This is a genomic window from Acinetobacter kookii, assembly GCF_900096895.1.
Taxonomy (GTDB): Bacteria; Pseudomonadota; Gammaproteobacteria; order Pseudomonadales; family Moraxellaceae; genus Acinetobacter; species Acinetobacter kookii.
Genome location: NZ_FMYO01000006.1, coordinates 1 through 57,671, shown reverse-complemented (window position 1 = coordinate 57,671; position 57,671 = coordinate 1). Strand labels below are relative to the sequence as shown.

General features: G+C 42.7%; 54 protein-coding genes and 6 tRNA genes. 28 read left to right on the top strand and 32 right to left on the bottom strand.

Going from position 1 to position 57,671, the window contains the following annotated elements; translation table 11 throughout:
• The first annotated feature begins 127 nt into the window (after nt 1-127).
• From lldP to BLP85_RS15000, 8 genes are all read left to right on the top strand, one after another.
• Nucleotides 128-1,804 carry an L-lactate permease gene (gene lldP / locus BLP85_RS09785; RefSeq protein ID WP_092819910.1) on the top strand — a complete coding sequence of 559 codons (1,677 nt, stop codon included), beginning with the start codon at nt 128-130 and terminating at the stop codon, nt 1,802-1,804.
• Between the two features lie 32 nt (nt 1,805-1,836).
• The gene (gene lldR / locus BLP85_RS09780) at nt 1,837-2,580 is read left to right on the top strand and encodes a transcriptional regulator LldR (RefSeq protein WP_092819994.1); all 744 of its coding nucleotides are present in this window, start codon (nt 1,837-1,839) and stop codon (nt 2,578-2,580) included.
• Between the two features lie 2 nt (nt 2,581-2,582).
• Entirely contained in the window at nt 2,583-3,734 is a 1,152-nt protein-coding gene (gene lldD, locus BLP85_RS09775; RefSeq protein ID WP_092819909.1) for an FMN-dependent L-lactate dehydrogenase LldD, read from the top strand.
• Nucleotides 3,735-4,026: 292 nt separating this feature from the next.
• The gene (gene dld, locus BLP85_RS09770) at nt 4,027-5,736 is read left to right on the top strand and encodes a D-lactate dehydrogenase (protein ID WP_092819908.1); all 1,710 of its coding nucleotides are present in this window, start codon (nt 4,027-4,029) and stop codon (nt 5,734-5,736) included.
• 181 nt (nt 5,737-5,917) lie between these two features.
• A complete protein-coding gene (locus BLP85_RS09765; protein ID WP_092819907.1) occupies nt 5,918-7,951 on the top strand; it encodes an NADPH-dependent 2,4-dienoyl-CoA reductase in 2,034 nt (677 codons plus the stop codon).
• Nucleotides 7,952-8,048: 97 nt separating this feature from the next.
• A tRNA-Ser gene (locus BLP85_RS09760) sits at nt 8,049-8,138 on the top strand.
• Nucleotides 8,139-8,362: 224 nt separating this feature from the next.
• Nucleotides 8,363-8,758, top strand: coding sequence for a transposase family protein (locus BLP85_RS09755; RefSeq protein WP_092819906.1), 396 nt, complete (start codon nt 8,363-8,365; stop codon nt 8,756-8,758).
• Between the two features lie 42 nt (nt 8,759-8,800).
• Nucleotides 8,801-9,181, top strand: coding sequence for a transposase family protein (locus BLP85_RS15000; RefSeq protein ID WP_228143288.1), 381 nt, complete (start codon nt 8,801-8,803; stop codon nt 9,179-9,181).
• Nucleotides 9,182-9,485: 304 nt separating this feature from the next.
• Here BLP85_RS15000 and BLP85_RS09745 read toward each other — a convergent pair whose 3' ends face one another.
• The 4 genes from BLP85_RS09745 to BLP85_RS09730 form a co-directional block, all read right to left on the bottom strand.
• Nucleotides 9,486-11,105 (bottom strand): oleate hydratase, encoded by a 1,620-nt coding sequence (locus tag BLP85_RS09745; protein WP_092819905.1) that lies wholly within the window; start codon nt 11,103-11,105, stop codon nt 9,486-9,488.
• Nucleotides 11,106-11,663: 558 nt separating this feature from the next.
• Nucleotides 11,664-12,596 (bottom strand): IS5 family transposase, encoded by a 933-nt coding sequence (locus tag BLP85_RS09740; protein ID WP_092819904.1) that lies wholly within the window; start codon nt 12,594-12,596, stop codon nt 11,664-11,666.
• A gap of 158 nt (nt 12,597-12,754) precedes the next feature.
• A complete protein-coding gene (locus BLP85_RS09735; RefSeq protein ID WP_092819903.1) occupies nt 12,755-13,735 on the bottom strand; it encodes a methyltransferase in 981 nt (326 codons plus the stop codon).
• 328 nt (nt 13,736-14,063) lie between these two features.
• Complete coding sequence (locus BLP85_RS09730) at nt 14,064-14,762, bottom strand: pirin family protein (RefSeq protein WP_092819902.1); 699 nt, start codon at nt 14,760-14,762, stop codon at nt 14,064-14,066.
• A 72-nt stretch (nt 14,763-14,834) separates the two neighbouring features.
• On the opposite strand from BLP85_RS09730, the gene BLP85_RS14960 reads away from it, so the two are divergent.
• Complete coding sequence (locus tag BLP85_RS14960; protein WP_171259694.1) at nt 14,835-14,972, top strand: hypothetical protein; 138 nt, start codon at nt 14,835-14,837, stop codon at nt 14,970-14,972.
• Here BLP85_RS14960 and BLP85_RS09725 read toward each other — a convergent pair.
• Entirely contained in the window at nt 14,956-16,194 is a 1,239-nt protein-coding gene (locus tag BLP85_RS09725) for a L,D-transpeptidase family protein (RefSeq protein WP_092819901.1), read from the bottom strand. The genes BLP85_RS14960 and BLP85_RS09725 overlap by 17 nt on opposite strands.
• Before the next feature lie 203 nt (nt 16,195-16,397).
• On the opposite strand from BLP85_RS09725, the gene hemE reads away from it, so the two are divergent.
• The 5 genes from hemE (at nt 16,398) to BLP85_RS09700 (ending at nt 22,423) form a co-directional block, all read left to right on the top strand.
• Nucleotides 16,398-17,468: a uroporphyrinogen decarboxylase gene (hemE, locus tag BLP85_RS09720; RefSeq protein ID WP_092819900.1), complete on the top strand. Its 1,071-nt coding sequence runs from the start codon at nt 16,398-16,400 to the stop codon at nt 17,466-17,468.
• 39 nt (nt 17,469-17,507) lie between these two features.
• Complete coding sequence (locus tag BLP85_RS09715; RefSeq protein WP_171259700.1) at nt 17,508-18,308, top strand: DUF817 family protein; 801 nt, start codon at nt 17,508-17,510, stop codon at nt 18,306-18,308.
• A gap of 145 nt (nt 18,309-18,453) precedes the next feature.
• Nucleotides 18,454-18,924: a DUF3015 family protein gene (locus BLP85_RS09710; RefSeq protein WP_092819898.1), complete on the top strand. Its 471-nt coding sequence runs from the start codon at nt 18,454-18,456 to the stop codon at nt 18,922-18,924.
• Nucleotides 18,925-19,009: 85 nt separating this feature from the next.
• Nucleotides 19,010-20,911, top strand: a complete 1,902-nt coding sequence (locus BLP85_RS09705) for an Lnb N-terminal periplasmic domain-containing protein (protein ID WP_092819897.1) — start codon at nt 19,010-19,012, stop codon at nt 20,909-20,911.
• A gap of 135 nt (nt 20,912-21,046) precedes the next feature.
• Complete coding sequence (locus BLP85_RS09700; protein WP_092819896.1) at nt 21,047-22,423, top strand: diguanylate cyclase; 1,377 nt, start codon at nt 21,047-21,049, stop codon at nt 22,421-22,423.
• Nucleotides 22,424-22,511: 88 nt separating this feature from the next.
• Here the strand turns inward: BLP85_RS09700 and BLP85_RS09695 are convergent, their stop codons facing one another.
• The 6 genes from BLP85_RS09695 to BLP85_RS09670 form a co-directional block, all read right to left on the bottom strand.
• Nucleotides 22,512-22,871: a cupin domain-containing protein gene (locus tag BLP85_RS09695; protein ID WP_092819895.1), complete on the bottom strand. Its 360-nt coding sequence runs from the start codon at nt 22,869-22,871 to the stop codon at nt 22,512-22,514.
• Between the two features lie 108 nt (nt 22,872-22,979).
• Complete coding sequence (gene folE, locus BLP85_RS09690) at nt 22,980-23,528, bottom strand: GTP cyclohydrolase I FolE (RefSeq protein WP_171259699.1); 549 nt, start codon at nt 23,526-23,528, stop codon at nt 22,980-22,982.
• Nucleotides 23,529-23,622: 94 nt separating this feature from the next.
• Nucleotides 23,623-24,312, bottom strand: coding sequence for a Smr/MutS family protein (locus BLP85_RS09685; RefSeq protein ID WP_092819893.1), 690 nt, complete (start codon nt 24,310-24,312; stop codon nt 23,623-23,625).
• Between the two features lie 12 nt (nt 24,313-24,324).
• The gene (gene trpC / locus BLP85_RS09680) at nt 24,325-25,134 is read right to left on the bottom strand and encodes an indole-3-glycerol phosphate synthase TrpC (RefSeq protein ID WP_092819892.1); all 810 of its coding nucleotides are present in this window, start codon (nt 25,132-25,134) and stop codon (nt 24,325-24,327) included.
• An 18-nt stretch (nt 25,135-25,152) separates the two neighbouring features.
• On the bottom strand, nt 25,153-26,199 hold the full coding sequence (trpD, locus tag BLP85_RS09675) for an anthranilate phosphoribosyltransferase (protein WP_092819891.1): 1,047 nt from the start codon (nt 26,197-26,199) through the stop codon (nt 25,153-25,155).
• Nucleotides 26,200-26,216: 17 nt separating this feature from the next.
• Nucleotides 26,217-26,801 (bottom strand): anthranilate synthase component II, encoded by a 585-nt coding sequence (locus BLP85_RS09670; RefSeq protein ID WP_092819890.1) that lies wholly within the window; start codon nt 26,799-26,801, stop codon nt 26,217-26,219.
• Nucleotides 26,802-27,767: 966 nt separating this feature from the next.
• On the opposite strand from BLP85_RS09670, the gene glnA reads away from it, so the two are divergent.
• The 4 genes from glnA (at nt 27,768) to ubiA (ending at nt 31,052) form a co-directional block, all read left to right on the top strand.
• Entirely contained in the window at nt 27,768-29,183 is a 1,416-nt protein-coding gene (gene glnA / locus BLP85_RS09665; RefSeq protein ID WP_171259693.1) for a type I glutamate--ammonia ligase, read from the top strand.
• A gap of 90 nt (nt 29,184-29,273) precedes the next feature.
• Nucleotides 29,274-29,552, top strand: a complete 279-nt coding sequence (locus BLP85_RS09660) for a hypothetical protein (RefSeq protein WP_092819888.1) — start codon at nt 29,274-29,276, stop codon at nt 29,550-29,552.
• A gap of 103 nt (nt 29,553-29,655) precedes the next feature.
• On the top strand, nt 29,656-30,156 hold the full coding sequence (locus BLP85_RS09655; protein ID WP_092819887.1) for a chorismate--pyruvate lyase family protein: 501 nt from the start codon (nt 29,656-29,658) through the stop codon (nt 30,154-30,156).
• Nucleotides 30,157-30,173: 17 nt separating this feature from the next.
• Nucleotides 30,174-31,052, top strand: a complete 879-nt coding sequence (ubiA, locus tag BLP85_RS09650) for a 4-hydroxybenzoate octaprenyltransferase (RefSeq protein WP_092819886.1) — start codon at nt 30,174-30,176, stop codon at nt 31,050-31,052.
• Nucleotides 31,053-31,133: 81 nt separating this feature from the next.
• Here the strand turns inward: ubiA and BLP85_RS09645 are convergent, their stop codons facing one another.
• Nucleotides 31,134-32,018 (bottom strand): LysR family transcriptional regulator, encoded by an 885-nt coding sequence (locus BLP85_RS09645; protein WP_092819885.1) that lies wholly within the window; start codon nt 32,016-32,018, stop codon nt 31,134-31,136.
• A gap of 188 nt (nt 32,019-32,206) precedes the next feature.
• Between BLP85_RS09645 and BLP85_RS09640 the strand changes: the two genes are divergently transcribed.
• Nucleotides 32,207-33,949 (top strand): FAD-dependent monooxygenase, encoded by a 1,743-nt coding sequence (locus tag BLP85_RS09640; RefSeq protein ID WP_092819993.1) that lies wholly within the window; start codon nt 32,207-32,209, stop codon nt 33,947-33,949.
• Between the two features lie 148 nt (nt 33,950-34,097).
• Entirely contained in the window at nt 34,098-34,340 is a 243-nt protein-coding gene (locus BLP85_RS09635) for a hypothetical protein (RefSeq protein WP_092819884.1), read from the top strand.
• A 64-nt stretch (nt 34,341-34,404) separates the two neighbouring features.
• Here the strand turns inward: BLP85_RS09635 and BLP85_RS09630 are convergent, their stop codons facing one another.
• From BLP85_RS09630 to BLP85_RS09600, 7 genes are all read right to left on the bottom strand, one after another.
• Nucleotides 34,405-34,851, bottom strand: a complete 447-nt coding sequence (locus BLP85_RS09630; protein WP_092819992.1) for a DUF2726 domain-containing protein — start codon at nt 34,849-34,851, stop codon at nt 34,405-34,407.
• A gap of 54 nt (nt 34,852-34,905) precedes the next feature.
• A tRNA-Asn gene (locus BLP85_RS09625) sits at nt 34,906-34,981 on the bottom strand.
• 103 nt (nt 34,982-35,084) lie between these two features.
• Complete coding sequence (locus BLP85_RS09620; RefSeq protein WP_228143284.1) at nt 35,085-35,336, bottom strand: hypothetical protein; 252 nt, start codon at nt 35,334-35,336, stop codon at nt 35,085-35,087.
• Between the two features lie 252 nt (nt 35,337-35,588).
• A tRNA-Asn gene (locus BLP85_RS09615) sits at nt 35,589-35,664 on the bottom strand.
• A 5-nt stretch (nt 35,665-35,669) separates the two neighbouring features.
• A tRNA-Asn gene (locus tag BLP85_RS09610) sits at nt 35,670-35,745 on the bottom strand.
• A gap of 158 nt (nt 35,746-35,903) precedes the next feature.
• Nucleotides 35,904-36,530, bottom strand: coding sequence for a superoxide dismutase (locus tag BLP85_RS09605; RefSeq protein WP_092819991.1), 627 nt, complete (start codon nt 36,528-36,530; stop codon nt 35,904-35,906).
• 153 nt (nt 36,531-36,683) lie between these two features.
• Nucleotides 36,684-37,442, bottom strand: a complete 759-nt coding sequence (locus BLP85_RS09600; protein WP_092819882.1) for a Nif3-like dinuclear metal center hexameric protein — start codon at nt 37,440-37,442, stop codon at nt 36,684-36,686.
• A 170-nt stretch (nt 37,443-37,612) separates the two neighbouring features.
• On the opposite strand from BLP85_RS09600, the gene BLP85_RS09595 reads away from it, so the two are divergent.
• On the top strand, nt 37,613-38,794 hold the full coding sequence (locus BLP85_RS09595; RefSeq protein ID WP_092819881.1) for a S1C family serine protease: 1,182 nt from the start codon (nt 37,613-37,615) through the stop codon (nt 38,792-38,794).
• A gap of 229 nt (nt 38,795-39,023) precedes the next feature.
• Here the strand turns inward: BLP85_RS09595 and BLP85_RS09590 are convergent.
• Nucleotides 39,024-39,099, bottom strand: a tRNA-Asn gene (locus tag BLP85_RS09590).
• Between the two features lie 238 nt (nt 39,100-39,337).
• On the opposite strand from BLP85_RS09590, the gene BLP85_RS09585 reads away from it, so the two are divergent.
• Nucleotides 39,338-39,796 (top strand): hypothetical protein, encoded by a 459-nt coding sequence (locus BLP85_RS09585; protein ID WP_092819880.1) that lies wholly within the window; start codon nt 39,338-39,340, stop codon nt 39,794-39,796.
• A gap of 62 nt (nt 39,797-39,858) precedes the next feature.
• Here the strand turns inward: BLP85_RS09585 and BLP85_RS09580 are convergent, their stop codons facing one another.
• Complete coding sequence (locus BLP85_RS09580) at nt 39,859-40,290, bottom strand: PaaI family thioesterase (RefSeq protein WP_092819879.1); 432 nt, start codon at nt 40,288-40,290, stop codon at nt 39,859-39,861.
• A gap of 553 nt (nt 40,291-40,843) precedes the next feature.
• Here BLP85_RS09580 and BLP85_RS09575 point away from each other — a divergent pair.
• A complete protein-coding gene (locus BLP85_RS09575) occupies nt 40,844-41,695 on the top strand; it encodes a DMT family transporter (RefSeq protein ID WP_092819878.1) in 852 nt (283 codons plus the stop codon).
• A 119-nt stretch (nt 41,696-41,814) separates the two neighbouring features.
• Here the strand turns inward: BLP85_RS09575 and BLP85_RS09570 are convergent, their stop codons facing one another.
• The 3 genes from BLP85_RS09570 to map form a co-directional block, all read right to left on the bottom strand.
• Nucleotides 41,815-43,041, bottom strand: a complete 1,227-nt coding sequence (locus tag BLP85_RS09570; RefSeq protein ID WP_092819877.1) for a pyridoxal phosphate-dependent aminotransferase — start codon at nt 43,039-43,041, stop codon at nt 41,815-41,817.
• A gap of 308 nt (nt 43,042-43,349) precedes the next feature.
• Nucleotides 43,350-43,769 carry a hypothetical protein gene (locus BLP85_RS09565; protein WP_092819876.1) on the bottom strand — a complete coding sequence of 140 codons (420 nt, stop codon included), beginning with the start codon at nt 43,767-43,769 and terminating at the stop codon, nt 43,350-43,352.
• A gap of 162 nt (nt 43,770-43,931) precedes the next feature.
• Nucleotides 43,932-44,759 (bottom strand): type I methionyl aminopeptidase, encoded by an 828-nt coding sequence (map, locus tag BLP85_RS09560; RefSeq protein ID WP_092819875.1) that lies wholly within the window; start codon nt 44,757-44,759, stop codon nt 43,932-43,934.
• Between the two features lie 207 nt (nt 44,760-44,966).
• Here map and rpsB point away from each other — a divergent pair, with 207 nt between their 5' ends.
• The 3 genes from rpsB (at nt 44,967) to BLP85_RS09545 (ending at nt 47,345) form a co-directional block, all read left to right on the top strand.
• A complete protein-coding gene (gene rpsB, locus BLP85_RS09555) occupies nt 44,967-45,719 on the top strand; it encodes a 30S ribosomal protein S2 (RefSeq protein ID WP_092819874.1) in 753 nt (250 codons plus the stop codon).
• 139 nt (nt 45,720-45,858) lie between these two features.
• Nucleotides 45,859-46,734: a translation elongation factor Ts gene (gene tsf / locus BLP85_RS09550; protein ID WP_092819873.1), complete on the top strand. Its 876-nt coding sequence runs from the start codon at nt 45,859-45,861 to the stop codon at nt 46,732-46,734.
• 77 nt (nt 46,735-46,811) lie between these two features.
• Entirely contained in the window at nt 46,812-47,345 is a 534-nt protein-coding gene (locus BLP85_RS09545; protein ID WP_092819872.1) for a DUF3465 domain-containing protein, read from the top strand.
• Nucleotides 47,346-47,378: 33 nt separating this feature from the next.
• On the opposite strand, the gene BLP85_RS09540 is transcribed toward BLP85_RS09545, so the two are convergent.
• The 7 genes from BLP85_RS09540 to BLP85_RS09510 all read right to left on the bottom strand — a co-directional run bounded on the left by BLP85_RS09540 (nt 47,379) and on the right by BLP85_RS09510 (nt 54,152).
• A complete protein-coding gene (locus tag BLP85_RS09540) occupies nt 47,379-47,834 on the bottom strand; it encodes an Mpo1 family 2-hydroxy fatty acid dioxygenase (RefSeq protein ID WP_092819871.1) in 456 nt (151 codons plus the stop codon).
• A gap of 265 nt (nt 47,835-48,099) precedes the next feature.
• Complete coding sequence (locus BLP85_RS09535) at nt 48,100-48,708, bottom strand: septal ring lytic transglycosylase RlpA family protein (protein WP_092819870.1); 609 nt, start codon at nt 48,706-48,708, stop codon at nt 48,100-48,102.
• Nucleotides 48,709-48,995: 287 nt separating this feature from the next.
• Nucleotides 48,996-49,997: a lytic murein transglycosylase B gene (gene mltB, locus BLP85_RS09530; protein ID WP_092819869.1), complete on the bottom strand. Its 1,002-nt coding sequence runs from the start codon at nt 49,995-49,997 to the stop codon at nt 48,996-48,998.
• A 957-nt stretch (nt 49,998-50,954) separates the two neighbouring features.
• The gene (locus BLP85_RS09525; protein WP_092819868.1) at nt 50,955-51,605 is read right to left on the bottom strand and encodes a hypothetical protein; all 651 of its coding nucleotides are present in this window, start codon (nt 51,603-51,605) and stop codon (nt 50,955-50,957) included.
• A gap of 26 nt (nt 51,606-51,631) precedes the next feature.
• A complete protein-coding gene (gene queF, locus BLP85_RS09520) occupies nt 51,632-52,447 on the bottom strand; it encodes an NADPH-dependent 7-cyano-7-deazaguanine reductase QueF (protein ID WP_092819867.1) in 816 nt (271 codons plus the stop codon).
• Nucleotides 52,447-53,220 (bottom strand): ABC transporter permease, encoded by a 774-nt coding sequence (locus BLP85_RS09515; RefSeq protein ID WP_086195004.1) that lies wholly within the window; start codon nt 53,218-53,220, stop codon nt 52,447-52,449. The genes queF and BLP85_RS09515 overlap by 1 nt, the downstream gene beginning before the upstream one ends.
• A complete protein-coding gene (locus BLP85_RS09510) occupies nt 53,217-54,152 on the bottom strand; it encodes an ABC transporter ATP-binding protein (protein ID WP_092819866.1) in 936 nt (311 codons plus the stop codon). The genes BLP85_RS09515 and BLP85_RS09510 overlap by 4 nt, the downstream gene beginning before the upstream one ends.
• A gap of 179 nt (nt 54,153-54,331) precedes the next feature.
• Here BLP85_RS09510 and BLP85_RS09505 point away from each other — a divergent pair.
• Nucleotides 54,332-54,407: transfer RNA gene (locus tag BLP85_RS09505), tRNA-Arg, on the top strand.
• A gap of 878 nt (nt 54,408-55,285) precedes the next feature.
• Nucleotides 55,286-56,734, top strand: coding sequence for an NAD-dependent succinate-semialdehyde dehydrogenase (locus tag BLP85_RS09500; RefSeq protein WP_092819865.1), 1,449 nt, complete (start codon nt 55,286-55,288; stop codon nt 56,732-56,734).
• Nucleotides 56,735-57,009: 275 nt separating this feature from the next.
• On the opposite strand, the gene BLP85_RS09495 is transcribed toward BLP85_RS09500, so the two are convergent.
• On the bottom strand, nt 57,010-57,671 hold a 662-nt coding region (locus BLP85_RS09495), incomplete at its 5' end, for an IS30 family transposase (RefSeq protein WP_143002187.1).

The following is a 57,671-nucleotide window of genomic DNA, read 5'->3' as shown; positions in this document are numbered from 1 at the left end:
GTAGCATATTTAAAGTTTAGAGATATATTTTTTAAATTAAATGATTATTGGTCATACCAATTTAAGTATTCATTGGTAGGTGATCAGACCATTTTGTATTCTGGAAAAGCATTTCAAGGAGAGGACAATGCTTCAACAATGGCAACAGATTTACGATCCTATGGGCAATATCTGGCTCTCCAGTTTGATTGCCCTGATTCCCATCATTTTCTTCTTTTTAGCACTTGCGGTATTCCGCATGAAAGGTAGCGTAGCGGGAACAATTACCGTGATCCTGGCGCTGCTGGTTTCCTTATTTTCCTATCAGATGCCGGCCGTGATGGCTTTTGCATCGATGATTTATGGTTTTTTCTATGGTTTGTGGCCAATTGCCTGGATCATCATCGGTGCCGTATTTCTATATAAAATTTCGGTTAAAACAGGGCAGTTCGATATTATTCGTTCCTCCATTCTGTCGATTACCGAAGATCAGCGCTTACAGATGCTCTTTGTGGGTTTTGCCTTTGGTACTTTCCTTGAAGGTGCAGCAGGTTTTGGTGCTCCGGTTGCCATTACCGCTGCATTGCTGGTGGGATTAGGCTTTAAACCCTTATATGCAGCGGGCTTATGCCTGATTGTCAATACTGCACCGGTTGCCTTCGGCGCAATGGGGATTCCCATTATTGTGGCCGGGCAGGTTTCCGGGGTGGATACCATGGAAATCAGCCAGATGGTAGGACGTCAGTTGCCGTTTATGGTGCCGATTGTTCTATTCTGGATTATGGCGATTATGGATGGCTGGCGCGGTGTGAAAGAAACCTGGCCAGCGGTGATTGTGGGTGGTGGATCGTTCGCGCTTGCACAATATCTCACCTCTAACTTTGTAGGTCCTGAACTGCCAGACATTACCGCTGCAATTGCTTCACTGGTTTCTTTAACAATTTTGCTTAAATTCTGGCAGCCAAAACACATTTTCCGTTTTGCAGACCAGGACGCAAATGTGGATGAATCCGCTGCTCAACAGCTCGCAGCTCAAAAACAGCAGAAATATAGCATTGCCCAAATTGCCAAGGCATGGTCGCCATTTGCCATTTTAACCGCAATGGTCACCATCTGGAGTATCAAGCCCTTTAAGGATTTATTTGCCAAAGATGGCGCGCTGCATGATCTGGTGATTTCGATCAAGGTGCCGTATTTGCATCAGCTGATCCAGAAGATGCCGCCGGTGGTCCCTGAAATTAAGGACTACGATGCGATTTATAAATTTGACTGGATTTCTGCTACAGGCACAGCCATTTTCATTGCCGCCATCATCACCATCATTTTCCTGAAAATGAAGCCTAAAGCAGCAGTCATCACTTTTGGCGAAACCATCAATGAATTGAAAGTTCCTATTTATTCCATTGGTATGGTGCTGGCTTTTGCCTTTATTGCGAACTATTCAGGTATGTCGGCTACCCTGGCTTTGGCGTTGGCACATACCGGTCAGGCATTTACCTTCTTCTCGCCATTTCTGGGTTGGTTAGGCGTGTTCCTGACCGGTTCGGACACATCTGCTAATGCGCTTTTCTCGGCACTTCAGGCGACCACGGCACAACAGATTGGCGTGCCAGAAGTACTGCTGGTTGCGGCCAATACCAGTGGCGGGGTGACCGGGAAAATGATTTCACCTCAATCGATTGCCATTGCCTGTGCGGCTGTAGGTCTGGTGGGTAAAGAATCTGATTTGTTCCGCTTTACCGTGAAACACAGTATCTCCTTTACAGTGATGATTGGTATTATCATTACCTTACAAGCCTATGTGTTCCCATGGATGATTCCATAAACTGGAATTGATGCAAGAGTAGAGAAATGCAGATGAAAGTTTCCGACCAAGCCGTACAGCAGCTCCGTATGTTGATTGAACAGAGCAATATGCAGGTTGGAGACCGTTTGCCTGCAGAACGTAAATTATGTGAACAGCTCGGGGTGTCGCGTTCATCGCTGCGTGAAGCCATTCAGCATCTGGCCAGTACGGGCATGTTACTGAGCAAGGCTGGGTCTGGCACCTTTTTGCAGCTGCTGCCGAGTGCATGGACCAATCATCAAATTGTAGAACCTTTAAGCAATCTGATCGATCAGGACCCGGCTTACCGGTTTGATGTACAGGAAGCCCGTAGCGTTTTGGAGGGCGGAACGGCCTGGTATGCCGCTCAGCGTGCAACAGCAGCAGACCTGGAAAATATTCGCCGCTGTTACGATCGGATTGCCCATTATCAATCTATTGGGGATGATGATCAGGCGTCTAAAGCGGATGCCGAGTTCCATTTAGCCATTGCCGAAGCCTCACATAATTTAGTGTTAATACAGATGATGCGCAGCCTGTTTGACCTGTTGAAATACAACGTGGTTTTGGGCCGACGCAAAGTCTATAGCGAATCGCACCGTTTTGATCAATTGCATGATCAGCACTTTCAGGTGATGGATGCAATTGAACGTCGTGATCCTGATGCTGCACGCAGTGCAGTCTGTGGACACATTGAGTTTGTAGTACAACAGGTACGCTTGATTGATGAAGAAGAAGCTCGTCGCCAGCGTGCCAGTAGATTAAACAGGATATAAGCATGATTATTTCTTCTGCGAATGATTATCGTGAAGCTGCGAAACGCCGGTTGCCCCCTTTTCTTTTTCACTATATTGATGGTGGCGCATACGCGGAATATACACTAAAGCGTAATGTGGAAGATTTATCAAAAATTGCGTTGAGACAACGTGTACTGAATGACATGTCGCAGTTAAGTTTGGAAACCAAACTGTTTGATGAAACCTTGTCGATGCCGGTGGCATTGTCGCCAGTCGGTTTAACCGGTATGTATGCACGTCGCGGGGAAGTTCAGGCGGCAGTGGCGGCAGATAAAAAAGGCATTCCTTTTACGCTATCGACCGTGTCAGTCTGTCCGATTGAAGAAGTGGCGCCAGCAATTCAGCGTCCAATGTGGTTCCAGTTGTATGTACTGCGTGACCGCGGCTTTATGAAAAATGCCCTGGAACGTGCCAAAGCGGCAGGTTGTTCTACCTTGGTATTTACAGTAGATATGCCTGTGCCGGGCGCGCGTTACCGTGATGCCCACTCGGGTATGAGCGGGCCAAATGCGGCAATGCGCCGTTATATGCAATCCTGTTTCCATCCGCATTGGGCCTGGAATGTGGGCTTGATGGGCCGTCCGCATGATCTGGGCAATATTTCCAAATACTTGGGCAAACCAACGGGTCTTGAGGATTATATTGGCTGGTTAGGCTCTAATTTTGATCCCTCTATTTCATGGAAGGATCTGGAGTGGATTCGTGAGTTCTGGGATGGTCCAATGGTGATCAAGGGTATTTTAGATCCTGAAGATGCCAAGGATGCAGTACGTTTCGGTGCAGATGGTATTGTGGTGTCGAATCACGGTGGCCGTCAGCTGGATGGAGTCTTGTCTTCCGCGCGTGCGCTTCCACCGATTGCCGATGCAGTTAAAGGCGACATCAAAATTCTAGCCGATTCTGGTATCCGTAATGGTCTGGATGTGGTGCGTATGCTGGCTTTAGGTGCCGATACCTGTATGTTGGGTCGTGCCTTTGTCTATGCACTGGGCGCTGCCGGTGGTGAGGGTGTTTCCAATCTGCTCGAATTGATTGATAAGGAAATGCGCGTGGCAATGACGCTGACCGGTGCCAAAACCATCGCCGATATTACTTCGGATTGTTTGGTGAAGTTGGAGAAAGAGTTGGCTTAAATAATAATTTTGAATATTAAATTTAGTCAAAGCTTGAATTTGATACGCGTAAACGTCATCCGCAACTGTTTGAGGCAGGACTTTATACTTAACATCATGTTTCTGCGATGAAAATAAAGATTTGACGGAATATGACGAGTTTTGCGGATGACAATGGTTTTGCCTACTTTTCCCGAAAGAAAAGTAGGTCGAACCGAAGGTTAATTCCTGAATATAAATAATATTGGAAAGACTCCGCAGTAATGAATACCGTGTTGATTAAGCGCGACAATTCATCAATAGGATATGACAAATGCCATCCAATTTAGATGCACAGCAAACCATTCAAAAACTCATCCACATTGTCGGCAAGCAACATGTATTAACAGATGACAATGACACACGATTATACCGTCAAGGTCGTCGTTACGGTTCCGGTCAAGTGCTGGCTGTAGTTGTCCCGGGTTCATTGCTGGAACAGTGGCAAGTCTTGCAGGCTGCGGTGGATGCGGACTGTATTGTGATTATGCAGGCTGCCAATACCGGACTCACCGGTGGTTCAACTCCTTTTGGCGATGATTATGACCGTCCGGTGATTCTGATCAACACTCGACGCTTGGTTGGCATTCAAGTGATTAATGATGCGAAACAAGTAGTTTGTTTGCCCGGTGCAACACTGGACAAACTGGAAAAAGAACTGGCAGTGTTTAATCGCGAGCCGCATTCCGTGATTGGTTCCTCCTGTATCGGTGCATCGGTCTTGGGTGGAGTCTGCAATAACTCCGGTGGTGCACTGGTTCGCCGTGGACCTGCCTATACCGAACTGGCCCTGTATGCCCGAGTAAATGAATCGGGGCAACTGGAACTGGTCAACCATCTGGGCATCCAGCTCGGTTCAACACCAGAAGAAATTTTATCTAATCTGGAAAATCAGCAATATCAATTGACGGATATTGAAAATGATCAGCACTGCTGTGCTTCGGATCATCGCTATGCCCATGACGTGACTCAGGTCGATGAGAACACGCCGGCGCGTTTTAATGCCGATCCATCGCGCTTGTATGAAGCATCCGGTTCGGCAGGAAAAGTCTGCGTGTTTGCGGTACGTTTGGATACATTTGAAAAAATTCCCAGTCAGGTGTTTTATGTCGGCACCAATACCCAGCAAGATTTAACCGCAATCCGCCGTTTTCTACTTACCGATTTGCCGCGTTTGCCAATTGCAGGCGAATATATTCACCGGGTGGCTTACGATATTGGCGCGGAATATGGCAAAGACACTTTCATGTTCATTGAAAAATTCGGGACCGCCAAAGTGCCAGCGGCTTTTGCCATGAAAGATAAGGTCGATGGCTACCTGGAAAAAATCGGCATGAAAGGGCTGTCTGATAAAGTCCTACAAATGTTGAGCAAATTTTTACCGTCGCATTTACCGAAACGCATGAATGAGTTCCGAGATTTGTATGAGCATCATCTGGTGCTGCGCATCGAAAATCAGGATGTAGAACAGGTGCAGCAGTTTTTACAGCACTATTTTTCAGCTAACACCACTGGAAATTATTTCCTGTGTACCGAAGAAGAAGGACGCAAAGCCTTTCTACACCGTTTTGCCGTAGCCGGAGCTGCCATTCGTTATCGCGACACCCATCGTTCAGAAGTGGAAGATATTGTTGCGCTGGACATTGCCTTACGCCGTAATGACCGTGAATGGGTAGAAACTTTGCCGAAAGAAATGGATGAGCTGATTATTCATAAACTGTATTACGGTCATTTTTTATGTCATGTGTTCCATCAGGACTATATTGTGAAAAAAGGCGTAGATCCTTTGGCAATAGAACATCAGATGTGGAGTTTACTGGATGCACGTGGGGCTGAATATCCCGCAGAACATAATGTCGGGCATTTATATGTGGCCAAGCCTGCGCTCAAAAAGCATTATCAAAAACTGGACCCGACCAATAGCTTTAATGTGGGAATTGGTCATACTTCAAAATTGAAATACTGGAATCAAGAAACAAATTAAAAAACTGAATTATAATAAAAAATAACGGGTTCTATCTCAGGCGCAGTGCTTAGACTGCGCTTTTTTTATGAAAAATTGACTGTTTCGTCAGACAATGTGTAAAACAAGTCATAAACAAAAGAATAAAAATAGGTAAAGTAATATGCAACAAGTTGCAAAGCCAATATATAAAGGATCCATCATGACAACTCGCTATGCAAATATATTAAAACCGCTGCATTTGGGCTTTACGACCATTAAAAACCGTGTCGTGATGGGTTCCATGCATACCGGTCTGGAAGACCGTTTTTATAATTATCCTAAATTGGCCGCATATTTTGGCGAACGGGCAAAAGGTGGCGTAGGGCTGATTATTACCGGGGGAATTTCACCGAACCGTCAGGGTTGGTTGCTTCCGGCGGGCGGTACCATGAATAATTTGGCGGATGTGGCGCCACATCGTTTGGTGACGCATGCCGTACATAAGCATGGTGCAAAAATCTTGATGCAGATTTTGCATTCGGGCCGTTATGGCTATCAGCCTTTTGTGGTTTCTGCCAGCCCGATTAAATCTCCAATTTCACCATTTAAACCGCGTCAAATGAGTGAAAAGCAGATTTTAGAGACCATCGAAGATTATGCACACACGGCTAGCATTGCCAAAAAAGCCGGCTATGATGGCGTGGAAGTTATGGGTTCTGAAGGCTATTTGCTGAATCAGTTTTTAAGCCGTCATGTCAATCAGCGTACCGACCGCTGGGGTGGCGACATTGAAAACCGCATGCGTTTTGCCATAGAGATTGTTAAAGCTATTCGTGAAAAAGTCGGTGAAAAATTTATTATCTGTTTCCGTTTGTCCATGCTCGATTTAGTACATGATGGCAACACCATGCAGGAAGTGATTACGGTGGCACAGGCTTTGGAAAAATCCGGAGTTACCTTGCTGAATACCGGAATTGGCTGGCATGAAGCCCGTATTCCGACCATTGTCACTTCAGTGCCACGTGCAGCGTTTGCTGACTATACGGCCGAAGTGAAAAAGCATGTGGCTATTCCTGTGATTGCCTCCAACCGGATTAACATGCCTGAAACGGCCGAAGAAATTTTGGCGGCTGGAAAAGCAGATATGGTGCAGATGGCACGACCATTGTTGGCAGATGCCTTCTGGGTCAGCAAAACTGCCACCAATCGGGTAGATGAAATCAATACCTGTATTGCCTGTAATCAGGCTTGCCTGGACCACACCTTTAAAAATAAGCGTGCAACCTGTCTGGTCAATCCACGCGCGGCTTATGAAACAGAACTGGTGTATGTAAAAACCAAAGCACCGAAAAAAATCGCCGTTGTCGGTGGTGGTGTGGCAGGCATGTCGGCTGCAACAGTGGCTGCCAGTCGTGGTCATAAAGTCACATTATTTGAAGCAAGCCATGAAGTGGGCGGGCAATTCAATCTGGCCAAAGTGGTACCGGGTAAAGAAGAGTTTCATGAAACCATCCGTTATTTTAAAGTTCAGATTGAAAGAACTGGTGTAGAACTGCGCTTAAATACCAGAGTCAACCGTGAACAACTGGAACGTGAGGGTTTTGATGAAGTTGTGGTGGCAACGGGAGTAATCCCTCGTGCATTAAAAATAGCAGGCAGTCAGGCACCGCAAGTGTTGTCTTATGCAGAAGTATTACGTGGAGCTGCTGTTGGCAATCGGGTGGCGGTGATTGGTGCCGGTGGTATTGGTTTTGATGTGTCCGAGTTTTTATTAAAGCCTGAACATCAGCCACAGCCGCAACCCTTGGCGGACTGGCAGCGGGAGTGGGGCATTGACCCTAATCCGAATTATATTTCTGAAGGTGGCCTGCAAGCTGCTGAAGTGGCTCATCCGGTACGTGAAATTTATCTCTTGCAACGCAAAACGACACCGCTGGGGATTGGATTAGGCAAGACCACAGGTTGGGTACATCGTGCACAATTGAAAAAGCATGCAGTAAAAATGCTGCGCGGAGTGCAATATCAATCCATTACAGATGAGGGCTTATGGATTAAAACCAATGGCTATGACCAGCTGTTACGTGTGGATACCGTAGTGGTGTGTGCAGGGCAGGAGTCAGTGAAGGAGATTATGCCAACTGAAGATGAATTTACCCTGGCAAATTACCATATTATTGGCGGTGCAAAACTGGCGGCAGAGCTTGACGCAAAGCGTGCAATTCGTGAAGGTGCTGAATTGGCAGCTAAATTATAATTTTTAAAGTTCATTTGGTGAAACAATATTCATTTGAATGGTTTGGTTGTAATTTTTACTTGTCAGTTTTTAAAAACATCCGTATTATGGCGCACATGGAAGCGTGGCAGAGCGGTTTAATGCACCGGTCTTGAAAACCGACGAGGGTGCGAGTCCTCCGTGAGTTCGAATCTCACCGCTTCCGCCAAATTTCGAATTAAGCCCTTGTATTTGCAAGGGCTTTTTTCTTACCTGTGCTTTTGTCCCACATTATAACCCACATAAAATTTTGGATTGGAATAATCAAAATAAGAATAATTCAGACAGGTTTGGATAATAGGTAAATAGATCTCTTTCATAAATCAAAAAACGAGCACCTTTTTGATTGATATTTGTACTCTAATTTTCTTAGCATTCGTGCATAATCTGCGGATGAAATACATTGATTCAAAGAAGCTTTCTGAAAAACAGTTTAAGCGATATACGGGCATCTCATGGTCAACCTTTTATTTAATGGTTGAGCAATTGCAGAAGCATGTTCCAGCTAAAGGCAGACCACCCAAGTTAAGTGTGGAGGATCAGGTTCTGCTCTGTCTGAGCTATTGGCGGGAATACCGAACCTTATTTCACATTGCTACAAGTTACGGTATTTCAGAGCCCACAGCCTCAAGAATTGTACGTCATGTTGAAGATTGCCTGATTCAGTCCAAGCTGTTTAATTTACCGAAGAATTTGCCCGAAGGCGAAGGCATAGACTGGAATGTGGTGATCGTGGATGCCACAGAAATTCCAATTCAAAGGCCTAAAAAAACAGAAGAAAAGCTATAGTGGCAAGAAAAAGACGCATACCTTTAAAGTACAGTACATGCCATCATCCATTATAAAACTCAGCAAATTCTGAGTTTATGCACTGATCGCGGTACGGTGCATGATTTTGAGCTATTCAAACGTAATTTAAAGCAGATTCCTTCAGGAGCTTTTATCCTTGCAGATAAAGGCTACCAGGGAATTTATGCTGTGTATCCTAATAGCCTATTGCCGTTAAAAGCCAAAAGACGCTGTAAACTGGATCCTGAACTCAAAATCTATAATCAGGAAATCAACAAAAGAAGAATCGGGATCGAGCATGTATTTGGTCGCCTGAAGACCTTTAAAATCCTTGCTGGACGTTACCGAAATAGAGGTAAAAGACTGGGTTTGAGATTCAGTTTAATTACTGGAATCTATAACTTGGAGTTGAGTGAAAAATGATTTATGAAAGACGTCTACTAATGACGTATAAAGTTTTATATAATTTTCCTGTTTATGTGATTTAAAATTAGGTACGTACACCGCCTCAACTTTTTAATAAAGTATAAAAGGTGTTTGTGTAGGCAATACCCTTACTTTTGATAAGCCAAAAGAAAGCAAAAGCCTTTGTTACCCATACATAACATCCCTATTATGATGGATAACGTGTGGCATCCCTGCCACACTCGTGTATCCAAACGTTGCTTAAATTAAACTATGTAATAGTGGCGACATAAAGGTGCTCTTATCGCTATATATTAAAAACTTAGTGGAACACTGTTTCTAAAGCTTTTAAACCCACTTTGGGATCAAGTAGACCGTTGTAAATTTCAGGGATTTCACGTTCCACCCCAAAAAATTCATAAATGGCAAGCATCGCCCCACGAACTGAATATTCCACAGTAAAGACCACGTCATCTTCAATTTCCACAAACTGTCCAAGGAAAGCAAAGTTTTGTGAGCCTTGTGGAATTACCTGTGGACGATCCCCCGGTTTACGGCAGGCGAATAGGGCAGAGGCGTATGGCATCATGGCGGTAGTAACATCCGTCGTTGCCAAAACATGATCTAAAATGTCGTCAAAACCGAGCTGTTTAATCAGTTCTGTTAGGATTTCTTGCCCCGTGGCTTCGGACATTGGTTTTTTGATGTAATCGCCTATATGGTCAATTTGGAAACCGTAGCCCCATAAGGTATATAAACCTTCAGGTAAGTCGGCAAAGTGTGGCTGTGCAGGAACCACGATGGATAAATGCCAACCCGACTCATACCAAGTCATGAGTGCGCCTGTGCCTGGTTCATTGCCTGTATAGTCAATAATACGTTTAAGTAGCACGTCATCTTTCATGGTCAGAGTGAAAGACTCCCACTTATGTTCATCGACATTGCCATAAAAAGTCATTGGACGGCCAAAGTCTGGGGCTTTTTGTGCCAGCGTTTCCCAAAGCGTCCAGCCATGATCTTCTCGATGACGAATAAGGGCAGGCACGTCATGATTACCGCCATAACGTGAGTCTGCTGTAATAGAGCCTAAAGTGAAAATAGCTAAATCATTGGCTTTCAGATTAATTTGCTCTGAGCCTTCAGGCAATTGTACATATAGGCGTGAAGCGTAGCGTTCTTGAGTTTCAGCATTGGTAATGAAGTCTGCATCTGTGACATAGTGTCCAAAACGCACATCGACGCCTTGTGCGACTAACCAACGCTGTAGGGGCAGAATCATCGAGTCATATTGGTTGTACTTGGTACGTTTCACACCCGCTAAGGTATGAATGCGTGGCAATTCTTGAATAAAACGCAAGAAATAGCGTCTTAACTCTGCTGCACTGTGCCATTTTTGAAAAGCGAAAGTCGTGCGCCACATGCGCCAGAAATTGGTTTCAAAAAAGGTTTCATCAAAAAACTCATCAATGCGGCGACTGCCAATTTTTTCTTCTTTTGAAGCTAATAGGCGCAGCATCTGTGCACGATGTAGCGTATTCAGACCAAGCTTTGCTGCATCCGCAATGACATGTTCGGCATCAATCAACCGTGCATTGGCGTGGGTTTGCACTTTTTCATTAAACTCACGACATTCTTCACGCACCGAAATGTCTGGATTTTCCAAAGATGGAATACTGGAAAATAAGTCCCATAGGCACAAATAAGTTTCATCGGTCAGCATTCGCCCACCACGTGTTACCCAAGCTTGCGCGGCATGCGGTGTATGTCCACCATCCATCGAACCACCTGAAATATCGAGTTCTTCTAAAATATGGATATTTTTGGCAGGGACTTTGGCATCACGGATTGCAAATGCAGCAGCAGCCATACCTGCGATACCACCACCAATAATCCAAAGATGGGACTGTTGCGCGTCTAATGGGGTGCGCTTCTTATTTTGCATGGTTCACCTTTAATTATGATGTTAAAAATTATGAAGTAAAAAAATTGGTTTAGAAAAACCTTAAAAATAGTATGTCTTTTTATATATGAAAAATGTATGAAATGGGAAGCAATTTACTCATTATATTTTGTAATCAAAAAAATGTAAGTAATGGTTATTTTTAATACACATTTGTATTTTTATTAAAATAAAATATGATTTAAGTAATTGATTTTATTATTTTATAGAATAATAACTCTATTTTGATCATATTTGTTTGTGTCTGGAAGAATGTGTTTGAAACTAGGCTTTCTATTGATCATTAAAAGATATAATTGAATAATGTATAGCCTATACATTGAAATATAAACGTGAAAATTAATTGATAAAGTGAATATTGTAACAACCTTGTTTAGCGTAAAATCGTTACTGATCAGATATTTTTAAACCACAAAGTGCAAAAGATATAAATGATAAGCTTCTAAGTCCAGTTTTAGGAAAAAACTATGAAATTGGAATTAAAGGGCTTTGTTGCACAAAGATTTAAAAATTAAACCTAGCCGCCTATTCTATTCAAATTTAAGTTACAACGTGGGTGTGGGGTCGGCCTAATTCCGTAAATTTATTCAGAACTGCAATTCTCGCATGTATCTCATTTACCTGACTTGAAAAATGCTTTGCTGATAATTTATCTCCTAATAATTTAATACAGTGCATTTTAGTCTCAACCAAACTTCGACGATGATACCCCGACCAGTTTTTCCATATTGTCCTACCTAAACGCTTAATTGTTCGAAGCAATTCATTTCTCTCAAGTGAATGAAACTTTTTATCTTTCCAAGGCTTTGCATTTTTTCTGGGTGGAATCACTGCATGTGCTTGTCGACCTACAATTATTTGTCGGCAGTATTTTGTGTCATAAGCTCCATCTGCATAAACAGAATCAATCTTCTCCTCTCGTAGAATTTGATTAATTAAATCATCAAGTACCTGTGAATCACTGACATTATTTGTAGTGAGCTGAACCGCCCGTATTTGCAGGGTTTTAGCATCAATACCTATGTGAAGCTTACGCCATTGACGACGATATTCAGGCTGATGTTTCTTACGTTTCCATTCACCTTCACCTAAAAATTTCAGGCCAGTGGAATCGATGAGTAGATGCAGTCCATCACTGCTTTTCTGATAGCTAATCGCAATATTAATATGCTTTTGTCTTCTACAGAGGGTGGAATAATCTGGTGCGGTCCAATCGAAACCACAGAGTTTAATAAGGCTCTGAACAAATCCTGTGACCATGCGTAAAGAGAGTCGAAATAGTGATTTGATCATGAGACAACATTGAATAGCTGCATCGGAATAAGTTTGATTTCGACCTTGTTTACCCTGTGGGTGTTCATACCACTGAGTACTAGGATCAAACCAAATTGAGATATTTCCTCTATTTACTAAAGCACGATTATAAGAGGGCCAATTCGTTGTACGATAAATTTTAGGTGCTGACTTATTCATTTCAGAATTATATTGTGGAATAAGACCTTATCGGTAGGTTTGTGCAACAAAGCCGTTGAGCACTAACAATGAAGTTATTTCAAGATGGTTAATGATTCTCACAGCTAGCTTGACTCATTTATATCTGTTAATTGTTCCTATATTCGAAAAGTAATTTCCTATTTAAGCTCAACTGTATTTTTTAATTTCACCAAAGCCAAAGCAATTCTTTCTATATGTTGATAAGCGGGTTGCTCCAATTCTTCGCCAAAAACATCGGGATCAATTTCTTCATAACACCAGTTCATATTGGAATAAGCAGTCATAAGCTGCTTTAAGTGTTCTAAAAATCGATTGCCATCTGCTCTTATAGCAACCCCGGTATATAAAAATAAACAGCCTTGGGGATTTAGTCGTTGAATGCCTTCTTTTACAATATTGAAGGCGAGTTCATTACCATCGAGTTGATCACCACCATGTCGATATTGGCGCTGATCTGCATCCATTAAATAAGGGGGATTGGCAAAAATAAAATCGAATTGGCCATCTAAATGGGCAAATAAATTACTGCAAACCGGATAAATATTCTCTAAACCTGCAAAACCTGCATTGATTTGACTATACAACAACGCTTTCGGATTAAGATCCGAGACGATTATTTCACTAAAGTCTGGATAATGTTTGGCCATGCTAATGGCAGCGACCGAAGTACCACAGCACAATTCCACAGCACGTTTAAATGAGTGAGGACGAGCTGCCAAATATTGTTTGAGATGATACTCAAAGCGGTAAGTGTCGGGACCAAAAAATACAGAATCCTGCTGAACGGTCGGGAAACTGGAATGAATGAATAATTCACGATCGAGCGAAGCAACACGTACATCACTCAGCCATTGATGATCCTGAAAATGGATAAGCTGATTGTCTTTCAGAATTTCGAAAAGCACCGGCTCGAGATAAGTTTCGGCAAATGCCAAATTCCAGCCGAATATGTCCCGAAGCGTAATTGCAGTGTTTTTTTCCTGTCTTTTCCGGCTCAGAATACGTTGATGGGAAAGTGGGGTAATGGCGGTAAACTGGTAGTCTCGCTGTTTTAAAAAATCTAATAAAAAAAGCAAAGCCTGCTGTTGAGCTGTATCGACATTCAAAATCTGGTTCATATGGATTTTCTCTTCTGATTATTAAAAACCAATTTCAAGGTTTTTTGATCCTGTTTAAGCTTTTGAGATAGGATGGTCAGACGAGTCCTGACTGACTGAAGTGACTTTTTATCGGGTAATTGCATAAAAAAGATAAGCTTAATAATCGCCTAAAAAGCAGTGGATTTGGGTAAAAAAGTGCTGCTGATTGGTTGGATTTGTATTTTCTATAAATTAGAACGAGAGGGTATAATTACTGGTTTAAATTAAATAAATGATTGATTTTAATTGAATATATCGAGATGACTATTTAGCAATAATCATCTCGGACCGGGATTGATCGATAGCTTTAACCTTGCAATTCAGGCAAATCAAACCAGATGACTTGTGCATCTTGCAACGCTTCAATCTGACTTGCCTCTATAAAGGCAATAGCACCCCCAGCTTCTACAGTATGCTCTGCAATTTTGACTGCACCTGAAATCACATGCACATAATTGATATGTTGAGTCGCTTCAATAGGCAAACTTTGACCTTGCTGAATCACCGCAGTTTTTACTTCGGCTTGCTGACGAATATGCATTGGTGCATTTTCGTTGGGGCCAACAATCAAATGCCATTGATTCGGCTGTTCACGCGGATCACATTTGATTTGTTGATAGTTTGGTTCTGCATTGCGTTCATTTGGAATAATCCAGATCTGCAATAAATGAACAGGCTCATCACCCTGGTTAATTTCACTGTGCTGAACCCCTGTTCCGGCGCTCATCAGCTGCCATTCACCGGCAGAAATTCCACCTTCATTTCCCATGCTGTCTTTATGAGAAATCGTTCCCTCAAGCACACAGGTCAAAATTTCCATATTGTCATGAGGATGGGTACCAAAACCGTTATGCGCTGCAATCAGGTCATCATTAATCACGCGCAGGGCACTCACACCCATGAGTTTTGGGTTGTACCAGCTGCCAAACGAGAAGCTGTGTTTAGATTCAAGCCAGCCCATTTTGACATGACCACGGTTGTCACTTGGATGTAAAAAAGCATTCATCATGATGCTCCTATCATTATTTTTAAACATGGGCTTATTTTAATGGTTTGAAAATGACATAGAAATTATAAAATGGCAACAAATCATTCTATTTTTGAAACGATGCTTGTTGAAGATGGCTTTACTGTTCAGGCAGCAGGTTATAAAAAAGCCCGCAATGGATGCAGGCTTTTCTTGATGCAGCGTACAGGAATTATTCCAGGAATTTAACCGTTACACCTGATTTGACTTTCTTGCCCAAGTCATTGGCATCCCAGTTGGTCAAGCGGATACAACCATGCGATGCGGTTTTGGAAATGGCTGACGGGTTTGGCGTACCGTGAATACCAAAGGATTTTTTGCTTAAACCAATCCAGATATTTCCTACAGGGCCATTCGGACCAGGCGGTAAAGAAAGTGGTTTAGTATTTTTACCTTGAATAAAGTTACTTGGTGAATAGCTGTACCATGGATTTGGCGCTACACCGGTAATTTTATAGGTACCTGTAGGAGATGGGGTATCTGAACTACCAATCGTGGCAGGGAATGATCCAATCATCTGGTTGCGGCTATTAAACAAGTACAGTTGTTTTGCACCTTTATGCGCAACGATTAGATGAATATCTTCCGGAACTTCATTGCGGATATTGGCCACAATGATTTTTTCACCAGCCTTTTTGAAAGTGGCTTTAGGATTCAACTTTTTCAAAAAGTCTTCATCCATATGGAATTTTTCACCCAGCATTTCCGTTACGCGTGTGTAATACAGGCCTTTCATTTTGGCTTGCAAGGCATAATCGTGCGGAATGGTTTGTGCATAAGGACCTTTCAGGTCAGCATCGGTAATCGTATATTCAATAAATGCAGGTTTGGAACCTTGGCGAGCTATCAAAGCATCCCAGGTTTCCTGAGTTAAAATACCGGTTGGTTTAATGCCGTTAATTTGCTGGAATGAGGCAATGGCTTTAAGGGTATTTTTACCGCTTGCACCATCAATCGCACCCGGAGAAGCATGGGCATTGTTCAGCATCACATGTGCACGTGCATAAACAGGAAATTGACCCTTGCCAATATTGTCATACCATTCAGCGTTATTTAAACCTTCCAGGGTCCAGGACGCTTTCGCAGCAGCAGAAGTGGTACCGCTTGGCGTGCTCAGTGTTTTTGTTGTCGGTGCAGCGCCAATCGCAGCATTCTCATCTTCCGTATTTTGAAGATCTTGCAGGGTTTCTGAAGCCTTGTTCAGGTCATTTTGTTCTTGTGGTGTAATCTGCGTATTCGCAGTGCTGGCCGCACCAGATGCTGCATCGGTTGCAAGTGGATCAATCGGATCTTGAACTGCAATATTGGTAATCTTTTTAGGATTTAATGGTTGTTCAGCAGTAGATGCGGCAAATGCTGTACCTGCAAAAATGCAACTTAAACTCATGGCGAGTAATGTGCGAACGTACATGTAATTCAACCTTAAGAATTATTCATTAACTATGTGACAAAACTACGCAAGTATTGCAGAAAAAATGAGGAGATGCAGTATTTGTTTTGTGTAAAAATTATTTTACATTTAACGTGATCGATTTTTAGCTGTAAGAGAAGTTACTAAATTTTCGACCTTTTTGTTATGATGGTTCGAAGATTAAAAATGAGATGGGAAAGTAAATGACGACGCTAAAAAACGATCGTTTTCTGCGGGCCTTATTGCGTGAGCCGGTAGATACCACACCAGTTTGGATGATGCGTCAAGCAGGACGTTATTTGCCTGAATATCGTGAAACACGTGCCAAAGCAGGCGATTTCCTTTCCCTGTGCAAAAACAACGATTTTGCCTGTGAAGTGACCTTACAACCTTTGCGTCGTTATGATTTGGACGCAGCCATTCTGTTTTCAGACATTTTAACCGTGCCCGATGCTTTGGGGCTGGGGCTATATTTTGAAGCCGGGGAAGGTCCAAAGTTTCATAAAACCATCCGCACGGAGCAAGATGTTGCCAGTTTGCCCAATTTTAATGCCAAATCCGACCTTGATTATGTGATGAATGCTGTAAGCACCATTCGTTCGGCATTGGGTGGACAAGTGCCATTAATCGGTTTTTCAGGGAGTCCGTGGACACTGGCTACGTATATGGTGGAAGGCGGTTCAAGCAAGGATTTCCGTTACACCAAACAGATGATGTATGCCCAGCCGGAAGTGTTGCACGCTTTGCTGGACCGCTTGGCGATTGCTGTGATTGATTATTTAAATGCGCAAATTGATGCCGGGGCGCAGGCGGTACAGATTTTTGACAGCTGGGGTGGTGCGCTGGCACATCGTGAATATATCGAATTTTCACTGAATTACATGCAAAAAATTGTTGCCGGTTTAAAACGTGAAAAAGACGGGCGTAAAGTTCCGGTTATTTTATTCACCAAAGGCGGCGGCCAGTGGCTTGAGCCTATGGTGGCCACTGGTGCAGACGCGTTTGGACTGGACTGGACCACGCCTTTGAATGTCGCCCGCCAAACCGTGAATGGTCGTGCTGCATTACAGGGTAACCTCGATCCGGCCACCTTATATGGCACGCCAGCATCGATTGAAAAAGCCACCAAAGCCATGCTGGATGATGCTTATGCGCATGGCGAGAAAACCGGTTATGTGGCCAACCTGGGCCATGGTATTACCCAGTGGGTTGATCCTGCGAATCCTAAAGTGTTTATTGATACGGTGCATGAATATAGCGCCAAATATTTATAAATAGATGTGAGTTCACTCAGTTTTTAGGATTCAACCTTGATCAGTTTTTTTAAATCATGTTTTGAGTTCTCATTTAAGGCAGCTTCGGCTGCCTTATTTGGGATATTGCTGCTGATTGCTTTTGCACTTAGTGCATCTATGGGGAGCCAGGAGTTTTACGGCTTTTTCCGGTATGATTACTTATTGTTCTATGCCTTAATCATTCAGGCCTGTTTGCTGTATTTAAAACTGGAATCCTGGGCCGAAGCCAAGGTTATTGCCTTGTTCCATATTTTGGCCATGGGCATGGAAATTTTTCTGACCCATCCGCAAATCGCATCCTGGCAATATCCACAGCCGGCGGTGTTTAAAATACTGACGGTTCCTTTATTTGCAGGCTTTATGTATTCGGCGGTAGGCAGTTTTTTTGCACGTTCACTCAGGTTGTATCAGGTGTCATTTGAGAAATTGCCGGGTTTTAGCAACATGCTGGCTTTGGCGGTGCTGTCCTATATCAACTTCATGAGCAAGTTTTTTGTTCCCGATATCCGCCTGTTGCTTTTCGCCTGGAGTGTGATCATTTTCTGGAAAACCAAAATTCGCTTCCAGTTACAGCAACATCAGATTCAGTTACCGATGTTAGCCGTATTGATTGTATTGGCGTTTATTATCTGGATTGCGGAAAATATCAGTACCTTTAATAAAATCTGGCTCTATCCCAGTCAGGTCGAGACTTGGCATATGGTCGGTTGGGGCAAGATGGGTTCCTGGTATTTGCTGCTGCTTTTGAGTCTGGTTTTGGTGCTAAAAATACTGGGTAATCGCAGCAAAGATGGGGTATGGACTTTAAAAACCAAATAATTTCAATGGCTTGTATGTTGAAGAATAACTTTAGTAGAAATTGCTTTGCGTTATCAGAAAGTTGCAGCTATCTTACAGAGGTGTAATAAAATTTACACAACTGTGAAGAATTAGAACGCTTGAATAATAAATTTGGAGAATAACCATGTTGAAAAAATTAGCTTTAGCTGCAGTGGTTGCACTTGGTTCTACCGCGGCATTTGCAGATCGAGATGCAGGTTGTGGTATCGGTTCTCAAGTCTGGGCAGGTCAATCCGGTAAGGTGCCTAAAATTCTTGCTGCAACGACCAATGGCCTTTTCGCCAACCAATTATTCGGTATTACTTTTGGTACGCTGGGGTGTAGCGGTACAGGTACGGTGACGGCTCAAGCGGTGACTTTTACCAATGAAAATGCTGAATCTTTAGCACGTGACATGGCGGTAGGTGAGGGGGAAAGCCTAAATGTACTGGCTGAACTTTTAAACATTAAAGCGCAAGACAAAGCCCGTTTCTTTGCGGTTTCTAAACAGAATTTTGCTCAAATTTATTCTGCAGAAAATCACGATTCACTTCAGGTACTTGCTTCTTTACAAGCAGTGATGGCTAAAGATGAAGTGCTGAAAGCCTACGTATAATTGAATGTCCCAAAACCCTGTCAGTTTGACGGGGTTTTTCTTATTTTACCTTTCTTCTTGAATAAAAGATAAATACTCAATTTGCATGAAATCACTTGCGTTCGTTTTTGCTTTAACCTCTTCCACCATTGCCTATTCAGCAACGACTGTTCAAACTGCTCAGGCTTATATCGCTCAGCCCCACATAGAACGTGCAGATCAACAACAACTAGACCAGGACATCACTTGGCAAAGACTGATGTATGCCGATAAAAAAGGACAAAGTGAAGTCAGCTATGCAGGTTATTTTTTATCAAACGGCGGGAAGGCAGATTTAAAGCAGGAATTACATGCTAATATCCAGGCCTTGTTTCAACCCGCAGCGCCGAATCAATCAGTACGTTGCCGTTTTCCAGCACGCAGTCAGTGGTTAATGCAGCAACTCAATCTTTCAGCACAACAATTACCAGAAGTCACTTGTCCGGAACTGGACGGCTGGATTGGACAGATCAAGCCCTATAAAGCCACCCTCATCTATGCCACCGACTTTATGGGCAATCCCAGTTCCATGTTTGGACATACCTTGTTGCGTCTGGACCCTAAAGATCAAAAACAGCTCAATTTAGTGTCCTATGCCGTGAATTATGCGGCAACAGTCACCAATGGCGAAGGCTGGGCTTTTGCATGGAATGGCCTGACCGGGCAGTATCCGGGTGAATATTCCTTAATGCCTTATTACCGCAAGGTAAAAGAATATGGCGATCTGGAAAGCCGTGATTTGTGGGAATATGAACTCAGCTTGACCCCCGATGAAACCCGGTTTTTAGTGCAGCATATCTGGGAAATGAAACATGTCAGTTTCCCTTATTACTTTGTGGGTGATAACTGTGCCTATCGCTTATTGGGTTTAATTGACCTGGTTCGTCCACAGCTGAATTTAAAACAACAGTTTAAAGTTGCAGCCATTCCGGTGGAAACCATTAAGGCCATAGAGCGGCAAGGTTTGGTGAAAGAGACAGTTTACCGGCCCGCTTTGGAAACCCAGCTCTTAGCGCAAGCCAGACAGCATGGTAAAAAGCTGGCTCAAGTGGCGCATCAAGTCGCTTTTACTGCAACAGTAGAGATGTCTAAGCACATAGAATCTTATAACGACTTCGATAAAGCCAAGATTTTAGAAATGGCCTATGACGATTTATATCTGCAATTGATTGGACGTAAAGTTGAACCAGGTTTTGCCCAGCCACGCTTGCGCCAGCTATTGAGTATGCGTAGTGAAATAGATCTGGAAAAACAGCGCCAGCAACCGCAACGCCCTAAAGTAGACCCCACTCAAGCGCATGATGCCCGTCATTTTTCGGTCAATCTGGGTGAGGTGCAGGGTAAGAAGTTCGTCGAGCTGGGACATCGTCAGGCTTATCATGACCTGATTGATCCGCAAGGGGGCTTTAGGACCGGAACACAGTTGCTTTTTTGGCAGGGCTCAATCCAGTATCGTGATGATAAGTTGAAACTGGAGCACTTTGATTTTCTGAATGTGAATTCCTATAACCCGATAACGCCATTTAAAACGCCACTCAGCTGGGGTTTTAACCTGGGCTGGAAGCAGGAAGCGCTAGCTCAAAATGGCCGATTCAGTGAGCATGAGCAGCATGGCCTTGCCCATTTACAGGTTCAGATGGGCTATAGCTATGCAGACCCGGAGCGTGAGCATGTGTGCTATATGCAGCTGCAAAACCATATACAGGCTGGCAAGGCGTTAGAGCAGGGCTGGCGTGTCGGGATGGGACCTACCATAGGCTGCCAGAATATCTGGTCAGATAAAATCAATAGCTTAATACAAGTTGAATTACCTTATTGGCAAGATTCGAAGCAATGGCAGCTTAAACTGGATAGCCACCTGCAATATGTCCTGAATCATCAAAATGCGATTCGTTTCAGTTGGCAATACCAGCAACAAGACCATACGGACTGGATGAAAACCAGTCTGGGATATGTACGGTTTTTTTAGTAGCTTATAAGAAATTTATTTTTTCTCACTATTTATGAAAAACATCGAATAGTTCACAACGTTATTTTGTAAAAATTTGTTATATTATTCACCTAAAAATCTCCCTCATATTCTCAAGGTGCTGGAATCAATAGTATGAATACTGAAAGCATTGCCACGCTTGCTGCACAATGGAAGTCGGTTTGTCAGAGCTTTTCAACAACTGATTTAAATGACACCTTTCAATTTATCCAAGCGCATTCCCAAACACTGGTCTATGAGTTTTATAAAAATATCATGCAGGAAAAGGAAGCCTCCTATTTCTTATCCGATGATATGGTGCAAAACCGTTTAAAAACCACGTTGAATCAATGGTTAATCGATTGTTTTAATGTGCCGCTACAGCAGAACTTTATCGAGATTGTCGAAAAGCAGCTGATGGTCGGCAAAGTGCATGCGCGTATCGGTATTCCATCCTGGCTGATTATGCGGGGCATCGGTGAAATTGAAAAGAAAGTCTTTTTGCTTCAGGCCGAGCAGGTACAAGAAAACAGTCTGCTGATTGCAGCGTATATTGTACAGATACTGGGTTTTGCTTCGGAAATTATGTGCCGCTCCTATGAAGTCAATCTAGAAAAAAATAATGATATAAAACATACCTATCGTTTATTTTCAGCCATGCAGGATGTAGCCTCGCAAAAGGACAAGCAGCGCAGTTCGTTATTGGACTGGGAAAATGATCTGATGTTTAAGGTATTTTCGAATGAGCCGAAATTTACGCATCCCTTGCTGTCCAAATCTGAATTTGGTTTATGGTTTATCCATAAAGCCGCTTATGCCTTTACCGGGTCTGAGCAGGTTTCGGTCATTATTGACCGTATTCACCAGAGTGATCTGCTGAGCCAGCAAGTTTTGAATGCAGCTGCAAGAGAGCAGGCCATTCAGCTCATCCAGCATATTCGTGAAAACAACAGGGAGATTCAGCATCTGGTCGATCAGCTGTTTCAGGTGGCTGACTATATCGACTCGGGCAGTGATTCCCTCACTCAACTGCTCAATCGGCGCTATTTGCATACCATTGTTTCGCGGGAGATTAATTTTTCCCGTAAAAATAATACGCCTTTGTCTTTGCTGGCCATAGATGCCGATTACTTTAAACGGATTAATGACAAATTCGGCCATGCAGCCGGTGATTCGGCTTTAAAGTTTATTGGTGAAGTGCTGCTCGATTCCATTAAGGGCAGTGATTATGCCTTCCGCGTGGGTGGAGAAGAGTTTTTATTGCTGCTGGTGGATAGTGATCTGGTTCGGGCACAAGAGATTGCAGAAAAGGTCCGTAGCCGGATTCAGGAAACCACCATTCGTACCAGTATGGGCATCAGTTTTAATTTTACCGTCAGTATTGGCTGTGCACTGTATGATGGTCATCCTGACTATCAGCGTTTCTTGGATGCGGCAGATGCAGCGCTTTATGCGGCAAAAAACAATGGCCGAAACTGCATTCAGGTCACCAAGCAGGCAGCTAAGGCTTAATCTGGAAAAATCAAATCGATGAATAAAAAACTCCTTTAAGTTTGGGGAGTTTTTTGGAAATTTCAGGCGGATGTCTATTCTGTGAAAATCAGGCTTCGACAATCACGTAGTATTTTTTCACGGCTTCAACCACTTCGAAGCTTCCCGCAAAGCCTGGCGGAATAATCCCGGCATTTCCGGCGCTCACTTCAATATAAGTTCCAGCCGCTTGGTCGTGGATACGAACCACCCCTTCAATCACTTGAAAGAATTCCTGTTTGTTGTCGGCAAACTGAATGTTCCAGCAGCCCACTTCACAGTGCCAGATGCCACAGTCCATATTGGGATGTTCATACAGGCTATACGTTTCACGTTGAGGATTACCTTGCACCAAACGGTCAGGGCGGGGGTAATCAATTGATTTTTCAGCCTGCGTTAAACCTTGTCCGGCTAACCAAAGTTGCGACATGAGCGATCCTTAAATGTATATACTTCAATCAGGTGCGTTAAAGTCTTATAGACTCTAAGCTGACATAAAAAAGTCTCAACAGATCTTGAGGCTTTTTTTAGCATGAAATTAATAGCTTTCAGGTACAGCCGCTAGAAATTCACGACGTTCCTCTTTATTGGTTTTAAAATCGCCCACAAAAGACACGGTACGGGTGGTGGATTCCTGTTTGCCTACACCGCGCATCATCATGCACATATGTGCAGAGTCAATCATTACCGCAACACCGCGTGCTTTGGTCACTTCAGCCACTGCTTCTGCAATTTGCTGGGTCAGGTTTTCCTGGATTTGCAAACGGCGCGCAAACATTTCAGTAATACGGGCAAATTTGGATAAACCCAATACCTGGCCTTCAGGTAGATAGGCAATATGCACACGGCCATAGAACGGCAGTAAATGATGTTCGCAGAGTGAGTAGAATTCGATATTTTTGACTAGGACCATTTCACGGTTGTCAGAAGGGAAGACTGCACTATTGGTCACTTCTTCCAGAGTTTTGCTATATCCAGACGTTAAATACGAAAAAGCTTTAGCAGCACGCATTGGCGTATCTTTTAGACCAGGACGATTAAGATCTTCACCAACGGCAGTTAAAATGTTGGCATAGGATTGCTGCATAGACATAAGACGTGTTCACTTACACTGATATTGAACAAGGACGGCATTGTAGCAGAAAACCGCTACAATGCCCTGTTTTAGTGAAAAATTCCGATTACTGTTTGAATTTTGGGTTCTTTTCGCTTCGTTTGAGCAGAACCAAAACCGCACCTGTGCCGCCTTGCTTTTCAGGCGCACTGACAAAGGCCAAAACATCACGGTGCTGGCGCAGCCAACCGTTGACATAGGTTTTTAAAATCGCTTCCGGACCTTTGCCGTGCACAATCTTAATCACGTTCTGATTTTCATCTTTGGCCATTTGAATAATTTGCAGTACCGCAACACGTGCTTCTTCTACAGTACAGCCATGCAAGTCAACCGCCTCAAACCAGCGCAGGTTGCCTGCTTTTAAATCTTCAAAGACTTTGTGTTGCAACGTTGCAATGCGATAGCTTAATGTGGCCTGGCTGGCCACGGGATTCAGCATGGCTTGGGTATCGGACAGTTCGGTCGCATCGGTTTGCATAGGGCCGGTCGCAGCTGCACGTTTCGCTAAGGTTTGTGCATCCGGTTTTTTCTTTGAGGCTTTTTCAAGTTTGGCAATGTTGCTGGTGTCCATTTTCTTGACACCTTGCATTTGCTTTTGAAAAAGTGCGAAGTCATCTTCCTGCTCTTGTTCAGCAGCCTTTTGCACAGGCGCAGGCTGCTTCGCAATATTCGAGGAATGCGGATGAGTGATTTGCTTTTTAAAAGATTTCAGTAAATTGTACTGATCTTTCGAAAGCGAAGAATCATGTTTACTCATAATCTCTAATATTCATTCAATCGTTACAGGCTGACCAAACAATGCAGTAAAGGCATGATCTGGACGAGGCTGTTTCATAAAACTTTCACCCACAAGGAAGGCATGAATATCATGTTCTTGCATCATGTGGACATCATCTGGTGTGGCAATGCCGCTTTCAGTCACCAATAAGCGTGAAGGCTCAAGCAATTTCTTTAAACGCAATGATGTGTTCAAGTCGACATCAAAAGTTTTTAAATTGCGGTTATTCACGCCCAGCAAACAACGTTCTGAAAGTCGTAAAGCACGTTCCAGCTCATCTTCATCATGCACTTCAACCAGTACATCCAGATTGTGCTCGAATGCAGTTTTAGACATTTCTTCCAGTTGCTGGTCAGACAGGCACGCCACAATTAAAAGAATACAGTCTGCATGCAGGGCACGGGCTTCAATCACGCCATACGGGTCAATCAGGAAGTCCTTGCGTAATGCCGGCAGGGCACAGTGCGAACGGGCAATCCGAATATTTTCGTCCGCACCCTGGAAAAAGTCCACATCTGTCAGTACAGACAGGCAAGCAGCACCTGCCTGTTCATACTGCTGGGCAATCTCGGCAGGATTGAAATTTTCACGAATCACGCCTTTCGATGGAGAGGCTTTCTTGATTTCAGCGATCACACCCGGGCGTTTACTTTGTAAAGATTGTGCAAAACCACGCACAGGTGTTGCCGCCTGAGCCAGTTCTTCTACATCTTTATAGCTGTGTTGCTTAAGACGAGCAGCAAATTCTTGCTGTTTGCGATCCACAATTTTACCTAAAATTGTATTTGCGATATCTACCATGATCTTTGTCCTACTGTCTTAAGCTTCGTATTCTTTTAACGTTTTTGTGTATTCAGACAAAATGCCCATCTTTTCTAAAGCTTGCCCGCCATAAATAATGTCATGTGCCAATGCGACACCTTGTTTATAGCTATTGGTCAAACCTGAAACGTAGATGCCTGCACCGGCGTTCAGTGCCACCATATTGGCCGCTTTTTCACCCAGGGCAGATTTTTTCTTGCCTAAAGCGTCTTTAATCAAAGTCAGGCTTTCAGCTGCGCTATCTACAGAAAGGCCAGTCAATGTTTGCGATTCAATATCGACGGCTTCGGGTTGAATTTCCCATTCGGTAATTTCACCGTCTTTCAGTTCAGCCACATAAGTGGAAGAGGCCAGGCTGATTTCATCCAGACCATCTTTAGAATGCACTACCATCACATGTTCTGCCCCTAGCTGTTTGAGTACTTCAGCCATGGGACGGCAAAGTTCAGTCGAGAATACGCCAATTACAAAACGTTTCACTCCGGCCGGATTGGTCAGCGGACCAAGCAGGTTGAAAATACTACGGAAGCCGAGTTCTTTACGTGGACCAGCAGCGTATTTCATGGCTTTGTGATGATTGGGTGCAAACAGGAAACCGACCCCCATTTCACGGATACAGCGTTCAGTTTGCTGCATATTCAGGTCAAGGTTGATGCCTGCCTGTTCAAGCAGGTCAGAAGAACCGGACTTAGATGACACACCGCGGCCGCCATGTTTGGCAATGGTTGCACCTGCCGCTGCAATGACAAAACTTGATGCAGTAGACACGTTAAACAGGTTTTGGCCGTCGCCACCCGTACCTACAATATCAACCAGGTGAGGTAAGTCACTGACATCAATTTTGATGGCAAACTCACGCATGACACGAGCAGCGGCAGTAATTTCATCAATACTTTCGCCTTTTAAGCGCAGTCCCATCATCAAGGCACCAATCTGTGCATCGGTTGCTTCACCTTGCATGATGGTACGCATCACTTCTTCCATTTGCGGTTGAGTGAGTTCGATATTTTTAGTGATGTTATTTAAAGCTTGTTGAATATTCATAGTCTTTGTAGCACTCGTTATACGTAAATTTCTAAAAAGTTTTTGAAGATTTGGTGACCGTGTTCACTCAGAATGGATTCCGGATGGAACTGCACGCCTTCGACAGGCAATGTCTTGTGTTTCACGCCCATGATTTCTTCCATGGAGCCATCTTCTTCATTGGTCCAGCAGGTGACTTCCAGACATTCCGGCAAGGTTGCCTGATCAATTACCAGGGAATGATAGCGCGTTGCCGAAAATGGAGAAGGCAGATTGCTGAAAATTCCTTTGTTACTGTGATACATGTCCGATAAGCGGCCATGCATGACTTTTTTGGCGCGGATTACATCTCCACCAAAGGCTTGGCCAATACTTTGATGTCCCAAACACACGCCTAGTAAAGGAATTTTGCCGGCAAAGTGCTGGATTGCAGGAATGGAAATGCCTGCTTCGCTTGGTGAACACGGGCCGGGACCAATGACGAGATATTTCGGTTGCCATCGCTCGATATCTTCCAATGTCACGGCATCATTACGGACTACTTTTACTTCCTGATTTAACTCGCCAAAATACTGCACGATGTTATAGGTAAAAGAGTCATAGTTGTCGATCATTAAAAGCATGAGCTAACCTATTGAAATTTGCGCACGTATATGTGCTCGAATAGTCCAAGAATACTCGCATGATTCAGATTTTCACTGCTTGGTCCAACCTGAACCAAAGGCAGCAAAATGGCTAAAAAATGGAGTGTGAATAATCATAGCAAAAAATAAACATTTTCGGCTGAACTATTTCCATGATAATGATTTTATAGAAATCACTATATGAGAATAATCTGATTTATTTGCATTTTATGGTGGAGAAAATTCATTCAAGACAAGCTTAATCATGGAAGGCTACTGTGAAAATAGGCTACAGATGAAAGATCACTTTCAACACTTCATATTTAGGATTTAATTTATTTTGGTAATAAACCATCTAAAAGTAAGTGAAAGCTACTTAAATTTTACCTCATTGAAGTTTGGCTTCATAAAAAACCATAAATCACTTAAAATCAGATTTAGGGGTTGTCACCAAAATGGCGCAGAGTATTTCATGCTGTCGATAGTCTGAAATATCTGCAGTTTAAAAGTTGGAAAATAAAAAACATATGAATAATAATGAGATATGTTTGATTTTGAGTTTAAGTGGTTTTCGGCTTCAATGCGACAATATCAAAAATATTCCATAATGAAATCATTAACATGACAGAAAACAAATTATTAAGAATTTATTTTAAGCGGGACTGATGGATATTCAGGCAAACCGCAGCCAGAACAGGAGCTTTTTAAGCTAGAGACAGTAAGCATGCACCAATTTGATACATTAAAAGCCACTTTTCAAGTAAATGTGATTATGAGTGTTTGAATATGGTGCATTTAGATTTACACACAGTATAATAGCAACAAAGCAAAAGGCTCAAATCTTCTATTCTGATAAAGAATTCAGTATTTTAGCTTTGCTTTTTTAAAGTTGGTACGAGAATTGCTTTATAGAAACCAACTACTAACACGCACTTAGCAGGTGCAACAAAAAATCATCGGAGCAAAATGAGCATGGCGAACAAGGTCCTTCAACTCATCCAAGAAAGTGGCGCAAAATGGGTCGATTTTCGCTTTACTGATACTAAGGGTAAAGAGCAGCACGTAACTTACCCTGCAGATACAATCGACGAAGATACTTTTGAAGACGGTAAAATGTTTGACGGTTCTTCAATTGCTGGTTGGAAAGGCATTGAAGCTTCTGACATGATCTTGCGTCCAGACGCTGAAACATGTTTCCTTGACCCGTTCTTCGCTGAAGCTACAGTTGTGGTAACTTGTGACGTAATCGAGCCATCTACTGGTCAAGGTTATGAACGTGACCCACGCTCAATTGCTCGCCGTGCAGAAGAATACCTGAAATCAACTGGTATTGGTGATACAGCATTCTTTGGTCCAGAACCAGAATTCTTCGTATTTGACGAAGTAAAATGGGACATCGACATGTCTGGCGCGCGCCACACATTGATCGCTGAAGAAGCTGCTTGGTCAACAGGTAAAGATTACGAAGCAGGTAACTCAGGTCACCGTCCACGTGTTAAAGGCGGTTACTTCCCAGTTCCTCCTGTAGATTCTTCACAAGATATGCGTGCTGATATGTGTGCACGTATTGAAGACATCATGGGTCCAGGTCGTGTAGAAGTACATCACCACGAAGTTGCATCTTGCCAGTTAGAAATTGGTGTGAGCTTCAACACGATGGTTCGTAAAGCTGACGAAGTACAACAGTTCAAATATGCGGTTTGGAACGTTGCTCACCAATACGCTAAAACTGCGACTTTCATGCCTAAACCAATGGTAGGTGATAACGGTTCTGGTATGCACGTTCACATGTCAATCTCTAAAGATGGCAAGAACCTGTTTGCTGGTGATGAATATGCAGGCCTTTCTGAAATGGCATTGTACTTCATCGGTGGTATCATCAAGCACGCTCGTTCATTGAATGCGATCACTAACCCGTCTACTAACTCGTACAAGCGTTTAGTACCACATTTCGAAGCACCGATCATGCTTGCTTACTCAGCACGCAACCGTTCAGCTTCTATCCGTATTCCTTACGTATCTAGCCCTAAAGGCAAGCGTATTGAAGCACGTTTCCCAGATCCAATGATGAACCCGTACTTAGGTTTCGCGGCATTGTTGATGGCTGGTCTTGACGGTATTCAAAACAAGATTCATCCAGGTGAAGCTGCAGACAAGAACCTGTACGATCTTCCTCCTGAAGAAGAAGCTAAAATCCCTACAGTGGCTCACAGCCTGGATATGGCGCTTGAAGCTCTTGCAGCGGATCACGATTACCTGCTTAAAGGTGGCGTGTTCACTAAAGAAATGCTGGATGCCTATATCGAACTTAAAACTGAAGAAGTACGTCGTCTGAACACGACTACTCACCCAGTTGAATTCGACATGTACTACAGCCTGTAATTCATATTCGAATTTAGGTTCAAGAAAAACCCGCGCTTGTCGCGGGTTTTTTGTATGATGGGGGTTGAGATTAACAAGAGTCCTCCATTTATGGCAAAGCCACGTAAAAAACAGACCAGCTTTTATCCTTGGATTGATCCGCTTGATCATGACAAGGGATTTAAAATGAATTTCTCGACTGTGGAATATCTGGAAGTAGGCCGTACTGTGGAGGGTTATAAGCAGGCTGAGTTTGTCGGTCTTAAAAATCCTGAATTGGCTCTGGATTATACTTATCCTGAAAGCTTTTATTTAAGTGCCGAAGGCATGATTTTAATTAAGACTCCGCAGGGAAAATTTGAAGTCATTGCCAAAACAGACAACTGTTAAACCAAAATTTCATTTTAAATTAAATGATAACAAGTAAACTCAAGTCTTCTGAAGATCATTTAAACTGTGTATAAATTTTCATATTTTTAAGAGCTTTATGGTTATGCGTGAACTGCGTGCATACGCAAATCAAAATTCAATTGTTTTACCTGCATTAAAGCCCTGGTTATATGCTTCAGGTTCACTGACACAACAATTAACCGATTTGGCGGGTGGGGTATTCAAGGTCCAGCCCATTCAAGAGCATTATCAACGTTTAAGCCGGGTGGATAGCCGCTGGATGAACATGCCGCATCAGCATACCTCCTGGGTACGTGAAAGCTATTTATATGGTTGTGATGCAGAGCCGTGGGTCAAAGCGAAAAGCATTTTTCCAATCCTAAGCTTGCAGCGTCGGGCACGCCTTTTTAAGCATATTGGTAAAAAACCGATCGGATGGTTTTTATTTCAACGCACAAACCCTATATGTCAGCGTCGTGTCATTCTGCTGGAAGATGGCTGGACACGGCAAAGTTGCTATACTTGGCATGGTTGTAAATTTATTGTGCAGGAAACTTTTTTACCTGCATTTGAGCAATTTATTCAACAAAAAATTAAACAGTAATCTGGTTAAGGATTGTCATGGCAACTGCGCATCAAATTACCTGGCGTGAACGCCTGGAAGCTTATTATTATCTCTGTCGTTTTGATAAGCCGATTGGTACGGAACTGGTGTTTTGGCCCACCATGTGGGCGTTATGGATTGCCAATCAGGGTATGCCATCCATCAGCATTTTGATTCCCATGATTTTGGGTACCATTTTTATGCGGGCGGCAGGTTGTGCCATTAATGATTTTGCTGACCGTAAAGTCGATGCCCATGTGGAACGGACCAAAACCCGTCCACTGGCGACCGGAATAATCAGTGCTCAAGAAGCGATATATGTATTTTTGGCTCTGGTTGCTGCCAGTGCCTGCATGCTGTTTTTCTTGCCGATAGAAACCTTTTACTGGTCATTTGGGGCATTATTCCTGGCGTTTATTTATCCGTTTATGAAACGCTATACCCACTTGCCACAGGTATTTTTGGGAGCGGCATTTTCCTGGTCCATTCCAATGGCCTATACGGCGGTGGGGCAGACACCGGATTTAACCTGCTGGCTTTTGTACTTTGGTAATCTGGCCTGGACCGTGGCTTATGATACCCAATATGCCATTACCGACCGTGAATATGATTTAAAGATCGGGGTAAAATCCACAGCGATTTTATTTGGCAAATATGACATTGAAATTATTTCTTTATTGCAAGTCCTCAGCCTTGTATTGATTGGCAGTGCCCTATATCTGGAAAGTCTGTTAATGCCATTTGGTTTAATCGCATTGCTATGCGTTGCTGCAGATTTTATCTATCAATGGAGCAAAACCCATGACCGTGATCCGCAGCGCTGTTTTTGGGCATTCCGTCATAACCGCTGGGTAGGCCTCATGATTTTTGCCGGAATTTTTCTCACTTTGCTTTAGTGATTATTTGAAGTAAAAATCGTCATAAAAAAGTATCCGTATGGATACTTTTTTATTATGGGTTAAATGTAGGCTGCGACATCAGCTCAACTGAGTTTGTATCTTTAGTTCTTGGGTAATAAACTGCAGTGCGGCATTTTTTGAATTTTTTCTAAAACTGGCATACAGCTGCAAGGTTGGAAGTTCAAAATCGGTCGCAATCACTTGCACATGATCGCTGAGAAATTTCAGCAGATATTCCGGAACGAAAGTAAAGCCCAATCCCATATTAATCATATTGATATGTTGCAGGACATTGGTCACCCAGTGCATCTGATGATGCGGTAGATGTTTAAGCTGCAATTGTTGATTGATTTTTTCATAAAATACCGGCGAAGCACTTTGCTCACACATGATGATGTTCTGTTTTCTCAGGTACTCACGGTTAATCTGATGTTTGGAGGGATGGAGTTTCTCTGCCGCCACGACATAAATTTTTTCAGTCAGTAAGCACAGGTTTTCATAATCATCATGCTGCACGGCGTAACGGGTAAAGGTCAGGTCGAGCTCAGCATTCTTTAGGCGCTGAATCTGTTCAAGGCAGGTCAGGCTTTGTACATGAATGTGCAGATCTGGAATTTGCTGCTTGAGTTTGTCCAGAATTAACGGCATGACCTTCAGTTCTGCCACATTTAAAAAGCCGATATAAATCTGGTTGTTTTTATTGTAGGCGACCTGACGTGCAGCGGCGATAGCGAGCTGGGCATTTTCCAGCGCATGCTGTGCATAAGGTAAAAAGGCTTCCCCTTCATCGGTCAGACGGATTTTTTTAGCAGAGCGGTCAAACAGTAACACGCCAACTTCTTCTTCCAAGTCTTTAATCTGCTGGCTTAATGAAGGCTGTGCAGTAAACATTTTTTCGGCCGCCTTGGTGAAACTGCCTTGCTGGACCACGCTGACAAAATATCTTAAATGACGCAATTCCATAACTCACCATACCTATAAACCAGATTGCGCAGCCTGATCCTGTACTGATGCTGCACGTCAGATTATGAAATGTGGCAGACCTAAAAACTATGCAACCATAGTTTAAGCCTATGGGTGTTCTGTCAAATCAGGATGTTGCATACACTGAGGTCAGACAGCTGAAGGGTGGCATTGGAAAGGAGCAGGTGATGTCTGAGCAATTTGATACGGATGTGCTGGTGGTGGGAACAGGTCCTGCGGGATCAACCTTGGGACTGGCACTGGCCAATTATGGTATTAAAGTCCAGCTTTTTACCCAGTTTAGCTGGCTAGCCAACAGTCCACGTGCACATATTACCAATCAGCGGGCCATGGAAGTGTTGCGCGATCTGGGCGTAGAAGAACAGGTCAAGCAGATTGCCACGCCTTGGGAGCAGATGGGGGAAAGCCTGATTACCACCAGCCTGGTTGGGGAAGAAATTGCCCGTCTGAGCGCCTGGGGTACCGGTGATGAACGGCATGGCGATTATATCAAGGGTAGTCCCTGCCCATTGGTAGATCTGATCCAGCCGAAAATGGAAGCATTGTTAGCAAAAAATGCTGCTGAACGCGGTGCGATTTATAACTTTAATACCGAATATCTATCTCATACGCAGGATGAACACGGTGTGACGGCAACTTTTTTAAACCGGATTACCAATAGCGAGTTTAGCTTGCGTGCCAAATATCTGGTGGGTATGGATGGCGCACGTTCTAAAATTGTCGAGCAGTTAAATCTGCCGCTGGAAGGTGTCATGGCACGTGCCGGTACCGTGTATGTGACCTTCAAGGCAGATTTAAGCCAATACGTGCAGCATCGCCCGGCCATCCTGCAATGGATTGTTAATCCCGAAGCCAGTTTTGGTGACCTGGGCATGGGTCTGTTGCGCGCCATTACCCCATGGAATGAGTGGATCATGGGCTGGGGATTTGACATTTCCAAAGGTGAGCCACAAGTGACCGAGGAACAGGTTCGTGCCCGCCTGAATGCTTTTGTCGGAGCTGAAGTTGCAGAAGTAGACATCCAAAAACTGTCGTATTGGTATGTGAATCAGACCTGGGCGACAGAGTATTCCAAAGGTCATGTGTTCTGCGGCGGCGATGCCGTACACCGTCATCCACCATTCAGCGGTTTAGGCTCGAATACCTGCATGCAGGATGCCTTTAACCTCGGCTGGAAACTGGCCTATGCGGTGAAAGGCTGGAGCAAAGAAAGCTTGCTGGATTCTTATACGCGTGAGCGTGCACCTGTGGGCAAACAGATAGTTGCCCGTGCCAATCAGTCCCGTTTTGACTATAAGCATCTGAAAGGCGTCTTTGGTTTTGATGAGGGGGTCACGACACAGGCGGCGATGTTGCAGCGAATTTTCGCTGAAGATGATGCGGGTGCCGAGATTCGTCAAAAACTATTCCAGGCGCTCGAGATCAAGCATTTCGAATTTAATGCCCAAGGGGTGGAGCTGAATCAGCGTTATGATTCAAATGCTGTGATTGCCGAGGCGACAGCGGAAACCTTTATGCAGGATCCGCAGCTTTATTTGCAGGCAACGACACGTCCGGGAGCAAAAGTGCCGCATACCTGGCTGATTGATGCCAAAGGACAGAAGCAATCAACGCTGGATATCGTAGGACATGGCCGTTTTACCTTATTGACCGGACTGTCCGGTACAGGCTGGAAAAACGCGGTACATGCCCTGGATCTGCCTTATCTAGACATAATTCAGATTGGTTCCCGAGAATACCGCGATGTTTACGGAACCTGGAACCAGAAATCTGAAATCCATGAAGCGGGTGCTGTACTGGTACGTCCGGATGGTTATGTGGCTTGGCGGATGCAGGACAAGCCTGAATCAGGCTTTGATTATCTAAAAACCTTGCGAGAAGTATTAGAGAACATTCAGCTTGCTGTCTGACTTTGATGGGTTTTGACGAAAAAAAGCCGGTTTCGACCGGCTTTTTGAGGTGAGTTTACAAAGTAGGCGAATGATCTGTTGAGACAGCACAGGGTTTTGTTATAGTGGGCAGGAAAATTTAGTGTATATAGATTGACAGGTATTGATTATGTCGCAGTCAGGCGCGAAACCAAATCCCAAGAAGATGATTATTCTGATGAGCCTGGGTTTGCTTATCCCGATTTTTCTGGTCTCTATGGCTTATCTGGCAGTCAGTAGCGACGAGAAAAACCAGCAAAAATACAAGCAGCAGCAGGCTGAAATGCTGGAGCGGATCAAAGCTCGTGAAGCAGCTGAGCAGGCTGCTTCTAGCGCTACCGTAGAGCCGTCTGAACAGCAAGCTAGCAAATAATTGAACGATTTATATTGAATCAGGCCACCGTAGCATGCGGTGGCTTTTTTATGCCGAAATGGAATTAATTTAAAATGTCTTTTTTTAAGTTATGGACACTTGGAATATCGATATAGCGATAGACCTGATAGCCTGCTTCGTTCAGCATGGCATCACGCTCGGCATCTTCCTGTTCCTTGCCTAGATGGCTGGGATCGTCCAGTTCAATAATCGCGACCACTTCGAGCTTTTGATTGAGTAAAACGAAGTCGGTGACTTTACGGTTGAACTTGTTGCGTATCTTAAAGTTGTCATTGGTGATTAATGCGCTAAAAGCAACCTGAGCCAAAATATGATGCTGCGGAAAAGCTTCTTTCAGCCGGATAAACATCTTGCTTTCAAAAGGCGTGATCACGCGTTTAGGAAAAAACTTCTGCCGTGGTTTGAACAGTTGCTGAAAAATAATGGTCAGCAAGGCGAGCGTGGCAATGCAACCAATAAGGAAAAAAGTGGCTTGGTTTGAATTGAACACAATAAAATCTTGATATAAGAAAAAACCCACTCTGTTGAGTGGGTTTTTAGAATTTGGCTCTCCAACCTGGGCTCGAACCAGGGACCTGCGGATTAACAGTCCGTCGCTCTACCGACTGAGCTATTGGAGAATCTGGTACGCATTCTATGTATCTCAGCTTAAAGGGTCAAGTGCTGAGGGTTAAAAAAGCCATGAAAATGAATTGAATGTCTTAAAAATAAGCTTTTTACCGATTATTTAAGTGCTTTTATCTGGTCTATATAATTTTCTTTACTTTGTAAAGGGTGTGCTTTACGGCATTCATTGATCAATTCCATCAGCTCGGCTTGGGTGAGCTCGGGCTTAAGCTGTTGCTGAATATGTTTTAAAACCTCCGGGTTCTTTTGCGATAAATTACGGGTGCAATGAAACAGGCGTTCATACATGAGCGCGGAAGCCTGCTTTTTATTTTCAGAATTTTGACTGCATTGAAACACCGCGAACATGACAACAATCAAAATAATCCAGAAAATGAGAGATTTTAACCAGGTTGCATTCATGGCAGTTTATTAGAATATTTTTATTCAGATTAACATAACGAAATTTTAACCGGCGAACAATAGATAGGTGAATGGTCTACAATTTACAAGCGGGCTGTTTAAGGCAGGTATTTAAAAAATAGGGTTGAGATAAGCAGTGAATGGAAATGCAGGATATAAAAAAAGCCCACTGCATGATGAGTGGGCTTTTTAGAATCTTGGCTCTTCCACCTGGGCTCGAACCAGGGACCTGCGGATTAACAGTCCGTCGCTCTACCGACTGAGCTATGGAAGAATAGATGGCTCTCCAACCTGGGCTCGAACCAGGGACCTGCGGATTAACAGTCCGTCGCTCTACCGACTGAGCTATTGGAGAATCTGAAGCGCATTTTAGGGATGAAAACTCTGGTCGTCAACAAGATAATGTAAAGAAATGAATCATTTGCTTTATTAATATGCATTTGGCTTCTGAAAATAAAAAAACCACCCTTAAAGGATGGTTTTTTATGCAAAAAATAAAATTTATTTCAAATCTTATTTTTCAACGCCAGCTTCTTGGCCAGCATATTTAGCATTTGCATAATCCCAGTTTACCAGGCTTTCCAGGAAAGTCTTGATATAAGCAGGACGTGCATTGCGGTAGTCGATGTAGTAAGCGTGTTCCCAAACGTCAATCGTCAACACTGCAACTTTACCGTGCGCAAGTGGAGTGTCAGCATTTGAAGTTTTAAGAATAGAAAGGCTGCCATTTACTTCATCAGCAACCAGCCAAGCCCAGCCTGAACCGAATTGAGTGGTTGCAGCAGCAGCAAATTCTTCAGCAAATTTTTCATAAGAACCGAAAGCTTCATCAATTTTAGCCGCTAAAGCACCAGTCGCTTTACCACCACCGTTTTTAGCCATACAGTTCCAGTAGAATGTATGGTTCCAAACTTGAGCCGCGTTGTTGAATACGCCAACTTTAGCAGCATCACCAGCAGATGCTTTAATGATTTCTTCTAAAGTTTTACCTTCAAGGTCTGTGCCTTTGATCAGGTTATTCAAGTTCACAACGTAAGTGTTGTGGTGTTTGTCGTGATGGTATTCTAAAGTTTCTTTGCTGATGTGCGGAGCAAGATCTTCATAACCGTATGGAAGTGCCGGTAAAGTAATCGTTGTCATGTCTTCAATTCCTTGCGTTTTGCTGGGTTTTAACATTAAGTGGCTTTATTGTAATAGATTCTTGAGGAAAATTGCGCATTGCTTATAAATAACAATACAGAATAAAGCCTCAATTTATACGTATAAAGAAAATGTTAAACCGCTCATGTTGAATTAAATCGGATTGTTTAATTCGAAGTAACTATACTCAATATCGAACTGTTCTGAAATAGCTTTTGCCAGACGTTGTATCCCATATCGTTCGGTGGCATGATGTCCGCAGGCATAGTAGTGTACATTCAGTTCTTTGGCCTCATAAAAAGTACGTTCACTGACCTCGCCGGAAATGTAGGCATCGCAATTTTGAGCGGCAGCCTTGCCAATAAAATCCTGAGCGCCGCCGGTACAATAAGCCACTTTCTGAATGCTGGTTTTTTCGGCAGGAAGATGAATGGCGCTAAAATTTAAACGTTCAGAGACATACTGTTTAAAGTCTTCAGCAGACATGGCGGTTTTTAAATAACCGATATTGCCAATCGGGTTGCGTTCAGCCGGATCTAAAGCCTCAATATTTTCTAAAGCTAAAATGTCGGCAATGGCGGCATTATTGCCTAAAGTCGGGTGGCTATCTAAAGGCAAATGATAGCCGACCAGTGAGATATCATGCTGAATCAGGCTTTTAATACGTTTACCGCGCATGCCGGTAATCGGGTAGGGTTCACCTTTCCAGAAATAGCCATGATGAACCAGCAGTAAATCGGCACCTTGTGCAATGGCAGCCTCAATTGCATCCTGAGATGCCGTAACAGCGCACAAAATTCTGCCAATCTCCGGTTTGCCTTCTATTTGCAAGCCATTTGGTGCATAGTCTTTAAATTCGTGTGATTTCAGGGTTTGATCACACCACTGAATAATCTCATGGAGCTTTGCCATAAATTTCTCAAAAGCCTTAATATTGAATATCATCAAAACATATTTTGAATTGTAACTAAAGCAGCACAAAACTCTGAATTATTTTTAAGTTTCCTGCTGTATTTCATTTTACAATGGCAGATAAATTACTTAGTCATCAACGAATTAAAATATTGTTAGAGGAAATTACCGTGCGTCGCACCTTTTCATGGTTACCCTGGGTTTTACTTGTTTTAGTCACTCTCGGTTTTCTTGTCTGGCAACATTCTCAGAAGCCGCAAGCCCCTGTTGCCTCTGACGGTATAAAAATGCCCAGAGAAAAAGTCGAGCCTTTAGTCAATACCAACAGGGCGGGTGCAGTCGAATCTTACAGTAATGCCGTGAAGGTGGCGGCTCCTGCGGTGGTGAATATTTTCACTACCCAGAAGGTGAATAAAGCAGAGCATCCTTTGTTAAATGATCCGGCTTTTCGCGAGTTTTTTGGTGATCAGGTTCCTGAACAGTTCGATCAGGAGCAAAATGAAAACAGTCTGGGCTCAGGGGTGATTGTGCGTTCAGATGGCTATATCTTGACGAACAACCATGTCATTGCTCAGGCTGAACAGATTGTGGTGGGCTTGAATGATGGACGCCGTGCAGTCGCTAAAGTGATTGGCACAGACCCGGATTCCGATCTGGCGGTGATTAAGATTGAACTCGACAAGCTTCCGGTTTTGCCTTTTAAACTCAGCGGCAATGAAGTCGGCGATGTCGTGCTTGCCATTGGTAACCCGTTCGGTGTAGGGCAAACGGTTACCCAAGGGATTATTTCTGCCACCAACCGTTCAGATTTGGGCATTAATACTTATGAAGATTTCATTCAAACAGATGCCGCGATTAATCCCGGAAACTCGGGTGGGGCACTGATTGACGTGGCGGGTAATCTGATTGGCGTGAATACGGCTATTTTCTCTCAATCGGGTGGTTCATTGGGAATTGGCTTTGCTATTCCTGCGAAAGTATGTCAGCAAATTCTCAATTCAATTCTGAAAGATGGTCGCGTGGTTCGTGGCTGGTTGGGGATTAGCCTCATGCCAGTGCAACAGGACAATATTCTTGAACCTAAGCAGACTGGTGTTGTTGTAGCAGATGTGCTTCCTCACGGTCCAGCAGCTAAAGCGGGAATTAAAAAGGGTGATAAAATTATCCAGGTCAATGGAGAGCAGATTACTTCAGCTTCCCACTTGATTAATTATGTGGCTTTACAAGCGCCGAATAGCACCATTAAAGTTGAAGTGGTTCGAGATGAGCAACCATTAACCCTGAATGTGGTGGTGACTGAACGTAAAGCACAGAATAATAATTCACAGTATATTCCTTTACCTCAGCAATAAAACAATTGTGATATTGATGCATGTTGAGCTGGATTGATGAGTAGAAAGCGCATTTCGATGCGCTTTTTGCTTTTAGGGCTTATGCTGATTTTGCTATTAACTTGATATAAAAGAGGGATGGGCAGATTGAATCTAAAAAAGAGCAGTATCGTGTATTGAGTGATTTAAACAGCTATAGATTATTTAGGCCATAAAAAAAACCCACTCTGTTGAGTGGGTTTTTAGAATCTGGCTCTCCAACCTGGGCTCGAACCAGGGACCTGCGGATTAACAGTCCGTCGCTCTACCGACTGAGCTATTGGAGAATCTGCATGCGATTATAAGCAGATTTTGCAGGGGGTCAAGCTAAAAGTGTCATGATGCCTTAATTTTTATGCCGTATGCTTTTTATTTAAACAACTAAATCAAAAATCCTAAAAAAACTTGCACAGCCAAAACTGGCTTGTTAGATTAAATTCATAACAGAGCGTTTGAATGCAAGTTCAAACAGTGTGGATTTAAACCAACTTGCCAGCACTAAAATGGCTAAACAGGAGAAAGCGAATGCATACGCTGACGATTGCCGAAATTTTTTCAAATTTATCTTTTTATCAAGACAATTACCTTTCTATTATTCAAGACCCGCAGCGCTATCAGACCGCTGTTGAGGATGCCTATATTCAGGTCTGGCCAGTCGGTACGGAAGTCTTATATCTGGGTGACTTGTTGCAGCTTTGGTTTAGCAATAAATGGTTGATTAACTCACCCTGTCAATTGCTTCTGGATAGTTATTCCAATGGCCGCAAGCAACCGTTGCAGCGTGCTCATGACCTGTATTTGTATCAGCTGAATGGCAGCGCTTTATCTGGACGCAACAATTCTAAAGTGTGGTCGGTGTCGGAACAGAAGAAACTCTCTATCTCGCTTGATAGCGTATTTAAGTATTTATGTATCTATAAGGGAACTTCGCGTCCGGATGTGTCTTTATCAGCACTTACAAAATCGTTTAAATCAGCTGTTTAATCAGTGCTAGCTCCAAGAGCTTAGGAAATGGTCTAAGCTCTGAATGAAGCACATATTAGGTATTAACGGATAATCATACACGTCGCAGTGGCATGGGCATAAAGTTTGCCATTTTCATCCACAATCCGGCCTTCTGAAATACCCAGATTCTTGCTGATATTAATCACTTTGCCTATAGCCAGCAGTTGTTGATCTTGAGGAATGGGACGGCACATTTTTATATTTAAATCGATGGTGCCATAGCCTGCACCTGCTTCCAGCATACTGTGGACAGCACAGCCCGTGACGGAATCCAGTACAGTTGCTGCAAAACCGCCATGCACGCCACCCAAGGGATTTAAATGGTGGTTATTGGCTTTCACTTTAAAACAGATCGTGCCTTCTGAAACCTCATAAGGCTGCATGGGGATGGTTTCACTCATTGATGGTGCTGGAATTCTGCCATCACACATGGCTTGTAAAAGTTGCAGTCCAGTCATTTCTTTGGGATTCATTCTATTTATTTCCTTATTGATAAGTTCTAAAAAGGAACTTGTTGTTTAAATTAACGATGTACATAAAAATCGTCAAGAAATATTCGAGAGTATTTAGTTCGGCGACAGTAGTTGAAATGATAAGAAAATGCGTGGTGATAGTACGTCCCAGTATAAGCGTGCTGTTTTTTAGAAAAACAAAAAATGGATCAAAAAAATGCAAGGTCAATGCTTGTGTCGTTCAACCCCTTTTTGTTTTGGTGCCGTCGGGATTAACCCTATTGCGACCTTCTTGTGTTTGCCTTAAGTCAACAGCTGGAAGATTTAAAGCTGGAGGGGGATTTACAGTGATCATCCACCTGAGGGTTATCGGTTTGCCAATGATATCCAAAGGCTAGTTGAAGCGGACGATGGAACCCTCTTTGCTAAAAATGAAGGAAAAATAATCCCCACAGTTTTATGTGCAGAATTTACACATTGGTATTTTTGATACATTGCATCAGAAAAACGATGTAGATTTAATGAAATAGTTCCGATATACCTAATGCAGGCTGTTGAATAAGGAAGCTCAACCATGCTGCTCAAAATCTCGATTGCCATGCTGGCCTTTGCTGCCAATTCGGTTTTATGCCGTTTGGCATTGGCCGAACAGCAAATTGACCCCATGAGTTTTAGCATGATTCGGGTTGCGAGTGGCGCTGTCGTTTTATGGATGCTTTACCTATTTTCTGCACAAAAAGCCAAAATAGAATGGAGTCTTCAAAACGGTTTTTTTCTTGCCTTATATATTGTGGCATTTTCACTGGCTTATTTGCATATAGATGCGGGAGTCGGGGCATTGCTGTTATTTGGCACAGTCCAGCTCAGCATGGTCGGCTATGGTTTATGTCATGGTGAAAAAATCAATCTGCGCCGTGGTGCCGGATTGTGTATGGCAATTATCGGGATTTTTATTCTTTTGCTCCCGGGGGCTGCTGCTCCACATTTGGGGTATGCCGCGATAATGGTGCTTTCGGGAATAGGTTGGGCGATGTACAGCATCGCGGGCAAAAATATGCAAAACCCCTTGGCCAGTACATTGGCCAATTTTGTGATGACTATTCCTTTTGTTTTGCTGGCGTATGTTGTGTTTTACACGAAAAGTTTTGCATTGCCTCAAGGGATACTTTTAGCTGTGCTTTCAGGCGGTTTAGCCTCAAGCGGAGCATACGTGCTTTGGTATGCCATCGTGAAACAGATTGACCGCTTGACAGCCAGCAGTGTACAGCTATCCGTGCCATGTTTAGCGATTATAGGTGGTGCATTATTTATTGGTGAGACTTTAAGCTGGCGGATGATTATTTCTGCTGTCATTGTTTTAACGGGAATTGCCTTGGTGATTTGGGCTGCTCCTGATCAGAAGCATGCCGAAAGTGCGTTGAAATAATCAAAGTGTGTTTAAAAAAGAAAAATTATCGGGATATTACAGCTAAAAAGATAAATCCTGAAACAGAAAAAACCCGCGAAATTCGCGGGTTTTTTAAATCTTACTTTAGAAAAAGCAGATTATTTTTCAGCAGCAATTGAAGCAATCGCAGCGTCAACGCCTTCGATTGAATCAGCCGCTTTCTTGATACGAGCAAGCGCATCTACCAGTACTTCGTCAGCAGTTGCATAAGAAATACGCATGTAACCGCCTAGGCCGAATGCATCACCAGGAACAACCGCAACACCAGTTTCTTCTAGTAACCATGCAGAGAATTCTGTGCAAGATTTTAAACCTTTGGCACGAATTAACGGCTTGATATTGGCATAGGCATAGAATGCACCGTCAGCAGGTAAGCAAGTAATACCGTTGATGTCATTTAAGCCTTTTACAACCAGGTCATGACGACGTTTGAATGCTTCAATCATTGGTTCAAGAACGTCTTGAGGACCGTTCAATGCAGCTTCAGCAGCAACTTGTGAAATAGAAGTCGGGTTAGAAGTCGATTGAGACTGGATTTTTTTCATCGCGCCAATCAGTTTAGCAGGACCCGCTGCATAGCCGATACGCCAGCCAGTCATTGCATAGGCTTTAGACACGCCGTTCAATACGATTACGCGGTCGTAAAGGTCTGGAGCAACAGTTGCGATGTTGTAGAATTCATCATCCCAACGGATTGGTTCGTACATGTCATCAGACGCAACAAGAACTTCTGGGTATTTACGCAGAACTTCAGCTAAAGCAAGTAATTCTTCTTTAGTGTAGATCATGCCAGTCGGGTTAGATGGGCTGTTCAGTACCACTAAACGGGTTTTGTCAGTGATCGCAGCTTCTAACTGTTCAGGTGTAATTTTGAAACGTTGTTCTTCACCACATTTCACGATTACAGGCACGCCTTCAGCGATGATCACCATATCTGGATAGCTTACCCAGTATGGTGCAGGGATGATCACTTCATCACCTTTGTTTAACAAAGCAAGCGCCAAGTTAAAGAATGACTGTTTACCACCGCAAGAAACCAGAATCTGGTTTGCAGCGTAATCAAGATTATTATCGCGTTTTAATTTCGCAATAATTGCTTTTTTAAGACCTGGAGTACCGTCAACAGCGGTGTATTTAGTGAAACCGTTGTTAATAGCGGCAATTGCTGCATCTTTGATGTGTTGTGGGGTGTCAAAATCTGGTTCACCTGCACCCAAGCCAATTACGTTTTTACCAGCGGCTTTAAGTTCAGCAGCCTTGTTGGTAACAGCAAGTGTAGGGGACGGTTTGATGGCATTTACACGATCAGAGAGACGTACGTCCACGGCAGTATTCCTTCTTATAGGGATTAAAAAATAAAAAGCACACTATCTTATCTTAAATTGCGCTAAAAAGGGGAGCTTGAATGTGCCAATATTGGAAAAAAGTATTTAACCCGGTTAAATCAGCTGAGCAATAAGAACAAATAATTAAATGGTTTGGTTTGAAGAATAGAGATGAAAATAATTAAAAAAATAAGATTAAAAAGGGTGGGTTTAATGTGAATGAGGAAGTGAAAAAGAACACTACAATTAGATGAGCTTCGATTTAATTGTAGTGCCTGGCGTGATCAGGTGATCATCAAAACAAAACATCAATATGCATAATTCAGGTCGGTATAGTCATTTAAGGATTTTTGCAAATGGGTATTAATGAACTCATGTACATCAGCAGTGGTCATCGGTTGCCCCTGTTTGGTAATGACATGTTCAATCGGCTGCTGACCTTGCGCAGTAATGGTATAGACAAAATTACGCGTCACTTTATAACCCGCTTCTTCTTTAAGAATGCAAGTCACATAACGATAGCTATGCTCAAAGTTTAAATCGGTATGTGAAAATACAAACTGATCAAACAGTTTCATATTTTGACCGTCAGCTAAAGCTTTGAGTTCATCCACAATGCTGGCACTAAATTTCATGCCGTAACGTTCAGAAATAGGTTTATGGTCAATCAGTAAGGAAACGGTATCATCATCATTTTGGCTAACAGTAACATTGCTAAAATCGGACATAAAAATCTCTGCGGTACATTGGATGGGGCTTTAGTATGTGGGAAATAAAGCGAAAATCAATTGAACTTGGGGACAGATTTTCAGCAAAACGTTTAAATAAAGAACACTGTAAATAAAAATGGCTACAACAGATGCAGCCATTTAAGTCAATTTGGAATGAACTTATTGATTAAAGCGGGACAGGTCTTCTTCAGGACGTGCAGTCAGCACTTCAACACCGGTTTTAGTCACTAAAAGGGTGTGTTCATATTGTGCGGACAAACTATGGTCTTTGGTTACTACCGTCCATTTGTCACCTAAAATTTTGGTTTTCCAGTCGCCGCCGTTCACCATCGGTTCAATGGTAAAGGTCATGCCTTCTTCAAGCACCATGCCGGTATTCGGTTGACCATAATGCAGAACTTGGGGTTCGTCGTGGAACACGGTGCCAATACCATGGCCGCAATATTCACGTACGACGCCAAAGCGTTCTGATTCAACATATTTCTGGATGGCATTGCCAATATCACCAATGGTAGAACCTGGTTTTACCGTCGCAATACCGCGGTACATGGCTTCTTGCGCCACTTTGCATAAACGTTCTGCAAGAATTGAAGTTTCACCACCAACGATATACATCATGTTGGTATCGCCATGATAGCCATCTTTAATCACAGTCACGTCAATATTAAGGATGTCGCCTTTTTTCAGGATTTTGCTGGCAGACGGAATGCCGTGACACACCACGTGGTTCACAGAGGTACAAATGGTATGCTGGAAAGCTGGACGGCCAGGTGCTGCGCCATAACCAAGACAGGCAGGAATCGCCTCTTGTTTATTGACAATATAATCGTGACAGATGGTGTCCAGTTCGAGTGTAGATACACCCGGTTTGATATGCGGTTTGATCATATCCAAAACTTCTGCTGCCAGTCGACCCGCCACACGCATTTTTTCAATTTCTTCAGGTGTTTTGATTAAACGACGGGGAGCTTCGTAAGTACTGTTCATGATCTTTAAAAACTTTTGGAAATTTGTGTGTGACTATGGTATAAATAGCCGCCCATTTTATCAAATGCTTTTTCGTGAATAAATTTCACGGGCTTTGTGCGATGGGGCAATAAAATCCGCACATATATCGACACATTTCTCTGGGTGCCCTTTGGGGTGGAGAATGCGGATATATGGAGGCCTAACCCAAACTTTAAGGTAAAGAAAATGGCAGATTACAACGTAAGCATGCGCGACCTTCTTCAAGCAGGCGCTCACTTCGGTCACCAAACTCGTTTCTGGAACCCAAAGATGCGCGAATACATCTTTGGTGCGCGTAACAAAATTCACATCATCAACCTTGAGCACACTGTTCCTGCGTTAAATGATGCTTTGAACTTTGTTAACAATCTTGCAAGCAAAAAGAACAAAGTATTGTTTGTTGGTACTAAACGTGCTGCTTCTAACATCATTCGTGAACAAGCTCAACGCGCTGGTCAACCATATGTAGACCACCGCTGGTTAGGTGGTATGTTGACGAACTGGAAAACACTTCGCCAATCTATCAACCGTTTAAAAGATCTTCAAACTCAATCTACTGACGGTACTTTCGCTAAGCTGACTAAACGTGAAGCTTTAGAACGTACTCGTGAAATGGAAAAACTTGAACGTGCTTTAGGCGGCGTTAAAAACATGGGTGGTTTACCTGACGCATTATTCGTAATTGACGTTGACCATGAATCAATCGCGATTAAAGAAGCTAAGAACCTTGGTATTCCTGTAATCGGTATCGTTGATACAAACTCTAACCCAGACAACGTAGACTACGTTATTCCTGGTAACGACGATGCGATCCGTGCGGTTACACTTTACGCTTCTGCTATGGCTGATGCTATCATTGCTGGTAAAGAGTACGCTCAATCACAAGCAAATGCTCAAGCTAAAGGCGAAGAAGCTGCTAAAGAAGCTCCAGAGGCTTAATGCGTTTTGACGCAGAATTGTCATTTTTGCGACATCTAGTCGTGGCAAATTAAGCGTCGAGAAAGCAAAACGGCCCAGAGAACACTTTGGGCCGTTTTTGTTGAACAGATTCATTTTCTACCGTATTTAGGAGAATAACATGACTGCAGTTACTGCGAGCATGGTAAAAGAATTGCGTGACCGTACTGGTTTAGCAATGATGGAATGTAAAAAAGCATTAACAGAAGCGAACGGTGACATCGAATTAGCGATTGATAACCTTCGTAAATCTGGTCAAGCAAAAGCAGCTAAAAAAGCTGGTAACATTGCTGCTGACGGTGCAATCACTATCGTTCAAGAAGGCAACAAAGCTATTCTTTTAGAAGTAAACTGCCAAACTGACTTCGTTGCTAAAGACGAAAACTTTGCTGGTTTCTCTGCTAAAGTTGCTGCTGCTGCGCTTGCTGCAAACGAAACTGATGCTGCTAAAATTGCTGAACTTAAACTTGAAGATGGTGCAACTGTTGAAGAAGCGCGTATTGCTCTTGTTCAAAAAATCGGTGAAAACATCCAGGTTCGTCGTGCGAAAATTGTTGAAGGTGAAAACCTTGCAGTTTACAAACACGGTTTAAAAATTGGTGTTGTAGTGGCTTACACAGGTTCTGCTGAAACTGGTAAAGGTATTGCAATGCACGTTGCTGCGTTCAACCCGGTTGCTGTAACTGCTGAAGGCGTATCTGCTGATCTTATCGCTAAAGAAAAAGAAATTGCTGAAGCGAAAGCATTGGAATCTGGTAAACCAGCAAACATCGTTGAAAAAATGGTTACTGGTTCAGTTGAAAAATACTTGAACGAAGTTGTTCTTGAGCGTCAAATGTACGTAATCGACAACGACAAGAAAGTTGCTGACGTTCTTAAATCAACTGGTACTACAGTTGCTCAATTCGTTCGCTTCGAAGTGGGTGAAGGTATTGAGAAAAAAGCTGAACTTTCTTTCGCTGAAGAAGTTGCTGCTGCTCAAGCTGCTGCAAAATAATCTCTGATTATTTGCAAAAAAAGCCCCGTTTGGGGCTTTTTTTATGAAGAGTTTAAAATTTTGAGAGAACAATAAAGATGGCGAGTAAAGCTCAGAAGGGGATTGGTGCAGTTATTGTTATTTTAATTGCTGCCTATTTCGGTATTGATTTACAAGAACAGCAAAATCCTTCAAATCAAGCGCTCAGCAATTCAAAAGCACACACTGAAATTTTATCGAAATCAGAATCTCAGCAAGTATCTGTAGATTCGAAGGCAGCAAATTTTCAAATTCAAAATGATGATGTAAAAATTCAGCAGGCCTTTCAAACACAAAAAAGCAATATGCAGGTTCAGTCCAGCGGAACAGTCAAAGCAGTTCTAGCGGATGATAACAACGGCTCACGCCATCAAAAGTTTATTTTGCAACTGCAGAATGGCTTAACTGTGTTGGTGGCTCATAATATTGATTTGGCACCAAGAATTGAAAACTTGCAAAAAGGAGACATCATTCATTTTAATGGCGAATATGAATATAGCGAAAAAGGCGGAGTAATTCACTGGACTCATCATGATCCGCAACAAAAACATGTGGATGGCTGGTTGAAATATAAAGGAAGAACCTATCAATAAAAGAGCTTCGGAAGGCTAAAACGATAATAGGGCTTAAATTGCGTTGATTTGCGATTTAAGACGGTTTTTATATTTTGGCAGTAGTTTGCTTAGATAAGCATTCATACACCATGCCGGGCCAATGAGGAGGAATTGGAGGTCTTTGAAGAAGGAAGGCTTTTTTTCTTCAACTTTGTGGCCATAAAATTGTCCAATCCAGGCCAATACAAAAAGCGCGATATAAAATCCTGTTCCTGCAGGTAAAATAAAAATGAGCCATGCCATCACGACAATAAGGGCAGCCATGGCGACAGCAAGGACTACGTCTAGGCGTGCATAAAAGACCAGGGTACAAACTAAAACGAAAGCGGTCAATAACGCACTGAAATGGGCCAAAATGCCAATAATGGAAAACAGGATAGTCGGTACACAGACCCAATGAATGATTTTGTTGGTCGGGTTCTGATGGCTCTCGCTATATTCATCCAGCCATTCTGTCATTGTTTTCATTTTTCACTCCGGCTTTTATGGATGAGCATCCATCAACCTATGTTTTATTCTTCTAGAGATAAAATATAAACCAGAAAACAGTACGGGTCAAAATTCAGCACCAGCAATTCCTCACTCATATGAGCGGGATAGCTTAATGCTTGTTCACAAAGTAAAGCTGATGTTGAAGCCTAGTGGGAAGGCAGGGAAGGTATTTCTGTCCAAACATTAAAAAAGCCACAAGAAGTGGCTTTTAAGTCAAATGTATCAGGAGTCGGGAAAAGTCTTATGAATTTGGACCATCGACACGTTCGATGTTTACTTTTGCAGTGCCTGCATGAGTAATACCGAGTTGTTTTGCAGCGCCATAAGATAAGTCTAGGACACGGTTACCATGGAAAGGACCGCGGTCGTTTACTTTTACGACTACACTCTTGCCATTGTTTTTATTGGTTACACGAATATAGCAGTTCAATGGCAGGCTACGGTGAGCGGCAGTCAAGCCATTCATATCGAATGTTTCACCACTTGCAGTTTTACGGCCATGGAATTGACGACCATACCAAGAAGCTGCGCCAGTTTGGCTGAATTTACGTACTGTATTCGATGCAACAGTATTTAGCTTTTCAATCACTGAAGGCTCATCTGCAGGGATTTCAATTTTGGCGGCAATGGTTTGACGACGAATTTTATCACCAGAACGTTCAGTGATTGAAAGACTATTTAAATTTGAAAAGTGGGAATTAAAATTTTGAGCATCTTTGTTTAATACACGCGTGGCCAAGCGAGAGTTGTCACTGTCTGTATTGAAGGATGACTGTACCAGCTCTGCTTGAGACTGGCTCAGGGCAAAGGTGGTGGTTAAGGCTAAAATATACTTTATCGATGAATGCATTATTAAACTCCTAAAGACCGCTGCTTTTATTTCAATTAAGTCATTGAAATGCAAGCTATCAAGTCTGTTAATTCTCTTTTGCAACTACATTTGACGAGATGGATAATATTCATGCCAAGCTAAAGCTGTCTACTTTTTAATTAAAATAATTACAAAAAGAACAGAAATACATCGTTTTTCGATCAAAATATAACCAATATTGTAACAATATATTAAAAAGGTCCATTTGATGAACAATTTTGTAAAAAAAAATCTTGACTTTATTGTTTTTTGGTAAAAAACCAGCCTTAACGGCTGGCGATTTCAATCCCTAATTGCCATACCGCGGTGGCATACATACGACTCTTGTTATAGGTTGTAATGACCTGAAAATTGGGATAGGTAATATAGTAAATAGGCCCATAACTATCTTGAAGTTGAATAATATTTACCATATCCAGGTCATCAATTTGCACAATCGGATTGATTGGTGTGATGCCTTGATTTTTTAACGCGCCATAGGGAGTCGGCTGTTCCAGATCTTTGGCAATAATAGAGGCGGGAGTGTTACCGGTATAGCGGGCAGCAAAGCCGACAGGCTGATTGCGTTGCCATCCGTGTTGGGCTAAATAGTTGGCAATAGAGCCAATGGCATCTACGGCAGAATTTCTTAAGTCAATGTGTCCATTGCTATCATAGTCCACACCCAATTTGCTAATGTTGCTTGGCATGAATTGAGGATAACCAATCGCTCCAGCATAGGAGCCTACTACCGAGCTGGCAGGCACTCCATCTTTGTAAGTCCATGCAATCAGTGCAGCGAGTTCATCCTGGAAATACTGGGCACGTCGCTCATAGCCGAAGCCTAAGGTTGCCAAGGCATCACGGGTGATGAAATTTCCTTTGTTGGCACCAAAACCGGTTTCTACCCCTAAAATCCCTAAAATGATCGATTGCGGTACCCCAAACTGTTGTTCAGCACGGTTTAAGGTGTCGGCATATTGGGTTTTGAAGCGTACGCCACGCTGAATGGTGCTTTCCGCCATAAAATTGGTTTTATATTCGTACCAGGGCTTACTTTCGCCAGGGCGGTTCATGATATTGATAATATTAGGCAGGTTTTTCGAGCCATTCATGGCCCAATCGACCTGTTCTGCACTCAAGCCATAAGTTTGCATGGTTTTTTGCTTAAAGCTGTTATAGCTTGGGTGACTATAAAAATCGTTGGCTTGACAGAAACTGGTGATGGAAAGTGCACCGAGAAGTAAAGGAAGACGTTTAATTCTGTTATAAAAGTTGATACTTAACATATTACTCAAAGTTCCAAAAACATAATCAGTGTGTGCAAATTAACATCACGATGTTAAAAGACGGCATTGCAAATAGAGTGACCGAAAATCCATCTCATGAAAGATAACGGAATTTTTCAAGCGGTTAAGATAGCATTGACTAAGGCTGTATCCACAACTCCATATACAAAAAAAGACAAAGAACGTGATTTTTTGCATAAATCCGTGTATTTGATGCCGGTTCTCTGAGCTGTACTTTGCGTTCTCGGCAGAAGGGCTGCAAATTCAAGATCAGTCTGCTTTAGCTAAGTCAAAGCAGTTTTTTACTTCGTTTGCAATGATACGTTCTATCGAGGCTTAGAATATGACATTTAGCAGCAATTTTGCTTTGTCAGGGGGTATTTGCCTAAAAAACCGTCGGAACATTTTGTCTGGTTGAATGGAGTCTGGATTGCAAATAAATCATCTAATATTTACCCATGAGCTAAAAATGTTTTCTAATCGTGTTTTGCGTTATATCGAGAAAAAAAGCCAGATTGCAAGCAAAACCTGCTAAGAGCATCCGATGTTCTATTCATTCCTTAAAAATTCGAAACTCTCCCTGCTCGATAACCATTATGCAAGTTCATCAACTGAATCTTTTTTCTTGATGATTGTCGCTGCAAACGATAAAAAGATGAAAGAAAGCAAAATTTAAACCGTAAAAAATAGCCTAAAAAGTCAATTCAGCAGGGTTTAATTTTTTTCATCACTTTATATAGAAGTTATTCCTTAGAGAGAAAATATGCGCAAAAAATGGAGGAAGGGCAAAGAGTAATGAATGTCCTGTTTCTGAAATGACGGATATACATAGTAAATCTGTAAATTTGATTCAGATAGATAATGATAAAGACAGTAATGCTTGTTCATCATTTGAGAATAAAATTTTGCAATAAAAAAACCTGGCTATTGCCAGGTTTTAGAGCATTTTAAACGTGCTCAAGCATGAAATAGGGTGTCATGGTATTCAGCCAGCACCAACAGCTCATCCTTATTGAGATGTGGAATGATTTTCTCTACAGCAATATGAACGGCTTTAATCACTGCAGCAGAACCCAGATCCGCAGCTTTACGCTTGATCATGCCCAAATCGAGGGTCTTATTAAAGTCATTCATGAAATGACGCACGGTCGCTTCTGCAAATTGCTTATATGATTCGGTTAAAGCCGCCTTATTGACTTCATTTCCCGCCTTAATTTCTGCATAACTATGCTTCAGGTTGGTGACCAGGCTTGCATCTAATGGCTCACCTACACGGAAGTTACCCGCTGCATCTTTAAACAGGCTTTTTTGCGAAAACTCAATGGATTGCTTGACCACATCATTTGAAGCCTTGCCTAGTAACTGTTTCAATAAAACAGCAACGGTTGATTTGACATAGCCGGCCAGTTTTTCAGCAGTATCACGTTTATCGCTGGCTGGGAAGCGACGCACAAGCTCGGTCAAAATGGCATCAATGATTTCTTCATTAATCAGCAATGCGGTCTTGTCGCGTAAAGGGTAAAGCGGTTCGCTGGAATTTTTCTTTTCCTGAGCGGTTTGAATACTTGTTAATAGTTCTGCAGAAGGAATAAAACCAAAAAATGGCATGTCAAAAAACCTCAATATTCTTCATTTTATTGTCGCGCCAAACGAATGGGGCGAGGCATCCATGTCGCATCGGATACACGGCAAGGGTTGATGTCTAATCCACCACGACGGGTATACGTTGCATATACCATCAGTTTTTCAGGCTCAAGATTTTGCCAGATGTCGGCAAACATCTGTTCCACGCATTGTTCGTGGAAACCATTATGCTGACGGTAAGAAATAATATAAGCTAAAATGCTGCGATAACAAGGCTTTTTACCCTGATAACGGATAAAAACTGTGCCCCAGTCCGGTTGGCCGGTGACTGGACAGTTACTGCGTAATAAATGTGAATAAAGTTGTACTTCAACGGCTTCACTATTTTCTGCATCTAATTTTAATAAACTTGCATCTGGATGGTTCTCTAAGCGTTCGGGGCTTAAATCATCAATACAGATGCCTTCAGGCTTGGAAATGTCCAGATCATCTGCCTGGAATAAAGTTAGCGTGACCGGTGCGCCTGCTGCTGCAGACAAGTCTTTTTCAGCGGTGGCAATAAACGCTTCTTTTGAATCAAATTGGGTGAAGTTCATACTATTAAAGTAGAGCTTGAGCGACTTTGATTCGATCAGATTGGGTGAAGATGCAGGCAAGGCCATACGGCCAATCGCAACTTGAGGAATACCGGCGGCATTGAGCCAGGAAATTTCAAAAACATGCCACCAGTCTTTGCCTTGCTGAATACCCTCAACATGGGCGTATTTTTCGCGTGCAGTGGCACGTGAAATGGGAAACAGAATATCGGGTTGATATTCTGTTGGATAATTGGTGTCTTTACCTAATAGAGAATGTTCTACACTCATTATTCACGCATTCCTGAACCACGAGAAAGTAAATAGTACGCTATACCGTATAGTACGGCACAACATAAGGTAATAACAGTCAATGAAATGGACACATTGACGTCGCTATGACCTAAAATGCCGAAACGGAAGGCATTGACCATATATACGATCGGGTTAATTAAAGAGAGATTTTGCCAAAACGGACTTAAAGCACTAATGGCATAGAATACACCACCTAAATAGGTCAGTGGAGTCAGTACAAAAGTCGGGATAATTGAAATATCGTCAAATGATTTTGCATACACGGCATTGATAAAACCGCCGAGTGAAAATAAAAATGAAGTAATCAGTACGGTATATATAGTTACGAACCAGTTGGTGATATATAAGTCGGTAAAGAACAGGCTCATGGCAGTCACAATAATGCCGACCAGAGCACCGCGACAGACCCCACCAATTACATAGCCCCAAAGAATCATGTGTAAAGGAACGGGACTCATAATCAGTTCTTCAATGCTTTTTTGAAATTTGGCACTAAAGAAACTGGACGAGACGTTGGCATAACTGTTGGTGATGACTGCCATCATAATCAGGCCGGGCACAATAAACTGCATGTAGCTAAAGCCGCCCATTGTGCCAATCCGCGAACCGACCAGATTCCCAAAAATCACGAAATACAGACTCATGGTAATGGCTGGTGGTAATAAGGTTTGTGGCCAGATGCGCATGAAGCGACGCACTTCTTTATGTACCAGAGTGTAGAGCGCAACACTGAGTTGATTAAAGTTCATTGCGCAGCTCCTTCAAGGTTTTTTTCCACCATTTTCACAAAGATTTCTTCCAGGCGGTTCGACTTGTTACGCATGCTACGCACCTGAATGCCTTGCGCTTCCAGAAGCTGGAACAGTTCATTTAAGGTATGTGCCTTGTCCATGGTGACTTCTAAGGTCACGGGGTCGATTAAATTAAAACGCACGCCAATAATATCCAGATGGATGGGTTGAATCGGTTCGACCAAATCGAAGATAAACGATTCTTCACTCAGCTGATTCAAGAAAGATTTCATGCTGGTATCTTCTTTAATCACGCCGCGGTCAATAATCGCGATGCGACGACACAGCATTTCCGCTTCTTCCAAATAATGCGTAGTTAAAATGATAGATGTGCCTTTTTCATTCATTTCAGTGAGGAAGTCCCACATGGAACGACGTAATTCAATATCCACACCGGCAGTCGGTTCATCTAAAATGAGCAGCCGGGGTTGATGCATCATGGCACGGGCAATCATCAAACGGCGTTTCATCCCGCCAGAAAGCATGCGTGCCTGTATGCCACGCTTTTCCCATAAGCCTAATTTTTCTAGATATTCTTCAGCCCGGCTTTCTGCAATTTTTTTAGAAATACCGTAATATCCGGCTTGAGTCACCAAAATATCAAAGGTTTTTTCAAACTGACCAAAGTTAAATTCTTGTGGCACGACCCCCAGGCATTGTTTGGCTGCCGAAGGATGGGTATCGAGGTTATGGCCAAAAATCTCCACCGTACCGGAGGTTTTTTTTGTCAGTGAGCTAATGATGCTGATGGTGGTTGATTTACCTGCACCATTTGGACCAAGGAGGGCATAAAACTCACCTTCAGGTACCGTTAGGTTGATTCCTTTTAGTGCTTGAAAACCGTTACGATAGGTTTTGGATACGTCCCTCAAGGTCAATGCATCAGTCATGAAATTCTCACCGGATGAATAATAGGAGTATTGTGAGTGATCTTGCTAAATAAACCAAGTAAATAAGCAGGAATTGTCCGTTGCAATTTTGGAACATTGCTTAAACTATAAGCACAAAAATTGATGACTTATAGATAGTTGCTTTACCTTACGGTTTTTTTTGTTATGATGTGCATCGCGCGCTCATAGCTCAACTGGATAGAGTACAGGTCTCCGAAGCCTGTGGCGTGGGTTCGAGTCCCGCTGAGCGCACCATTTTCCTTTCTTCAAGCCTTTTTATTTGCTCTAAACATATTGATAATAAAGAAATAGTTTTATACGGCTATATTCTGTCTGCCGGTTTCTCATTATTCCAATACTTGCTTACGGTAAAATCACCATCAAATTCAACTAACGAATCCTACGTTACTGTAAAAAATGTCAAAATCTGTAATAAATCCAAGGGATCAGCAGAGCAAACCTAATATTGATAAACAAGAAAAATCAAAAATTAAACTATTTATTAAATTAGCTGATAGCAAGGAAGATTTTTTGCATCGATAGAAATCCACCTTTGGGTGCTGTGATTGTGTACATCATATAAATAACAATGGAATAGCGGCTTAATTGGTACCTATGCTGAAACTTCTGTGGGCTGAATTAAGAAAGACCTGGCTGTAAACAAAAAATAATTTCACAAAATAGCAGACTGTATTGGTATGTACCTTATTGCAGAATAATTTAGTCCATTTTTATATGAATCTGATAAGCAAATCTGTGCCATCAGACCAATCAAATCTAAAAAAAGATGGGAGAAATTTAGACGAAATTTTAAAAGTTGCAGATTATGGGTTTTATATTGTTTGATTCTACAGACTTTACTGTCGCGCTTGGACATCCGGGTCATTCGGGATATCCTGAAGGACAAGACGTCATCGCTATCCTAAAAAATTCATATTGCAGATTAAACAGCAAGCATTCTTTCAACAGCTGGAAAAGCTTGCCAGGCAATATTGAGCTTTGGGCATAGAATTCGTTTCCGGGAGGGTAGATCCCCTCGGCTGATGAAATCGATGACATATTGCTGGCTAAATTAAAGATGGCGTAGCACCTGCTCAACGTACCGTGCCAGGCGTCTATGAAGGAGAATATAGATGCAACTTAAAAATCCTGATTTGCTGAAACAACAAGTTTTTATTGATGGGCTTTGGATGGATGCAGCAGATAGCAAAAGCTTTGCTGTAACCAATCCGGCAACAGGCGAAACCATTGCACAGGTGCCAAGTGTTTCCACTGCACAAGTGGAGCAAGCTGTACAGGCTGCCGAGGCTGCACTGAATGCCTGGAAAAATATGACCGCCAAAGAGCGTTCAGTATTATTGCGTAAATGGTTTGATCTGATGGTGGCCAATCAGGAAGATCTTGCAGTGATTTTAAGTACTGAACAGGGAAAACCCTTAACAGAAAGTCGTGGTGAAATCCTGTATGGTGCCAGTTTTATTGAATGGTTTGCCGAAGAAGCAAAACGTACTTATGGTGATGTCATTCCACATGATAAACAGGGTCGCCGTTTAGTGGTAATCAAACAGCCGGTGGGTGTTGTTGCCGCAATTACGCCATGGAACTTCCCGAATGCCATGATTGCCCGTAAAGTGGGGCCAGCACTTGCAGCAGGCTGTACGGTGGTGATCAAGCCAGCTTCAGAAACGCCTTTATCTGCGCTTGCCTTGATGGTACTTGCCGAACAGGCGGGTATTCCTAAAGGTGTGCTGAATGTGGTGACAGGCAGTTCGCGTGAAATTGGTGAGGTTCTTACTACGCACCCAGTCGTGAAAAAAGTATCCTTCACCGGTTCCACTCAAGTGGGCAAGCTGTTGATGAAACAGTGTTCGTCTACCATGAAAAAAATCAGTATGGAACTAGGGGGGAATGCACCCTTTATCGTGTTTGAAGATGCCGATTTAGACAGGGCGGTGAAAGGGGCCATGGCATCGAAATTCCGTAACAGCGGTCAGACTTGCGTATGTAGTAACCGTATTTTGGTACACGCCAATATTTATGATCAGTTCCTGGAAAAATTAACGGCTGCCGTACGAGAATTAAAAGTTGCACCTGCCTTTGAAGAAGGCGCGGAACAGGGTCCGTTGATTAATGAAAAAGCCGTGGAGAAAATCGAAGAGCACATTGCCGATGCTGTCGGGAAAGGGGCGAAAGTCCTGGTGGGCGGTAAACGTCATGAATTAGGTCAAACCTTCTTTGAACCGACTGTATTGTCACATGTCACACCAGACATGCTTGTAGCCAGGAATGAAACTTTCGCACCGCTTGCACCGGTTTTTCAATTCAGTACAGATGAAGAAGCCATCCAGATGGCCAACGACACTGAGTTTGGTTTGGCATCCTATATTTATACCGAAAGCTTAAGCCGTGCCTGGAAAGTCGGTGAAGCGCTAGAATATGGGATGGTGGGCATTAACGAAGGCTTGATTTCTACAGAAGTTGCGCCTTTTGGTGGCGTTAAAGAATCGGGTACAGGACGAGAAGGTTCCAAATACGGTATTGAAGACTATCTGGATATTAAATATATGTGTATGGGCATTTGAGCTTGAGCCATGAAAAAAATACGGATCAATTGATCCGTATTTTTAATTAAAAAGTTGATGAGAATAGGAAATAGTTTATCGTCCTGTTCTTTAAAATAAGAAACTAAAATGGATACAAGACTCATATGTGATCTGCAATAAAAGCTTTCTCAACTGAACAGTATAAGGTTGAAAGTGTGAGTAAAAAAATAGAAAGAATTTTATGCTATTGATTTTAATTATAAAAAATATTTACTGTCGGTGGGTTAAAAATAGCAGAGATAAACTAGGCGAATTCAAACATGAGGTGCGACAGTTTGAAAAGTCTTATGATAATCAACAAGCTGAGCAAATTTCTCTAATGGTGTAAGCCAATCTAACGCTTTTCTAGGACGAGTATTCAGTGACATCGCAACTTGATTTAAATAATGCTGATCTGCCTGATTTAAATCAATCCCTTTAGGTAAATATTGCCTAATTAAACCATTCATATTTTCGCATGTGCCTTTTTGCCAGGGTGAATGTGGGTCACAGAAATATACATCTATGCCTAAATCTTCTTCAAGTATTTTATGTTCTGCCAGCTCGCGTCCACGGTCATAGGTCAACGTTTTACGCAGTTCTGCAGGTAAATATTTCAGAGCTTCAGTTAAAGCCTTGCGCACTGATTCTGCCTTTGCATCAGGTAATGTTGCCAAGATACAGAGCCGTGTATTTCGTTCAATAAGTGTTGCTATCGAACTTTTATTGTCTTTACCTTTAATTAAATCAGCTTCCCAATGACCCGGTATTTTTCTTTCTTGAACTTCGGCTGGGCGCTCATGAATAGTTTTAATATCCTGTAATATAGAATCTTTTTTAGGTTCACCGTTAGCTTTTCGCTTTTTATTTTCATGACGCAGACAGGATAATAAGTCTTTTTTCAACTCACCCTTTGGTAATGCTCGTATCGTTGAAT

Excerpts from the sequence above, each read along its gene's own strand:
- BLP85_RS09745 (WP_092819905.1), bottom strand. The coding sequence starts at position 11,105 with ATGCAAAATAAGAAGCGCACCCCATTAGACGCGCAACAGTCCCATCTT.
- tsf (WP_092819873.1), top strand. The coding sequence starts at position 45,859 with ATGACTGCAGTTACTGCGAGCATGGTAAAAGAATTGCGTGACCGTACT.
- BLP85_RS09575 (WP_092819878.1), top strand. The coding sequence starts at position 40,844 with ATGCTGCTCAAAATCTCGATTGCCATGCTGGCCTTTGCTGCCAATTCG.
- glnA (WP_171259693.1), top strand. The coding sequence starts at position 27,768 with ATGAGCATGGCGAACAAGGTCCTTCAACTCATCCAAGAAAGTGGCGCA.
- BLP85_RS09535 (WP_092819870.1), bottom strand. The coding sequence starts at position 48,708 with ATGCATTCATCGATAAAGTATATTTTAGCCTTAACCACCACCTTTGCC.
- BLP85_RS09730 (WP_092819902.1), bottom strand. The coding sequence starts at position 14,762 with ATGAATGCTTTTTTACATCCAAGTGACAACCGTGGTCATGTCAAAATG.
- BLP85_RS09655 (WP_092819887.1), top strand. The coding sequence starts at position 29,656 with ATGCGTGAACTGCGTGCATACGCAAATCAAAATTCAATTGTTTTACCT.
- BLP85_RS09670 (WP_092819890.1), bottom strand. The coding sequence starts at position 26,801 with ATGCTTTTAATGATCGACAACTATGACTCTTTTACCTATAACATCGTG.
- BLP85_RS09585 (WP_092819880.1), top strand. The coding sequence starts at position 39,338 with ATGCATACGCTGACGATTGCCGAAATTTTTTCAAATTTATCTTTTTAT.
- BLP85_RS14960 (WP_171259694.1), top strand. The coding sequence starts at position 14,835 with ATGGCAACAAATCATTCTATTTTTGAAACGATGCTTGTTGAAGATGGC.
- BLP85_RS09510 (WP_092819866.1), bottom strand. The coding sequence starts at position 54,152 with ATGACTGATGCATTGACCTTGAGGGACGTATCCAAAACCTATCGTAAC.
- BLP85_RS09540 (WP_092819871.1), bottom strand. The coding sequence starts at position 47,834 with ATGAAAACAATGACAGAATGGCTGGATGAATATAGCGAGAGCCATCAG.
- BLP85_RS09695 (WP_092819895.1), bottom strand. The coding sequence starts at position 22,871 with ATGTCGCAACTTTGGTTAGCCGGACAAGGTTTAACGCAGGCTGAAAAA.
- BLP85_RS09545 (WP_092819872.1), top strand. The coding sequence starts at position 46,812 with ATGGCGAGTAAAGCTCAGAAGGGGATTGGTGCAGTTATTGTTATTTTA.
- BLP85_RS09710 (WP_092819898.1), top strand. The coding sequence starts at position 18,454 with ATGTTGAAAAAATTAGCTTTAGCTGCAGTGGTTGCACTTGGTTCTACC.
- ubiA (WP_092819886.1), top strand. The coding sequence starts at position 30,174 with ATGGCAACTGCGCATCAAATTACCTGGCGTGAACGCCTGGAAGCTTAT.
- BLP85_RS09705 (WP_092819897.1), top strand. The coding sequence starts at position 19,010 with ATGAAATCACTTGCGTTCGTTTTTGCTTTAACCTCTTCCACCATTGCC.
- queF (WP_092819867.1), bottom strand. The coding sequence starts at position 52,447 with ATGAGTGTAGAACATTCTCTATTAGGTAAAGACACCAATTATCCAACA.
- BLP85_RS09565 (WP_092819876.1), bottom strand. The coding sequence starts at position 43,769 with ATGTCCGATTTTAGCAATGTTACTGTTAGCCAAAATGATGATGATACC.
- mltB (WP_092819869.1), bottom strand. The coding sequence starts at position 49,997 with ATGTTAAGTATCAACTTTTATAACAGAATTAAACGTCTTCCTTTACTT.
- BLP85_RS09525 (WP_092819868.1), bottom strand. The coding sequence starts at position 51,605 with ATGCCATTTTTTGGTTTTATTCCTTCTGCAGAACTATTAACAAGTATT.
- BLP85_RS09640 (WP_092819993.1), top strand. The coding sequence starts at position 32,207 with ATGTCTGAGCAATTTGATACGGATGTGCTGGTGGTGGGAACAGGTCCT.
- BLP85_RS09515 (WP_086195004.1), bottom strand. The coding sequence starts at position 53,220 with ATGAACTTTAATCAACTCAGTGTTGCGCTCTACACTCTGGTACATAAA.
- dld (WP_092819908.1), top strand. The coding sequence starts at position 4,027 with ATGCCATCCAATTTAGATGCACAGCAAACCATTCAAAAACTCATCCAC.
- lldP (WP_092819910.1), top strand. The coding sequence starts at position 128 with ATGCTTCAACAATGGCAACAGATTTACGATCCTATGGGCAATATCTGG.
- BLP85_RS09725 (WP_092819901.1), bottom strand. The coding sequence starts at position 16,194 with ATGTACGTTCGCACATTACTCGCCATGAGTTTAAGTTGCATTTTTGCA.
- BLP85_RS09605 (WP_092819991.1), bottom strand. The coding sequence starts at position 36,530 with ATGACAACGATTACTTTACCGGCACTTCCATACGGTTATGAAGATCTT.
- BLP85_RS09700 (WP_092819896.1), top strand. The coding sequence starts at position 21,047 with ATGAATACTGAAAGCATTGCCACGCTTGCTGCACAATGGAAGTCGGTT.
- BLP85_RS09620 (WP_228143284.1), bottom strand. The coding sequence starts at position 35,336 with ATGTTCGCGGTGTTTCAATGCAGTCAAAATTCTGAAAATAAAAAGCAG.
- BLP85_RS09755 (WP_092819906.1), top strand. The coding sequence starts at position 8,363 with ATGAAATACATTGATTCAAAGAAGCTTTCTGAAAAACAGTTTAAGCGA.
- BLP85_RS09685 (WP_092819893.1), bottom strand. The coding sequence starts at position 24,312 with ATGAGTAAACATGATTCTTCGCTTTCGAAAGATCAGTACAATTTACTG.
- trpC (WP_092819892.1), bottom strand. The coding sequence starts at position 25,134 with ATGGTAGATATCGCAAATACAATTTTAGGTAAAATTGTGGATCGCAAA.
- BLP85_RS09500 (WP_092819865.1), top strand. The coding sequence starts at position 55,286 with ATGCAACTTAAAAATCCTGATTTGCTGAAACAACAAGTTTTTATTGAT.
- BLP85_RS09580 (WP_092819879.1), bottom strand. The coding sequence starts at position 40,290 with ATGAATCCCAAAGAAATGACTGGACTGCAACTTTTACAAGCCATGTGT.
- lldR (WP_092819994.1), top strand. The coding sequence starts at position 1,837 with ATGAAAGTTTCCGACCAAGCCGTACAGCAGCTCCGTATGTTGATTGAA.
- BLP85_RS09635 (WP_092819884.1), top strand. The coding sequence starts at position 34,098 with ATGTCGCAGTCAGGCGCGAAACCAAATCCCAAGAAGATGATTATTCTG.
- BLP85_RS09660 (WP_092819888.1), top strand. The coding sequence starts at position 29,274 with ATGGCAAAGCCACGTAAAAAACAGACCAGCTTTTATCCTTGGATTGAT.
- map (WP_092819875.1), bottom strand. The coding sequence starts at position 44,759 with ATGAACAGTACTTACGAAGCTCCCCGTCGTTTAATCAAAACACCTGAA.
- BLP85_RS09765 (WP_092819907.1), top strand. The coding sequence starts at position 5,918 with ATGACAACTCGCTATGCAAATATATTAAAACCGCTGCATTTGGGCTTT.
- lldD (WP_092819909.1), top strand. The coding sequence starts at position 2,583 with ATGATTATTTCTTCTGCGAATGATTATCGTGAAGCTGCGAAACGCCGG.
- BLP85_RS09735 (WP_092819903.1), bottom strand. The coding sequence starts at position 13,735 with ATGAACCAGATTTTGAATGTCGATACAGCTCAACAGCAGGCTTTGCTT.
- hemE (WP_092819900.1), top strand. The coding sequence starts at position 16,398 with ATGACGACGCTAAAAAACGATCGTTTTCTGCGGGCCTTATTGCGTGAG.
- BLP85_RS09645 (WP_092819885.1), bottom strand. The coding sequence starts at position 32,018 with ATGGAATTGCGTCATTTAAGATATTTTGTCAGCGTGGTCCAGCAAGGC.
- trpD (WP_092819891.1), bottom strand. The coding sequence starts at position 26,199 with ATGAATATTCAACAAGCTTTAAATAACATCACTAAAAATATCGAACTC.
- folE (WP_171259699.1), bottom strand. The coding sequence starts at position 23,528 with ATGCAGCAATCCTATGCCAACATTTTAACTGCCGTTGGTGAAGATCTT.
- BLP85_RS09740 (WP_092819904.1), bottom strand. The coding sequence starts at position 12,596 with ATGAATAAGTCAGCACCTAAAATTTATCGTACAACGAATTGGCCCTCT.
- rpsB (WP_092819874.1), top strand. The coding sequence starts at position 44,967 with ATGGCAGATTACAACGTAAGCATGCGCGACCTTCTTCAAGCAGGCGCT.
- BLP85_RS09600 (WP_092819882.1), bottom strand. The coding sequence starts at position 37,442 with ATGGCAAAGCTCCATGAGATTATTCAGTGGTGTGATCAAACCCTGAAA.